The 57,671-nt window shown below is 32.0% G+C and carries 54 protein-coding genes (1 of these 54 running past the window's edge); 19 read left to right on the top strand and 35 right to left on the bottom strand.

From position 1 onward, the window contains the following. The first annotated feature begins 134 nt into the window (after window positions 1-134). The 7 genes from AB671_RS00005 (at window position 135) to AB671_RS00035 (ending at window position 8,357) form a co-directional block, all read left to right on the top strand. Window positions 135-1,076 carry a type VI secretion system baseplate subunit TssG gene (locus tag AB671_RS00005; protein ID WP_066676644.1) on the top strand — a complete coding sequence of 314 codons (942 nt, stop codon included), beginning with the start codon at window positions 135-137 and terminating at the stop codon, window positions 1,074-1,076. A 54-nt stretch (window positions 1,077-1,130) separates the two neighbouring features. Further along, window positions 1,131-2,024, top strand: coding sequence for a TssN family type VI secretion system protein (locus tag AB671_RS00010; RefSeq protein ID WP_066676646.1), 894 nt, complete (start codon window positions 1,131-1,133; stop codon window positions 2,022-2,024). A gap of 32 nt (window positions 2,025-2,056) precedes the next feature. Next, a complete protein-coding gene (locus tag AB671_RS00015; protein WP_066676648.1) occupies window positions 2,057-3,202 on the top strand; it encodes a hypothetical protein in 1,146 nt (381 codons plus the stop codon). 200 nt (window positions 3,203-3,402) lie between these two features. Continuing rightward, window positions 3,403-4,581 (top strand): aminotransferase class V-fold PLP-dependent enzyme, encoded by a 1,179-nt coding sequence (locus tag AB671_RS00020; RefSeq protein WP_066676650.1) that lies wholly within the window; start codon window positions 3,403-3,405, stop codon window positions 4,579-4,581. 90 nt (window positions 4,582-4,671) lie between these two features. Beyond that, on the top strand, window positions 4,672-7,074 hold the full coding sequence (locus AB671_RS00025) for an alpha/beta hydrolase family protein (protein ID WP_066676652.1): 2,403 nt from the start codon (window positions 4,672-4,674) through the stop codon (window positions 7,072-7,074). A gap of 152 nt (window positions 7,075-7,226) precedes the next feature. Then, a complete protein-coding gene (locus AB671_RS00030) occupies window positions 7,227-7,802 on the top strand; it encodes a Crp/Fnr family transcriptional regulator (protein WP_066676656.1) in 576 nt (191 codons plus the stop codon). A 51-nt stretch (window positions 7,803-7,853) separates the two neighbouring features. Then, the gene (locus tag AB671_RS00035; RefSeq protein ID WP_185114072.1) at window positions 7,854-8,357 is read left to right on the top strand and encodes a GNAT family N-acetyltransferase; all 504 of its coding nucleotides are present in this window, start codon (window positions 7,854-7,856) and stop codon (window positions 8,355-8,357) included. Window positions 8,358-8,592: 235 nt separating this feature from the next. On the opposite strand, the gene AB671_RS00040 is transcribed toward AB671_RS00035, so the two are convergent. From AB671_RS00040 to AB671_RS00095, 12 genes are all read right to left on the bottom strand, one after another. Further along, window positions 8,593-9,111 carry a GNAT family N-acetyltransferase gene (locus tag AB671_RS00040; RefSeq protein ID WP_066676657.1) on the bottom strand — a complete coding sequence of 173 codons (519 nt, stop codon included), beginning with the start codon at window positions 9,109-9,111 and terminating at the stop codon, window positions 8,593-8,595. A gap of 2 nt (window positions 9,112-9,113) precedes the next feature. Then, on the bottom strand, window positions 9,114-9,626 hold the full coding sequence (locus AB671_RS00045; protein ID WP_066676659.1) for a GNAT family N-acetyltransferase: 513 nt from the start codon (window positions 9,624-9,626) through the stop codon (window positions 9,114-9,116). Then, a complete protein-coding gene (locus AB671_RS00050) occupies window positions 9,623-10,102 on the bottom strand; it encodes a hypothetical protein (protein WP_066676661.1) in 480 nt (159 codons plus the stop codon). Before AB671_RS00050 ends, AB671_RS00045 begins: the two co-directional genes overlap by 4 nt. 56 nt (window positions 10,103-10,158) lie before the next feature. After that, on the bottom strand, window positions 10,159-11,523 hold the full coding sequence (locus AB671_RS00055; protein ID WP_066676663.1) for an MATE family efflux transporter: 1,365 nt from the start codon (window positions 11,521-11,523) through the stop codon (window positions 10,159-10,161). A gap of 69 nt (window positions 11,524-11,592) precedes the next feature. Further along, window positions 11,593-12,777: a sigma-54-dependent transcriptional regulator gene (locus AB671_RS00060; protein WP_066676665.1), complete on the bottom strand. Its 1,185-nt coding sequence runs from the start codon at window positions 12,775-12,777 to the stop codon at window positions 11,593-11,595. 56 nt (window positions 12,778-12,833) lie between these two features. Continuing rightward, complete coding sequence (locus tag AB671_RS00065; protein ID WP_066676667.1) at window positions 12,834-13,493, bottom strand: YggS family pyridoxal phosphate-dependent enzyme; 660 nt, start codon at window positions 13,491-13,493, stop codon at window positions 12,834-12,836. A gap of 198 nt (window positions 13,494-13,691) precedes the next feature. After that, window positions 13,692-14,555, bottom strand: a complete 864-nt coding sequence (locus tag AB671_RS00070) for a polysaccharide deacetylase family protein (protein WP_066680492.1) — start codon at window positions 14,553-14,555, stop codon at window positions 13,692-13,694. A 197-nt stretch (window positions 14,556-14,752) separates the two neighbouring features. Further along, window positions 14,753-15,646, bottom strand: coding sequence for a GLPGLI family protein (locus tag AB671_RS00075; RefSeq protein WP_066680490.1), 894 nt, complete (start codon window positions 15,644-15,646; stop codon window positions 14,753-14,755). 100 nt (window positions 15,647-15,746) lie between these two features. Further along, window positions 15,747-18,497, bottom strand: a complete 2,751-nt coding sequence (locus tag AB671_RS00080) for a heavy metal translocating P-type ATPase (RefSeq protein ID WP_066680488.1) — start codon at window positions 18,495-18,497, stop codon at window positions 15,747-15,749. A gap of 282 nt (window positions 18,498-18,779) precedes the next feature. Beyond that, window positions 18,780-19,421, bottom strand: a complete 642-nt coding sequence (locus AB671_RS00085) for an NAD-dependent epimerase/dehydratase family protein (RefSeq protein WP_185114117.1) — start codon at window positions 19,419-19,421, stop codon at window positions 18,780-18,782. Window positions 19,422-19,513: 92 nt separating this feature from the next. Beyond that, complete coding sequence (locus tag AB671_RS00090; RefSeq protein WP_066680487.1) at window positions 19,514-20,095, bottom strand: helix-turn-helix domain-containing protein; 582 nt, start codon at window positions 20,093-20,095, stop codon at window positions 19,514-19,516. Further along, window positions 20,092-20,487 carry an acyl-CoA thioesterase gene (locus AB671_RS00095; protein WP_066680486.1) on the bottom strand — a complete coding sequence of 132 codons (396 nt, stop codon included), beginning with the start codon at window positions 20,485-20,487 and terminating at the stop codon, window positions 20,092-20,094. Before AB671_RS00095 ends, AB671_RS00090 begins: the two co-directional genes overlap by 4 nt. 256 nt (window positions 20,488-20,743) lie before the next feature. Between AB671_RS00095 and AB671_RS00100 the strand changes: the two genes are divergently transcribed. Further along, window positions 20,744-21,124 carry an RNA recognition motif domain-containing protein gene (locus AB671_RS00100; protein WP_066680485.1) on the top strand — a complete coding sequence of 127 codons (381 nt, stop codon included), beginning with the start codon at window positions 20,744-20,746 and terminating at the stop codon, window positions 21,122-21,124. A 266-nt stretch (window positions 21,125-21,390) separates the two neighbouring features. Here AB671_RS00100 and AB671_RS00105 read toward each other — a convergent pair whose 3' ends face one another. After that, the gene (locus tag AB671_RS00105) at window positions 21,391-21,864 is read right to left on the bottom strand and encodes a BlaI/MecI/CopY family transcriptional regulator (protein WP_066680484.1); all 474 of its coding nucleotides are present in this window, start codon (window positions 21,862-21,864) and stop codon (window positions 21,391-21,393) included. A 9-nt stretch (window positions 21,865-21,873) separates the two neighbouring features. Beyond that, entirely contained in the window at window positions 21,874-22,476 is a 603-nt protein-coding gene (locus tag AB671_RS00110) for a phosphatase PAP2 family protein (protein WP_066680478.1), read from the bottom strand. 126 nt (window positions 22,477-22,602) lie between these two features. Here AB671_RS00110 and pdhA point away from each other — a divergent pair, with 126 nt between their 5' ends. The 4 genes from pdhA (at window position 22,603) to AB671_RS00130 (ending at window position 27,204) form a co-directional block, all read left to right on the top strand. Then, window positions 22,603-23,604, top strand: a complete 1,002-nt coding sequence (gene pdhA / locus AB671_RS00115; RefSeq protein ID WP_066680471.1) for a pyruvate dehydrogenase (acetyl-transferring) E1 component subunit alpha — start codon at window positions 22,603-22,605, stop codon at window positions 23,602-23,604. A gap of 82 nt (window positions 23,605-23,686) precedes the next feature. Beyond that, on the top strand, window positions 23,687-25,291 hold the full coding sequence (locus AB671_RS00120; protein WP_066680470.1) for a pyruvate dehydrogenase complex dihydrolipoamide acetyltransferase: 1,605 nt from the start codon (window positions 23,687-23,689) through the stop codon (window positions 25,289-25,291). Between the two features lie 183 nt (window positions 25,292-25,474). After that, on the top strand, window positions 25,475-26,341 hold the full coding sequence (locus AB671_RS00125; RefSeq protein WP_066680469.1) for a GLPGLI family protein: 867 nt from the start codon (window positions 25,475-25,477) through the stop codon (window positions 26,339-26,341). 17 nt (window positions 26,342-26,358) lie between these two features. Then, complete coding sequence (locus AB671_RS00130; protein ID WP_066680468.1) at window positions 26,359-27,204, top strand: GLPGLI family protein; 846 nt, start codon at window positions 26,359-26,361, stop codon at window positions 27,202-27,204. Window positions 27,205-27,268: 64 nt separating this feature from the next. On the opposite strand, the gene AB671_RS00135 is transcribed toward AB671_RS00130, so the two are convergent. Together AB671_RS00135 and AB671_RS00140 are read right to left on the bottom strand one after the other, a co-directional pair. Further along, a complete protein-coding gene (locus AB671_RS00135; RefSeq protein ID WP_157444095.1) occupies window positions 27,269-27,658 on the bottom strand; it encodes a hypothetical protein in 390 nt (129 codons plus the stop codon). Window positions 27,659-27,783: 125 nt separating this feature from the next. Next, window positions 27,784-28,134 carry a hypothetical protein gene (locus AB671_RS00140; protein WP_066680466.1) on the bottom strand — a complete coding sequence of 117 codons (351 nt, stop codon included), beginning with the start codon at window positions 28,132-28,134 and terminating at the stop codon, window positions 27,784-27,786. 453 nt (window positions 28,135-28,587) lie between these two features. Here AB671_RS00140 and AB671_RS00145 point away from each other — a divergent pair, with 453 nt between their 5' ends. Continuing rightward, window positions 28,588-30,069 carry a helix-turn-helix domain-containing protein gene (locus tag AB671_RS00145; protein WP_185116238.1) on the top strand — a complete coding sequence of 494 codons (1,482 nt, stop codon included), beginning with the start codon at window positions 28,588-28,590 and terminating at the stop codon, window positions 30,067-30,069. A gap of 514 nt (window positions 30,070-30,583) precedes the next feature. On the opposite strand, the gene AB671_RS22135 is transcribed toward AB671_RS00145, so the two are convergent. Then, on the bottom strand, window positions 30,584-30,754 hold the full coding sequence (locus tag AB671_RS22135) for a lmo0937 family membrane protein (protein ID WP_111944949.1): 171 nt from the start codon (window positions 30,752-30,754) through the stop codon (window positions 30,584-30,586). A 719-nt stretch (window positions 30,755-31,473) separates the two neighbouring features. On the opposite strand from AB671_RS22135, the gene AB671_RS00150 reads away from it, so the two are divergent. The 3 genes from AB671_RS00150 to AB671_RS00160 all read left to right on the top strand — a co-directional run bounded on the left by AB671_RS00150 (window position 31,474) and on the right by AB671_RS00160 (window position 33,236). Further along, complete coding sequence (locus AB671_RS00150; RefSeq protein ID WP_157444096.1) at window positions 31,474-32,076, top strand: hypothetical protein; 603 nt, start codon at window positions 31,474-31,476, stop codon at window positions 32,074-32,076. 133 nt (window positions 32,077-32,209) lie between these two features. Then, window positions 32,210-32,962: an SDR family oxidoreductase gene (locus AB671_RS00155; protein WP_066679956.1), complete on the top strand. Its 753-nt coding sequence runs from the start codon at window positions 32,210-32,212 to the stop codon at window positions 32,960-32,962. A 10-nt stretch (window positions 32,963-32,972) separates the two neighbouring features. Next, window positions 32,973-33,236 (top strand): SemiSWEET transporter, encoded by a 264-nt coding sequence (locus AB671_RS00160; RefSeq protein WP_066679982.1) that lies wholly within the window; start codon window positions 32,973-32,975, stop codon window positions 33,234-33,236. 63 nt (window positions 33,237-33,299) lie between these two features. Here the strand turns inward: AB671_RS00160 and AB671_RS00165 are convergent, their stop codons facing one another. Genes AB671_RS00165 through AB671_RS00180 form a run of 4 tightly spaced genes read right to left on the bottom strand, consistent with a single transcriptional unit; the run spans window position 33,300 to window position 38,461 of the window. Beyond that, window positions 33,300-34,274, bottom strand: coding sequence for an FAD:protein FMN transferase (locus AB671_RS00165; RefSeq protein WP_066679957.1), 975 nt, complete (start codon window positions 34,272-34,274; stop codon window positions 33,300-33,302). A gap of 11 nt (window positions 34,275-34,285) precedes the next feature. After that, window positions 34,286-36,481, bottom strand: a complete 2,196-nt coding sequence (locus tag AB671_RS00170; protein ID WP_066679958.1) for a PepSY domain-containing protein — start codon at window positions 36,479-36,481, stop codon at window positions 34,286-34,288. A 12-nt stretch (window positions 36,482-36,493) separates the two neighbouring features. Continuing rightward, entirely contained in the window at window positions 36,494-36,976 is a 483-nt protein-coding gene (locus AB671_RS00175; protein WP_066679959.1) for a DUF2271 domain-containing protein, read from the bottom strand. A 6-nt stretch (window positions 36,977-36,982) separates the two neighbouring features. Further along, on the bottom strand, window positions 36,983-38,461 hold the full coding sequence (locus AB671_RS00180; RefSeq protein ID WP_066679960.1) for an ankyrin repeat domain-containing protein: 1,479 nt from the start codon (window positions 38,459-38,461) through the stop codon (window positions 36,983-36,985). A gap of 351 nt (window positions 38,462-38,812) precedes the next feature. On the opposite strand from AB671_RS00180, the gene AB671_RS00185 reads away from it, so the two are divergent. Continuing rightward, window positions 38,813-39,133: a hypothetical protein gene (locus tag AB671_RS00185; protein ID WP_066679961.1), complete on the top strand. Its 321-nt coding sequence runs from the start codon at window positions 38,813-38,815 to the stop codon at window positions 39,131-39,133. A gap of 3 nt (window positions 39,134-39,136) precedes the next feature. Here AB671_RS00185 and AB671_RS00190 read toward each other — a convergent pair whose 3' ends face one another. From AB671_RS00190 to AB671_RS00210, 5 genes are all read right to left on the bottom strand, one after another. Beyond that, window positions 39,137-39,574, bottom strand: coding sequence for a hypothetical protein (locus AB671_RS00190; RefSeq protein WP_066679962.1), 438 nt, complete (start codon window positions 39,572-39,574; stop codon window positions 39,137-39,139). Window positions 39,575-39,704: 130 nt separating this feature from the next. Continuing rightward, on the bottom strand, window positions 39,705-40,397 hold the full coding sequence (locus AB671_RS00195) for a M48 family metallopeptidase (protein ID WP_066679963.1): 693 nt from the start codon (window positions 40,395-40,397) through the stop codon (window positions 39,705-39,707). After that, on the bottom strand, window positions 40,390-43,572 hold the full coding sequence (locus AB671_RS00200) for a type I restriction endonuclease subunit R (RefSeq protein WP_066679964.1): 3,183 nt from the start codon (window positions 43,570-43,572) through the stop codon (window positions 40,390-40,392). The genes AB671_RS00195 and AB671_RS00200 overlap by 8 nt, the downstream gene beginning before the upstream one ends. 99 nt (window positions 43,573-43,671) lie before the next feature. Then, on the bottom strand, window positions 43,672-44,937 hold the full coding sequence (locus AB671_RS00205) for a restriction endonuclease subunit S (protein ID WP_066679965.1): 1,266 nt from the start codon (window positions 44,935-44,937) through the stop codon (window positions 43,672-43,674). Then, the gene (locus tag AB671_RS00210; RefSeq protein ID WP_066679966.1) at window positions 44,934-46,496 is read right to left on the bottom strand and encodes a type I restriction-modification system subunit M; all 1,563 of its coding nucleotides are present in this window, start codon (window positions 46,494-46,496) and stop codon (window positions 44,934-44,936) included. Before AB671_RS00210 ends, AB671_RS00205 begins: the two co-directional genes overlap by 4 nt. Before the next feature lie 351 nt (window positions 46,497-46,847). Here AB671_RS00210 and AB671_RS00215 point away from each other — a divergent pair, with 351 nt between their 5' ends. After that, window positions 46,848-47,555, top strand: a complete 708-nt coding sequence (locus AB671_RS00215; RefSeq protein WP_082987186.1) for a DUF421 domain-containing protein — start codon at window positions 46,848-46,850, stop codon at window positions 47,553-47,555. Window positions 47,556-47,617: 62 nt separating this feature from the next. On the opposite strand, the gene AB671_RS00220 is transcribed toward AB671_RS00215, so the two are convergent. The 9 genes from AB671_RS00220 to AB671_RS00260 all read right to left on the bottom strand — a co-directional run bounded on the left by AB671_RS00220 (window position 47,618) and on the right by AB671_RS00260 (window position 55,616). Further along, window positions 47,618-48,037 carry a hypothetical protein gene (locus AB671_RS00220; protein WP_066679967.1) on the bottom strand — a complete coding sequence of 140 codons (420 nt, stop codon included), beginning with the start codon at window positions 48,035-48,037 and terminating at the stop codon, window positions 47,618-47,620. Window positions 48,038-48,158: 121 nt separating this feature from the next. Next, entirely contained in the window at window positions 48,159-49,448 is a 1,290-nt protein-coding gene (locus tag AB671_RS00225) for a cryptochrome/photolyase family protein (RefSeq protein WP_066679968.1), read from the bottom strand. After that, window positions 49,435-50,127, bottom strand: a complete 693-nt coding sequence (locus tag AB671_RS00230; protein WP_066679969.1) for a lycopene cyclase domain-containing protein — start codon at window positions 50,125-50,127, stop codon at window positions 49,435-49,437. The genes AB671_RS00225 and AB671_RS00230 overlap by 14 nt, the downstream gene beginning before the upstream one ends. Then, window positions 50,128-50,586, bottom strand: coding sequence for a sterol desaturase family protein (locus AB671_RS00235; protein ID WP_066679970.1), 459 nt, complete (start codon window positions 50,584-50,586; stop codon window positions 50,128-50,130). Between the two features lies 1 nt (window position 50,587). Beyond that, window positions 50,588-51,049: an SRPBCC family protein gene (locus AB671_RS00240; protein WP_066679971.1), complete on the bottom strand. Its 462-nt coding sequence runs from the start codon at window positions 51,047-51,049 to the stop codon at window positions 50,588-50,590. Between the two features lie 17 nt (window positions 51,050-51,066). Beyond that, a complete protein-coding gene (locus AB671_RS00245; RefSeq protein WP_066679972.1) occupies window positions 51,067-51,903 on the bottom strand; it encodes a phytoene/squalene synthase family protein in 837 nt (278 codons plus the stop codon). Window positions 51,904-51,912: 9 nt separating this feature from the next. Further along, window positions 51,913-53,379 carry a phytoene desaturase family protein gene (locus tag AB671_RS00250; protein WP_185114111.1) on the bottom strand — a complete coding sequence of 489 codons (1,467 nt, stop codon included), beginning with the start codon at window positions 53,377-53,379 and terminating at the stop codon, window positions 51,913-51,915. A gap of 2 nt (window positions 53,380-53,381) precedes the next feature. Further along, a complete protein-coding gene (locus AB671_RS00255; RefSeq protein WP_066679973.1) occupies window positions 53,382-54,053 on the bottom strand; it encodes a MarR family winged helix-turn-helix transcriptional regulator in 672 nt (223 codons plus the stop codon). 186 nt (window positions 54,054-54,239) lie between these two features. After that, entirely contained in the window at window positions 54,240-55,616 is a 1,377-nt protein-coding gene (locus AB671_RS00260) for a helix-turn-helix transcriptional regulator (protein WP_185114112.1), read from the bottom strand. Window positions 55,617-55,958: 342 nt separating this feature from the next. Between AB671_RS00260 and AB671_RS00265 the strand changes: the two genes are divergently transcribed. After that, window positions 55,959-57,671: the 5' portion of a hypothetical protein gene (locus AB671_RS00265; RefSeq protein WP_066679985.1), read on the top strand. The gene runs 96 nt beyond the window's last position; only the first 1,713 of its 1,809 coding nucleotides appear in the window; the start codon lies at window positions 55,959-55,961; its stop codon lies off the right edge, out of view.

Consider the following 57,671-nt stretch of genomic DNA (forward strand, 5'->3'; position numbering starts at 1 on the left):
AAGATTAATACACTAGAAAATCAATAAATTAGATTAAATTACATCTTTAAATATGAAAATTTGAGATAAATGCTTTTTCAATATAAAGAGATATTTTATCTTTACGATACCAAACATGATCACAGAAAAAAAATATGTACGACAACAGCACCATAGATATGATTTATAATAAGCTGCAGACAGATTTTAAGGCTGAAGCAGTTGCTGTAAATCTCCTTAAATATCATAGATCTGTAAGCAATATTTTTATTGAAAGAATAGGAATAAATGACAGAGCTTATCTTAAAGATATTAAAAGTATTTCAAGTCATTATTTAGGTTTTGATGAGGAAGTTCTCAACATTAAAACGTATCGCGAAGGCATTTACGACTATCTTCCGGAAGGTATTTTTCATCCACCGTCACTTAATACTTCACGAAAAAATGTAGAAAGTGTTGTAAAAGAGATCCGTAAACAGAAAAGAGTAGAAGAGGATGCTAGAAAGTTTTTCAGACCTTTTGAGTTAGAAATCTTTTTTACAGAAATCAGCGCTTTGCTGAAAGAATACGATTTTGATTTGGCGAGTGATACAGATTCGCTTCTCCACATTTTCAGCGAGCTTTGGCCAATTATTAAAATGCTTGATAAGCAAAATGCCTACATTTTTCTTCATGTTTTACCGTTTTTTCACAACATCAGAGGCGATAAAAAATGGTTTGAGCGTTGTATGACCGCTTTTTTGAAAGTTCCTGTAGAAATTACTTTTACCCCCAACGAAATCGACAGAATGAAAGAAGAGGATTCGTCTATTCTTCTGGGAAATTCAAGGTTGGGAGTCACTTATATTGCTAGCGGAAAACATATGGATGGTGCAAGAAACTGGATCGTAAATATAGGACCAATCCCTTATGACGAGATGAAAAATTATATTCCGGGGCATCCTTTCAGAAAAGTTTTGCAAGCTTTGTACGATTATTGTCTTCCAGTTTCTGTAGATATTGAAGAAAATTTTATTACAGAAAAAAAAGACTATTCTTTTGTGTTGGAAGACGACCAAAGAAATGCAAACAGGCTCGGTTATTCTACTTTCCTGTAAAATATTTTATTATATTTACAATTCATCAATCAAACTAAATATTAATAGAAATCAATGGAAGTTTCTTCAGTAAAAGGTATATTTTTTAGATATATTTTGGTCCCGCTTATTGCGGTCATCATGATGGTTGTTTTAGGATTCATCAGAAAAAGCCAGCCTGCCATAAAAATAAAGGTCATCATTATTTATGTGCTTTTATGCAGTCTGTGTCTTGCATTGCCTGGTTTTTTCGGTTTCTCAGGAAATTCGTTTAATCCGTATTGGTACCTTATTTCACAGATAATTTATCTTATTTTCGGAATTATTCATGTGAATTTAATGCATAATTTTTTCAGAAAATATTTTAAATCTCAAACAACAAGCATTCTTTTCGAATCTGTATTATCCATAACCTGTGCTCTTGTGGGAGCTTATCTTTTTGTAATAATTTTCGAATGGATAAGTAAAGGAGCAGGCTATCCTGTAATGTCAGCAACCAGTGTTTTGATATTTTTTGTACCAATGGTTTTTTACTACTGCTATATCATGTTAATCAGTATTCCGGTAGATATTTATAAAACATGGAAATATTCTCCTGATCAGAAACCTCCCGATTTTGACGGAGCAGATTTCGACCGTTTAATGGTTTTAAATGTTGAATTGAGCAAAAATCTTGAAGATGCGAACCGTTTTAGAATTAAAGCTAAAACTTTACCAACCGGCGTAACGTTTGGAGACTGGTTTTTCCGTGTTGTTGACGATTACAATCATAAAAACCCGAGATCTATCATTCATCTGACAGATGAGCAAAGAGAATCTTATTACTGGATATTTTATACTAAAAAATCATTTTTCAGTTTTAGAAAATACATCGATTTCGACCAGGATATTACGACAAATACCATTTCAGAAAATGAAGTGGTGATTTGCAAAAGAGTTATTCAGCACGAAGAAGAAGGAAAAAAATAAAATCAAGATTACACCAATAAAAATACGACAATATGATACAGCCCATAAAACATTTTGCTATCAACTGGGTTGATGGAATGAAAGTTTCGCAGAGACATCTCAACGATCAGGATAATTTTTTAATAGATACCATAAGAGATGCAAATTCTCTTGCCATTACCAATTATAATTATGGTTTGTTGCCTTTGTCTAATGAATTTACAGATAAAACTATTTTTGATGTTCATAATACGGCAACCAATGATGTACAATTGTTTATCAAAAATTGTAGTGCCGTAACTTTAGCAGGATATAGACTAGAACTGAAAGATAGGAGAGTGAGTGTAAAATCTTTAGCTAAATCTCTCAACATCGACGAAAACCAAATGGATGGAGAATATTATATTTTAATATCTGTAAATCCTTTTGATAAAGTGCCTTTTGGTGATATTGACCCTGAAGAAATCCCGCCACGACACCCGAATGCGCAGGCTAATTATCATATCGAATTGCTTCCAATAAGTTCATTAAACAATAATCATTCGGGAGGAAATTATTTGGTGGTTGGAAAAGTAGATTTTAAAGGTAATATTGCGCAGGTAAACACCAATTTTATTCCGCCATGTACCTCGATTCAGAGTCATCCGGTTTTAATTGATTATTACAACGGATATGCAAAATCTATTGGAAATTTACAGCAATACGCATTTAAAATCATTCAAAAAGCTTCGCACAAAAACCAGAATACATCTTTAGCACTGAATGTAAAAGCTTTGTGTAATGTGCTGGTAAATACTTTTGGAGATATTTATTTTCAGTTCAGAAATATTATTCCGTATCAACCACCGGTTTTTTTGATCGAAACTTTTGCTACATTAGCTTTAAGAATGTACAATTCAACGCAGATCTTAGTTCCGGGAGAATTGGAAGAGATGCTGAATTATAGTTTAGAATGGAGCGAAATCGCGCCACATACTTTATTAAATCAGCTTTCTACTGTTGCGGAAACGAATTATGATCATCACAATTCCGGTGAACCGCTTTTATACATTAGTCAGATGTTGAGAAGTCTGGAAACTATTTTTGCAAAACTGAGCGAACTAGATTATATCGGACAGAGAAAAGAAAATATCATTGTTAATGAGCAGGAGGTTTCTTCAAACACCAATCCGAAAAGAGGCTGGAGTGTTTTAGATTAAAAGAAATCATTTTTAAAATAAATAAATCCCGATACTTCAAATTCGGGATTTTTTGTATAAAATTATCGTGTCTAATTAGAAGAAAAAGTAAACATGATGTTGTCATTAAAAATAGATCTAGATTCCTACGGAATAACAAACTCTGTGAATAAGAAGCCTAAATAAATTACAGCAAAACCATTCAAAATTAAATGTAAAAAATGAATACAGATAAAATAAGACAGGAAATAAGAGGTTTATCAGACGGAAAATTATTCTTCAACAATGCTGGTTCTTCGTTAATGCCAAATATTGTCGTAGATTCAATGATCGATTATCTGCAACAGGAAGAACAGTTGGGAGGTTATGAAGTGGCCAATAGAAATGCAGAACTGCTTGAGAATTTCTATATTGAAACTGCAAAACTCATCAATTGTAAACCTTCAAATATTGCTTTTATGACAAGTGCTACAGAAGCATTTTCTAAAGCTCTTTCGAGTATTATTTTTAAAGAAGGAGATACAGTTATTACTACAGTTGATGATTATATTTCCAATCAGATTACATTTATTTCACTTCAGAAAAAATTAAATGTAAAGATTATCCGAATTAAGAAACTAAAGGATAATGAACTTGATTTAGAAGATCTTGAAAATTTAATTAAACAACATCACCCAAAACTGGTTGCGGTAACTCATATTCCGACCAATTCAGGATTGATTCAGAACATTGAAGCGGTAGGAAAAGTCTGTCGACAATATCATATTTTATATTTAGTAGATTGTTGTCAATCGGTTGGGCAAATGGTTGTTGATGTCAATAAAATTGGTTGTGATTTTTTAACGGCAACCGGAAGGAAATTTATGAGAGGACCAAGAGGAAGTGGATTTTTATATGTTTCACACAGAGTTTTAGAGCAAGATTTTGCTCCGATTTTATTGGATATGAGAGGCGCACATTGGTCGGAATACGATGATTACAAATTGTTTGAAACAGCTAAAAGATTTGAACATTGGGAAGTTTCTTACGCCGCAGTTTTAGGGATGATGGAGGCTGTAAAATATGCCAATACTATTGGTTTAAATACTATTGGAAATTATAACATAAAATTAGCTGAAACGCTTAGAGCGAATCTTGAAAACAGTGGTTTTAAAGTTTTAGATATTGGAAAAAACTTAAGTAGCATTGTAACTTTCTGCGGACCGGATAATGATCTGGAAAATATTCAGAAAGTTTTGAGAGAACATAATGTTTTCTTTTCGGCAAGTTACAAACATTCTGCATTGATTGATTTTACTGATAAAAAAGTTGATGGCGCAGTAAGACTTTCACCCCATTATTTTAATACGATAGAAGAGATTGAAAAAGTTTCTGATATTCTTAAAAATAGTTTGTCATAATTAAATTTCCAACCTTTTGGAATTATTGCAAAGTACTAACGGCCAAAAATTAATTACTTTTCATTAAATTCGTGAAAAATCAAAAAGATAATGAAGATCAAATTGACCATCTGTCTTCTTGCGTTTCTTAATTTCTATGAAGCTCAGGAAAATATCTCGTATCAGAAACCGTCTGCAGAAATTTTAAAGCTTGCAGATTACGACCGACCGCCAAGTGTTTTGACCAATTCTAAAAAAGATTGGGTTGTTTTTGTGTACCGACCAACGTATAAAACATTAGACGACCTCAATCAACAGGAAATGAAATTGGGAGGATTAAGAATTAATCCAATAACTAATATTTCAAGCACGGTAACGTATTCTAATAATCTTAAAGTACGTAAAATGAACGATAAAACGGAGGTTCAGGTAAAAGGTCTTCCGCAAAATCCGAAAATTACCAATACTTCTTTTTCTCCAGACGAAAAGAAATTAGCATTTACTAACACTACGGATAAAGGAGTTGAGCTTTGGGTAGTTGATTTGGAAACAGTAGTGGCAAAAAAGATTACAAAAGATAATCTTAATGCAAACTTACATTATCCGTTTGTTTGGATGAAAGACTCCCAAAGTTTTTTGATTAAAGTTATACCTGAAAACAGATCACAATTGATTGATTCTTCAAAAGATCTTCCAACAGGACCAATTGTTTCAACAGCAGATGGAAAAGTTTCTCAAAACAGAACATATCAGGATTTGCTTAAAAATCCGCAGGATGAAAAGAATTTTGAAACGCTTACCTATTCAGAATTGTATCATGTAGATTTAAATGGCAATCTTAAAAAGTTTAAAGACAAAGATATTTTTTGGACTCTAAGTTATTCTCCTGATGGAAATTATATAATGGTAACAACGATTAAAAAACCTTTTTCATACATCGTTCCGTTAAGCAGATTCCCAATGACCACTACGGTTTATGATGCAAAAGGAAGTATCGTAAAAGTGGTGAATGAAGTTCCTTTAAATGAAATTATGCCGAAAGGATTTTCATCTGTAAGAACCGGAAAAAGAGATATGGGATGGAGAGCCGATCAACCTGCAACTTTGGTTTACGCCGAAGCTCTGGATGGAGGAGATCAGTCGAAAACTGTTGATTTCAGAGATGAAGTTTTCACTTGGGAAGCTCCATTTACAGCTCAGTCTAAATCTTTCTTTAAAACAAAACAAAGATATGGTGGCGTAAGCTGGACAAACAATCACTATGCTATCGTTGGTGAAAGCTGGTACGATACAAGAAACACAAAATCTTATTTAGTTGACTTAAATACAGGTAAATCTGAAGTAATAGAAGATAGAAATTATCAGGATGTCTACAGCGATCCCGGAAGCTTTAATACTACAAAAAATGATTTCGGAAGATATGTTGTAGATATGAAAGGTGAAAAATCTTATCTGATAGGAGACGGATTTACAAAAGATGGGCAACATCCTTTCATCGATGAAATGGATATGAAGTCTTTGAAAAAGAAAAGACTCTATACCTCAAATCTTAAAAATGCCAAAGAGGAAATCATCGATATTATTGATCCTAAAAAAGGAGAAGTATTGACGATTCAGCAGTCGGCAAGTCAGTATCCGAATTATTTTAAGAAAAATATTAAATCTAATAAATCGGAAGCGGTAACCAATTTTGCCAATCCTTTTGAAAGCATTAAAGATGTTTACAAAGAAGTAATTACCTACAAAAGAAACGACGGCGTTACTTTAACAGGAACACTTTATTTACCGGCAAACTACGATAGAAAATCTAAAAAAGAAAAGCTTCCACTATTAATTTGGGCTTATCCTACAGAATATAAAGACAAAAATACAGCAGGACAAAATACTCAAAACCCGAACGATTTTACATTCCCATATTACGGTTCTTTTGTGTATTGGACGGCGAAGGGATATGCTGTACTTGATGATGCGGCATTCCCAATTATCGGAGAAGGAAAAACAGAGCCGAATGATACTTTCATTCCACAGTTGGTTGCCAACGGAAAAGCTGCGATTGATGCGGTAGATCAGTTAGGGTATATCGACAGAACAAAAGTTGCAGTTGGAGGACATTCTTACGGAGCTTTTATGACGGCGAATCTTTTAACACATTCTAAAGATTATGCGTGTGGAATTGCAAGAAGTGGAGCGTATAACAGAACGTTGACACCTTTTGGTTTCCAAAGTGAGCAGAGAAACTATTGGGATGTTCCGGAAATTTACAACACAATGTCACCATTTATGAATGCTGATAAAATGAAAACGCCAATGTTATTGGTGCATGGTGATGCCGATAACAATCCGGGAACTTTTACTTTACAGACCGAAAGATATTTTCAGGCTTTGAAAAATCTCGGAGCTCCTGTAAAAATGGTTCTTCTTCCAAAAGAATCTCACGGCTATGCTGCCAAAGAAAATATTCTGCATTTGCTTTGGGAACAGGATCAGTTCCTGGAAAAATGTTTGAAGAAATAATTATACTTAAAACTCGTTCTTTGTAGCGAGTTTTTTTATGGATTTAATTTGAATAATTTATATTCTATTCATTTTAGTTTTTGTAATTTTCTGCGCATAAAAATGAGTATAAATAATAGATTCCGAAAGGTATCTATCTGAACTAAAAAATAATGTTAAGAACGAACCAACCATTTCTAAATTATCTTGAGATACTTTTTCATAACCAGGAACATAAAGGAAATATTATTTTAGAATCCTTCGAAAAAGACGAAAAACTATTGACGCAGAATGAAATTGCCGACAAAATAATGCTCATTAAAAGTGGAATTACCAAATGCTTTTTTACTGAAAAAAATAACGAGGAATATATTGTTGAGTTTTTGGGAAAAGGAGAGATTCTTGGTGAAATAGAAATGATGAAGAATGTTCCGTGTATTTGCAGTATTGAAGCGATTACCGAGGTTACTGTATTTACGATAACGATTCCGTATTTCCAATCGTTGATTAAAAGTGATCTTAATTTAAACAATTTACTGTTAGATGTTTTTGCAGAACGTATTGCGAACACCTCAAATCGATCATCTTATCAGCAACTTCACGCTACAGAACATACACTGTCTCAACTTCTCGATTTAAAAGCAAAAGAAATGAAAATTTCAAAAGAAGACATGGCTTCTTATTTGGGAACAACTGTAAAAAGTCTTACCAAAGCCATAAATGGTTATGAAAAGAAAAAGACATTGTAATTAAACTTCCAATTAAATCTTCCAGTATCTTTGTGGAAATTCTATTATAAAATGGATGAACTGAAGTTCAGAGATGCGAAATTAGAAGACTTAGAAAAGATCGTTGAAATTTACAACTCAACCATAGGATCAAGAATGATCACTGCAGATACAGAACCTATTTCTGTGGAAAGCCGTAATGAATGGTTTTATGAACACACTCCTGAAAAAAGACCGCTCTGGGTAATTAAGGACCCTGAAAATAAGATGGTGGGATGGGTAAGTTTTTCATCATTTTATGGCAGACCGGCTTATAATAGCACTGTTGAGATCAGTATTTATATGGATGAACATTTCCGTGGAAAAGGCTATGGTAAAACAACCTTGCAATATTGTATCGATAATGCCGGAAAATTTGGAGTAAAAACTTTGTTGGGCTTTATATTTCTGCACAACGAGCCAAGCATAAAACTCTTCCAGCATTTCGGGTTTGAAGATTGGGGGATTTTACCGAATGTAGCTGTTTTGGATGGAGTGGAGCGTAGTTTGAAAATATTGGGAAAGAGAATTGGTTAAGTTTTAAAATATAATTTCTCTATTATTGTTATTACACTCAATATTGAGTAGATAAATGCTTTATTTTAAACTCCTCGACAGGATTATACCAAAAGCTCCCGTCGATTTACATAAATCCACAGGAGCTTTTAGAAAAAGCAGGCTTGCTTTTTAAAATTGGTTACTTAGCTTTTTTAATATTCATTACAGGAAGCATTTCTTTACGATTAATTTTGAGTAAAAAGCTATTTGATAATTACAGCTCTTTTCTCATCATCAAATCCGTCTGTTCTTCATCTCCAAACTTAAAAATATGTTTGTCAAATTCTACGAAACCATTCTTTTTATAAAACTGAACGGCTCTGTGATTTTCTTCCCAAACGCCTAACCAAACGTATTGTAAGTTTTTACTTTGTGCAATATACAATGCTTTGTCGTATAAAATCTGCCCAACTTTCTGACCGTGATAGTCTTTTAAAACATAGATTCTTTCAACTTCAAGGGAGTTTTTATCTTGTAATTCGGTTTGTGCATCTCCTGAATTGACTTTCAAATAGCCGACAACATCACCAAGATAGATAGCAAAGAAAAATTCAGAATCTTTATTTTTAAGTTCTGACAGCAGTTTTTCTTCAGAAAATTTCTCGTTAAGATATTTTTCCATGTTTTCTGCACTGTTATAGGGCGAAAAGGTTTCGAAAAAAGTCTTTTTCGCGATGCGCTGAAGCTTTTCAGTATCGTCAATCATAATTTTTTCAATGACTATATTTTCCATATTTATCTTATCATTTTATTTTTAATTGTATGAATCACACCTTCTTGCCCATCAAAATCGAAGCCTTTTTCATATTGAAGTCCAATTTTTTCTAAAACTTTAATGGATGCTGTATTTTCTTTCATTGCTCTTCCTACAATTGTTTTTAAATTTAATTTTTCAAAACCATAATCGATGCAGGCTTTTGCACTTTCTGTAGCAAGTCCCTGATTCCAGAAATGTTCAAAAAAACGGAAACCAATATTTGTTTCATTTAGATTTTCATCATATTTTAATCCGCACCAACCAAAAAATATTTTAGTTGACTTATCGACAACTGACCATCTTCCAAAACCATTTCTTTGGTAATCGGAATAATTTTCCAGAAAGGCTTTAGCTTCATCAATATCTTTAAAAGCAGAATTTCCGGTATATTTTATAACGTTTGGATTTAAATTTAATTCATAAAAACTTTCTGCATCATCGGTTTCAAATTCTCTAAGTAAAAGACGATTGGTTTCTAGTATTATTTTCATTGAGGATAAACAAAATGTATTAGGTCGATTCTCCATTTAATAAGGATATCAATAATTTCATTTAAATTTTTGTCTTTGTTTAAAAGAATAATTCCATTATAAATAGGATAATTGTTTATATCTAAATTAAATTTTCTTAAAGATTCATCATGGTTATCTGTTTTTGACGTAATGAGATTTGCCAAAACAATTATCAAATCAATATTTAAATTGGGATTATCGAATTTGGAAAGATATTCTTCTGAAAAAGAATTAATAGTAGATTCAATGTAGTTTTCAAATGCTAGAATTGCTAATCGACAAATAGCTTCATATTCTTTTTTCTCATCCAAACTTTCCCACCAATCAATTGCTAATTCTTCGTTATAAAGATTTTTGATAGCGTTATTAACTCCATCAATAATTATTTTTAATCTCGAAATGTTGAAATCACAATTTAAAGCACTATTTCTAATTTCATCAATTGTTAAGTCCATAATTATTTTTAGATCTAAATATAATATTGAAAGCGATCCAAAGATCGCTTTCAATATTATATTTTGTTTGCTTTAATTCTTCGTGCAGACATATCGAGAAAACGTTTTACCAACATAAATGCAGAAATCGTTAATCCTAATCCAAGTGCTATCCACATTCCGAAAGCGCCCATTTCCAGGGTTACACAAAGGAAATATCCTAAAGGAATTGTAATCAGCCAATAAGCAATAAATGTAATGATTGATGGAATTTTCACATCCTGTAAACCTCTAAGCATTCCCAAAGCTGTCACTTGAATTCCATCAGAAAGCTGGAATAATGCAGCGATGATCATAAGCTTTGAAGCTAACATGATTACTTCTACTTCTTCTGGTTTTGTGAAAAATGTAGGCAGAATATTTCTTCCTAAAATAAATATAACTCCACAAAAACACATAAAAAGAAATGCAATTTTTAAGTTATTGATTCCTATTTTTCTTAATTCCACAAAATTTTGTTCACCTAATTTTCTACCGATCATTACGGTTGAAGCTACACTAAAACCAATACATAAATTAAAGGTAAATGATGCCATACTTAAAGCAATCTGGTGTGAAGCAATATCGTGAGATGAAATTAATCCGCAGATAAACGCTGCTCCTGCAAAAGCTGTTACTTCAAAAAACATCTGTAATGCAGTCGGGAAACCTAATCTTACCATTTTTTCGAACATTTTCTTAGAAAAAACCTGCATTTTTAATGAAAAATCTTTGATGTACTGTTTGGTTTTTGGTTCTTTCATTAAAACAAAATAAAGAAAAACAACCATGAAGATTCTGGCAATTAAACTCGCTAAAGCAGAACCTTTTACACCCATTTCAGGGAAAATCCAAATTCCTTGAATCAATACATAATTGAGCACAATATTGATTACGTTGGCAATAATTGTTGCTTTCGTTACTCCAATGGTATAAGATAAACCTTCAGAAACCTCTCTCAAAGTCTGAAATGCCATAAACGGAACAATGCTGATCGCCATAATCCATAAAAAATCTACGGTATCAGGAATAATTTTTGCCGGCTGACCAGAGTGATAGAGTAATGGTAATCCTAAAAATAAGATCAACATCAGAATAATTCCTACAGTCATGTTGATGACAAAACCGTGACTGAAAACTGAATTAATTGTTTTGTGGTCATTTTTAGAATGCGCCTCAGAAACCAATGGCGGAATGGCAAAAGAAAAACCAAGTGCCAAAACAAACATCGAGAAAAAGACAGCATTTCCCAAAGAAACCGATGCCAACGCGTCTGCACCTAAAAGTTTTCCTACAATGATATTATCAAAGAGGTTGACAGATACCTGCCCAACTTGCGTAAGCATTACCGGAAGAGCCAGCGTTAAGGCTTCTTTCGTGTAATTTTTATTTAAAAAGCTCATAATAGTTCAAAAAAAATTTGCAGTATAGGTACTGCAAATTTTTATAATTTATTTTAATTAATCATTAAATTATTTTCTAACAAAACTTGCAACATCCTCTTCGGAAACCGTAGTTCCTCCAAGAATAATTAATCTTTCCACAACATTTCTCAGCTCTCTGATATTTCCGGTCCATGAAAGGGCTTTTAGTGCGTCAATCGCAGAATCATCAAACTTTTTCAATGCAGTACCGTGCTCATCAGCAATCATTCCCGAAAAGTGACTCACCAAAAGGCTGATATCTTCTTTTCTGTCATCCAAAGGCGGTACATAAATTTCAATTACAGAAAGTCTGTGATACAAATCTTCTCTGAATCTTCCAGCTTCAATTTCTATCTGCATATTTTTATTGGTTGCAGCCAAAACTCTTACATCAACTTTGATTTCTTTGTCGCTTCCTACCGGAGAAACTTTACTTTCCTGCAATGCTCTCAAAACTTTTGCCTGAGCAATTAAGCTCATGTCTCCAATCTCATCTAAGAAAATGGTTCCACCGTTCGCTTGTTCAAATTTCCCCTGCTTATCTTTGATTGCTCCTGTAAACGATCCTTTTACGTGACCAAAAAGTTCAGATTCAATTAATTCAGAAGGTATTGCTGCACAGTTTACTTCCACCATTGGTCCTCTCGATCTTTCACTTAAATTGTGAATAGCATGAGCTACTAATTCTTTTCCTGCTCCGTTTGGCCCGGTAATCAAAACTCTAGCGTCTGAAACAGCTACTTTTTCAATCATATCCTGAATTTTCTTTAAAGCAACAGATTCACCAATCATCTGGTATTTTTTGTTGACTTTCTTTTTCAGGGTTTTATTTTCGGTCTGAAGATTTTTATTCTCTTTCTTTAATGTTTCTTTCACCAAAGCATTTTTCACACTTGTTATCAAACGGTTGATATCAATTGGTTTAGAAATAAAATCGTATGCACCGTCCTTTAAGCAAGAAACCGCAGAATCAATGTCGGCATGCCCGGAAATCATAATAAAAGTAGTCTCGGGTTTAAGAGCTAAACTTTGCTTTAGAAGCTCAGTTCCTGAAAGTTTTGGCATTTTGATGTCTGAAATCACCAATGCGAAATCTTCTTTCTCTATTTGTTTATAGCCTTCTAAGCCATCGTCGGCAATGACAAATTCATAGTCAGTTAGTTCGTCCGAAAGGATACTGTGAAGTACTCCGGAAATTGCTTTTTCGTCTTCTACAATAAGGATTTTTTGCATAGTTGCAAATTTAGGTATTTTTTGCTTGAGTATTAGCAAATATCATTCCTAAAAGTCTATATTGAGTAGTCTCTTCGTCCAAAAATTGCAGAACCTACCCGTACAGAATTTGCTCCACACTCAATAGCAATCGGGAAATCATCACTCATTCCCATTGATAAAGTTTCTAATTTTTGAGTTTGACTTAGTTCATCAAAGAGATTTTTTAGTATTAAAAACTCTTTTTTAATTTGATTTTCATCTTCTGTAAAAGTTGCCATTCCCATTAAACCTGTGATTTCAATATTTTCAAATTTCCCGTTAACGAATTTTTCGAATAAAGATTTTGCGTCTTCAATTTCCAATCCGAATTTTGTGTCTTCTTCTGCAATTTTTACCTGAAGTAAAACTTTTATCTTACGGTTGTGTTTTCCAGCTTCTTTGTTGATTTCATTTAAAACCTTTTCAGAATCTACACTTTGAATAGTATCAACAAATTCTGCAATATATTTCACTTTATTGGTCTGAAGATGTCCGATGATATGCCATTGAATATCTTTTGGAAGGAGAGGATGTTTTTCAACTAATTCCTGAACCTTATTTTCACCAAAAACTTTCTGTCCCAAATCGTAAACCTCCTGAATAGAAGAAACGGGATGCGTTTTTGAAACGGCTACCAATTGTACATTTTCCGGAAGACGGCTTTTTATATCTCTGTAATTTTCCTGAATACTCATAATTGCAAATTTCTGAATTTTAAAATAAACTTTAAGGAATTTGAAAAAAAATTAAACCATTAAGGTTTTATTAAGGAGTTAAGAATATTAAGTTGAGCTTTGATTTTTCTTAATGATGCTTAACTTCTTAAATTTTCTTAATGGTTCAATTTTAAAAGTTATTATTGTAAAATATTTATAAAATCTGTGAGAGAAATATTAATTTAAAATCTCATTAATTTTCGGATATGCAGAAATTTTTCTGAAAACAAAACGATTTGATTTTTGTAGTTTTTCAATAAATAAATCAAGCTCAATAATTGAGTCTGCATCGGTAAGATACTGATCGTGGGTAAGGAAAACCAAATGTCTTGATGTCTTTTCAAGGTCATTAAAGAAAATACTGTCTACTTTTTTAAGCATTTCCTGATGGTTTCCTTTCAGATGCATTTTATTGGTAGGTTTCCATTCCAAATCCCAACCGATTACTTTATAACCGGCGGTTTTTAGTCTATCTGCTGCTTCAGTAGAGCTTTTAATATCGGTAACATTAATATTATTGAGCCTCCAGATATTTCTTCCGGGAGTTCTTGCTATTTTTCCGGGGAGCTTTAAGCTGTCTTTAGCAATATTAAAATCATTAACAACAGCTTCAGGATTTTTATAAAAATTTGAATATTTATTGTGAGCATGAGTATAGCTATGATTGGCAAGCTCAATCAAACGGTCAGTTCTCATTATTTCGAGATCTTCTTTCTGTTTTTTGCTGTCTGTTGCATGTTTTCCCACGAGAAACGCAGTCGCAGAGATATTTCTTTTGTGTAATATTTTTAAAAGATTTTCGGTGCCACGATTGGGTCCGTCGTCGAAGGTAAGGTAAATTACTCTTTTGTCTGTAGGTACACTTTCATCATCTATTCTGGGGACTTTTGCGACGGGAGGCAGTTTTGCAAGAACTTTTTCAGCTTCTTTTACTTCAGTTTTTTGATTGCATCCTGTAAATAGGGTTGATGTTACAGTCATCACTGTAATCATCCTTAGAAAAGTCTTGCCTACAGACTTTTCCGCAAAAGTTTTTTTCATAAAGAGTAATGGGAATTAAATTGTTAAAAATCGTTAAATTTTACGATTTTAGTTAACAAAGATAGTGCCATTTTTTCTTAAAATTTCACTTTTTAATGAAATTTTAAGAAGTTTTTTTACAACTACTTTTTATAAGAAATCACGATGTTTTTAAAATTAAATCTTTTGATTGTCAGAATGTTAATTATAATGTGGAATTAATATCTATAAAGATCAAGATCTAATTTATTATTGCTTTTCTTTAAATTTTCTCTAAATTGTTTTTCATTATTTCTCATTGCTTCATTGGGATCTAGTTTTTTTCCTGTCGCATCCATAAAACTAAAATTAGAATTTCCTTGTGCATCATTGCCTAAAGCTAGCATTTTTTGTCTCGTTATTTTATTTGGATCACGTACATGCTCTTGCCAAAGTTTGGTAAACTGTTGATTATTTACAGCAATTTCGTTTTGCGGACCAAAAGCATGATTTTCATTTTTTTTCTGAATTACAGCCTCTTTAACTATTTTATTTCCAATTAAAGTCATCACATGAGTCTGAGATTTATCTTCTAATTTTATAATCAATCCTGGTAAACCATAGAATTTATATGGGCCATCTTGAAAAGGTAAATCTGTACAAAACCAAGCTGTCCATTGTCTTCCTAAGTATTTAGTGGTTGCTTTTTGAGATGAATAACTTCCAATCTTCATTTTGTCAGAATGTATTTTCCAAATGGGTTTATCGGTTTCTTCTATTTTATAAAAATCTGAACTCAAAGAAGCGTGCAAATAGGTTTTGTAATCGGGATATTCCTTACTGACTTTACTTCGGATATTTCCTTTAAAATTACTATTTGGTTTTATAATTCCCCATGGAGTTCCAGAATCTCCCTGCTTTTCCAATTCGGCACTTATTATAGAATCTGTCACAAAAATATCGTAACTGTAATATTTAGAACCGCTATTTTGGATGTCTAAAAGCATTATTTCTTTTTTTATACCGGCTCTGTTTGTGGAGTCTGTAATAAAATCATACTCGTAGGTAAAGCGTTGAATTTGTGAAGAATATAAAGAGAAGATCAACAAAAATATAAAAGTGTAATTTTTCATATATAAAATGCAGTGTTTTTAAATCTGAGTTTGAAGCTTATTTTCAAATATAAACTTTTTAATGATTACTCAAATATAAAAACATTGCATTTTGATCTTTCTATTTAATTTCAAGATCTACAGAATTCAGTCGTAATGAATTTAAGATCACCGATAAAGAACTAAGGCTCATTGCGGCTGCCGCAATCATTGGTGATAAAAGAATTCCAAAAAATGGATATAACAATCCTGCCGCAACCGGGATTCCTAAAACATTGTAGATAAAAGCAAAGAACAAGTTTTCCTTGATGTTTCTTAAGAGTTTTTCGCTTAAAATTTTTGCTTTGGCAATTCCTAAAATATCCCCTTTCAGTAAAGTGATTTCTGCAGTTTCTATCGCTACATCGGTTCCTGTTCCCATAGCAATTCCGACGTTGGATTGTGCTAAAGCAGGAGAATCGTTAATTCCGTCTCCGGTCATGGCTACGATTTTTCCCTGTTCCTGAAGTTTTTTCACTTCATTCAATTTATCTTCCGGAAGACAGCTTGCTTTGTAATTTTTAATTCCTAATTCATCGGCAACAGCTTTTGCGGTATTTTCGTTGTCGCCAGTCATCATAATTACTTCGATCCCTTCATTCATTAAATGCTGTACAGCTTTTCTGGAACTTTCTTTAATTTTATCGCTGAAACTTACGAAACCTAAAGCTTCATTTTCCTGAGCAATATAAGAAAGCGTGTGTGCTTTTGACTGAACTTCTTTCGCTTTTAATTTTAAACTTTCCGGAATTTGAATTCCATTAGAAACTAAAAGGTTTTCGTTTCCTAAATAAACGGTTTTACCATTAATGATCCCTTTCACGCCTTTACCGGAAATATTTTCGAATTTTTCAACTTTTTCGGCCGAAATATGATCGGCTTTTGCTTTCTTGATGACAGCACTTGATAAAGGATGTTCTGAATTTTGATTTAAAGAATAAGCTAGTTTTAAAATTAAATTTTCAGAAGAATTATTAATGGTTTCAATATGTTCTAAAGATGGTTTTCCTTCGGTTAAAGTTCCTGTTTTATCTGTAATCAGAACGTTTACTTTGTGCATTAATTCAAGCGCTTCTGCATTTTTTATAAGAATTCCGTTTTTAGCACCTTTACCAATTCCCACCATCAAAGACATTGGAGTGGCCAAGCCTAAAGCGCAAGGACAAGCGACAATAAGAACCGCAACTGCATTAATAAAAGCAAATAAAGTTTTCTGACCTTCAGGACCAAAAAATTGCCATAAAATAAAAGTAAGAACAGCAACTAAAATAACTGTCGGAACAAAAACTTTAGCCACTTTATCGGTCAGTTTCTGGATTGGAGCACGGCTTCTGCTTGCATCGTTCACCATTTTTATAATCTTTGAAAGCAAAGTTTCGTCACCTACCTTTTCGGCTTTCATCAAAAAAACCTGATTTCCGTTGATTGTTCCTGAAGTTACCTGATCATCAATGTTTTTTTCAACAGGAATGGGTTCTCCGGTAATCATACTTTCGTCAACTACAGAATTTCCTTCGATTATTTTTCCGTCAACAGGAATTTTTTCGCCTGGTTTTACTTTTAATACATCTCCAATTTTCACCTCAGAAAGCGGAACTCTTTTTTCTTCATTATTTACCATTACATTGGCTTCATCAGGAGAAAGATTCATCAATTCTTTGATGGCATTTCCTGTTTTTTTGTGGGCTAAAGCTTCCATCAGCTGACCTAAAATAACAAGAGTCATAATCACGGAAACTGCTTCAAAATACAAAGGTTCTTTTTGATTATGACCTCTAACTTCATGCGGAAGTAAATCTGGAAAAGCTAAAGCAACGATGCTGAAAATAAATGCAGCAGCTACACCTAAAGCAATTAAGCTGAACATATTCAGGTTCCATGTTTTAAATGAAACCCAACCTCTTTTCATAATAAACCACCCGGAATAAAATAAAACAGGAATGGTTAAAATCAATTCAAGAATTCCCTGAAGCTTGTGCGAAAAAGGAAAATCAATCAACATTCCACCCATTGAAAGAATAAAAACGGGAATAGTGAAAGCTAAAGAAATAATGAATTTTCTTTTTAAAATAAGATAAGTATCATCAGTTTCTTCTTCACCTTTTTCAGGATATTTTACCAAATCCATTCCGCAAACCGGGCAACCAACATTGCTGTCGTAAGTTTTGTCACCTTCACAGAACATCGGACAGTAGTATTTTCCTGCCATATCATCCGTAACTTTTGGTGCTTCGTATTGTTGATGAGCGTGATAATCATGATGATGGTGATGTGAATGGGAAGTTGAATTTTTAACCAGATCTTCGGTAATTTCTTCCAGATGCATGTGACAAACCGGGCAATCTGTTTTTTCTTCGTACACTTTATCGCCTTCACAGAACATCGGACAATAAAAGCTTCCGATATGGTCTTTGAAATTTTCTGGTAAGTTGGTAGAAGAATACGTTGGTTTATGATCAGGATCTTTTGCTAATTTTTCCTCGATCGGAACCAGGTACATATTGCAATCGGGACATCTTTTTCCTTGTTGAAAATATACTTTATCGCCCTCACATTCCATCGGACAATAATAAACGGAAGAAGGCGAAACCCGGTCTTGAGGTTTTACAAAAGTGTTTTCGGGTTTATTGGGATCTTCTAATTTATAATTTCCAATTTCTGAAAGTGCTTTATTCAACTCATTCAGATTGATTTCTGCATCAGAAGTGATTTCAACAGAGCTGGTTTCAAGATTGACATCAGCTGAAATTCCGTTTACACTGTTCAGTTTTTCTGAAATCTTTTTCTGACAACCAGAACAGGTCATTCCGAGGATATTATATTTTTGTAGCATAAGTCATAATTTATGTTACAAATTTCCAAAATATAGATTGAAGACTGTTACAGATTTAAGGATAATTGTTATAAAATTTTGTGGTTGAAATTTTACTAATTTGAGATTTAACCAAAAGGAACAAAAGGCAATTATAAAGCTATTATTAGATAATCAAAGTTCTCAAAAGAACAAAAAATCAAAGATTTTTAAAGGTTTTTGTGTTCTTTTTTCTCAATACTCATTAACTAAATAGAAGCATCTAAATCTTTTGCCTCTTTTGTGGTTAAATAAAAAGTTTTATTAAGCAATTTTTTTAATATCTGCTATTTCCAGAATTTGTTTTGAATAGCCTTTTTCTGAAATATTAATCATTGCTCTACCGACTTCTTGTAATGTTAATGAGCTTTTCGGGAAGAGTGTAGGGTAGAATGCTCCGAAAATTTTAAAAATAGTTTTTACATTTTTCTGCTCTTTAAAATGTTTCATAAAACCTGGGCGGAAATTATATTGTCCTTTAAAATTCAATTTCATTAAGGCATTTTCTGTTTTTCCTTTTACTCTTGCCCACATTATTTTTCCGGTTTCTGTGCTGTCTGTGCTTTTACCGGATATGTAATTGAATGTCATATTTGGGTTTAAATCCAGTAGAGTTTTAGCAAAATGAAGCGTAGTGTCAAAAGTTATTTTTGTGTATTTCTCTTCGTCTAAACCTATCGAACTAATTCCTGCACAATAAAAACAGGCATCATAACCCGTCAATTGATTATGGAAATTGTCTAACTGTAGGAAATCACTAATGATAAGTTCTTTCAGTTTTGGATGTTTTATCCCACAAGATTTACGACTTACGCTTAATATTTCGGACACTTTATTATTTTGAAGGCATTCAATTAAAACGCCTTCTCCAACCATTCCTGTTGTTCCGGTAATTATTATTTTCACTTTGTTGTATTTTGTGTTTTCTTTATTGGGCTCTAAAATAATTTTGAATCTTTCTCTTTTGCTAAAAAAGATTCAAAACTTTAGTGTTTTTATCAATTTTCAGCGTCGGTTTCTTGCACCATATCCAACGATTTTCTGTTGTGAACTTTCAGTTTTTTAAATTCAGTAGGCGTAAACCCTGTAGTGCTTCTAAATTGTGATGATAAATGCTGCACACTTTTGTAGCCTAGTTTTCCTGCAATTTCTGTTAAATTAAACTCATTATAGAGAAGTAGTTCTTTTACTTTCTCAATTTTCTGAAGAATAAAAAACTGCTCAACCGTAATATTTTCATTTTGGGAAAAGGCTTTTGATAATGAACTGTAATCTTTATGTAGTTCTACGCTTAAAAATTTCGACAGTAAAAAGTTTTCATCAATATCAAGTTTTCCGATTTTAATGATGATTAAGTTTTTAATTTTATCGACCAATTGATGCGTTGCATCTTTTATTCTTTCAAAACCTGTTTTCTTTAATCGATCTTCAATGAATTGGATATCCATTTTTGAAATATCACCTTCTGTTTCTACTTCGCCCAAGCTAATTTGAGTGATCTTTATATTACGTTCGTTAAAAATATTTGAAACTGCAGCAATACACCTTCCGCAGACCATATTTTTTATGAAAATTTTCATAATGAATTGTTCAGTCTGTCTTTCACAAATTCTACTTTTGTTTTTCCGTGTGCTGCAGGATTTCCGTTTTCATCAAGATTCACCATTACAATTTTATCAACGGTGATGATGGTTTGATGGGTCATTTTATTTCTTACATCACATTTCAGTGTAAGAGAAGTGGAGCCAAAAGATGAAACTTCAATTCCAATTTCGATAATATCACCTTGTTTTGCAGAACTCACAAAATTTATTTCCGAAATAAACTTGGTAACTACTTTTTTGTTTTCCAACTGAATCACTGCGTATAATGCTGCTTCTTCATCAATCCATTGTAATAGTTTTCCTCCAAATAATGATTGATTTGGGTTAAGGTCTTCTGGTTTTACCCATTTTCTTGTATGATAATTCATTTTTATGATTGTTTTCAATACAAATTTAGTTTTAAAAATAAGCTTTTCAAAGGTTTATTTAATGAAAAATTCATCATTTTTTTGCGATATTATTACAAGTTTTGAATAGAAGTGAATTAAACCTTTAAAAAGTTTTGATTTGAAGTTTTTAATTGTATCTTGCACCTGTTTATATTTGGAATCAATATCATGTTCATTATTATGTTGCTTTTCTTTTATATACCAATTTTATATATTAATTTAATTTTTTTTTAAAATGAACATTTTTGTTTCAAACATCAATTACGCAACTAAAGAATATGAGTTGCACGATTTATTCGCAGAATTTGGCGATGTATCATCAGCTAAAATTGTAACAGACAGAGAGACTGGTCGTTCTAGAGGTTTCGGTTTTATCGAAATGGGTGACGAAGAAGGAGGTCAAGCTATTGAGGCTCTTAACCAGAAAGAATTTAACGGAAAAATTCTTAACGTTTCTGAGGCTAAGCCAAGAGAAGAAAAACCAAGAAGAAGTTTTGATAATAACAGAAGCGGTGGTGGAAGTTATGGTAACAACCGTGGAGGAGGTAACTCTGGAGGTGGTTACGGAAGCAACAACAACCGTGGAGGTAACGGAGGCGGCGGAAGTCGTTGGTAAAAAATTGAAGCGGCTTTTAAGCCGCTTTTTTTATGTCTTAATTTAAAAATTAATTGAGATTATATTTAGGTTAATAAAATTAATATTATTCATAATTTTATTAACCTAAATATTCAATTACATATTCTTAGTTTTTAAAATATTAAGTAATTGGGTATTTATTTGATAGTAAAATTTTTAAGAAATCAATAAATGATTTAAATAGGCTCTCAGTAGTTTTTTCATCATAAACTAATAGCCAACAACTAAAAACTAGCAACTATAAACTAGTTTTCACTCTTTTTCTTCTTCTTTTTCTTATCCTTTCCTTTCTTGTCTTTTTTAGGATTTAAGACCTCTTCAGCATATTCCAGCTTAGGTTCTTTTACTTTCACAGGTTTCATTTCGATTTTAAGGCCAAAATAAGTTTTAAGGTCATTCTGTGAAATCAAATTTTCATCAAATAAAAATTCCAAAATCTCTTTTCCTGAATTATTAAAGAAATTATGCGAAAGTTCTTTCAATAAAAACTTTTTATAATCTTCATAAGGTACAATGACAGAGTATTTGAAAATTCTACCTTCTTTTTCGGTAGACAAATATCCTTTTTCAACTAATATTTTCAGATAGGTTGATACGGTATTTTGATGGGGTTTTGGCTCTGGATGCTGCTCCATAACTTCCTTTAAATAAAAGCTTTGAAGTTTCCAGAATAGCTTCATTAAATTTTCCTCAGCCGAGGTAAGATGATTTATTTTCATAAAAAATTCTTAATGTTGAAATTGAATATTGCAATAAAGGTAAATAAAAGATACTAGAAAAGCTATTCCTGCGCCCATAAATACTTCTTTTACGGTGTGTCTTTTTAAAATCACTCTTGTAATTCCTACCAAAGCTGCAATTCCGAACCAAAAAAATCCTGCTTTCCAGTCGAATGCATAAAACAATGCGGCAACAAATACATTAAAGGCAGTATGCATCGAACTTTTAATATATAAATTACTGTATTGAAGAGCAAATAACAAGATTAAAATAAAAAGCATTACAAAATCAATGTAGCCATTTATGATGTAATGATAAATTTGATAGGAAATAATACAAATTGCAATAAAAATATATAAAGATTTTCTCTGTACGCGATTGGAAACATCCATATTGGTATATCTGCCCGTTTTTACATTCCAAATAAGCCAGAAAACGACAGGAATGATAACTATTAATAGGATAGGAAGGAAATGTGTAATTGCTTGTTTAAAAGTGTAATTCTGAAAGCTTAAATACAAAAAATAAATAAACAGTGAAACCAACGGATTGAAAAAGTCTGAGATAATTCTCGAAATAATATGCAGTGCCGAAGTCTTTTTTTCTTCCATAATTAAGTTTGAAATGTAAATATAACATTATAAGTAAAAAAACAATTGCTGTGCATATAATAAAAACGAAGTTTTTTTTATATTTTTGCTCAACTATTTCATAATAAATAAGCAAGAAGCTCGCACATGAAAGAATTTTCTAAAGAGATATACCTAAAGTGGTATGAAGATATGACAATGTGGAGAAGGTTTGAAGACAAATGCCGTTCTCTTTATCTAAAACAAAAAATCAGAGGTTTTTTACATTTGTACAACGGTCAGGAAGCTATTCCGGCAGGTTTTACGCATGCAATGGATTTAACCAAAGATAGTATGATCACTGCTTACAGATGTCACATTCATCCAATGGCAATGGGAGTAGACCCTAAAAGAATCATGGCAGAACTTTGTGGTAAAGCTACAGGTACTTCCGGAGGTATGGGTGGATCTATGCACATTTTCAGCAAAGAACACCGTTTTTACGGAGGTCATGGTATTGTAGGAGGACAAATCCCTTTGGGAGCAGGTATTGCTTTTGCAGATAAATTTTTCGACAGAAAAGCTGTAAACATCTGTTTCTTTGGAGACGGTGCTGCAAGACAGGGATCTCTTCACGAAACTTTCAACATGGCAATGAACTGGAAACTTCCTGTAGTATTTGTTGTTGAAAACAATCAATACGCAATGGGAACTTCTGTAAAAAGAACTGCTAACCACGAAGATATCTATAAACTAGGTTTAGGATACGAAATGCCGTGTCTTGCTGTAGATGCAATGGATCCTGAGAAAGTGGCTGAAGCTGCTTACGAAGCTATTGAAAGAGCAAGAAGAGGTGATGGACCTACTTTTATCGAAGCTAGAACTTACCGTTTCAGAGGACACTCAATGTCTGACGCTGAACCTTACAGATCTAAAGAGGAAGTTGCTATTCACAAGAAAGATGATCCTATTGAATTGATCAAAGAGAGAATCTTAGCAAACAGCTGGGCAACTGAAGAAGAATTGGAGGTTTTAGATAACAAGTCTAGAGATTTCGTAGAAGAATGTATCGAGTTTATGGAAAACTCTCCATATCCTGATGCAGAAAAAGTTTACGAGTATGTTTATGCTCAAGAAAACTATCCGTTCTTAGATAAATTAGAAAATTAATAAATAATAATTAATTTGATATTCGAATTTGAGTTTCCCTAATCTCAAATCTCGAATCTCGAATCTCAAATCAATATAAATTATGGCAGAAGTGATTACAATGCCACGTCTTTCCGATACAATGACGGAAGGAAAAGTGGCTAAATGGCATAAAAAAGTAGGAGATAAGGTAAAAGAAGGAGATATTTTAGCCGAAATCGAAACTGATAAAGCAGTACAGGATTTTGAATCTGAAGTGGAAGGAACTCTTCTTTATGTAGGTGTTGAAGAAGGTTCAGCTGCTGCAGTAGATTTAGTTTTGGCAATTATCGGAAATGAAGGAGAAGATATTTCAGGATTAACAGGCGGAGCTACTGCTCCCAGTGCTGCTTCTGAAGACAAAAAAGAAGAACCAAAAACAGAATCTAATACTACTGCGACTGAAGAAACTTCTGTGGAAGTTCCGGCTGGAGTAGAAGTGATTACAATGCCAAGACTTTCTGATACAATGACGGAAGGTAAAGTGGCTAAATGGCATAAAAATGTAGGTGATAAGGTAAAAGAAGGAGATCTTCTTGCTGAGATTGAAACCGATAAAGCTGTTCAGGATTTTGAATCAGAATTCAATGGAATTCTTTTGAAGCAAGGTGTTGAAGAAGGTGGAGCTGCTCCGGTTGATACTGTTTTGGCTATCATCGGTCCTGAAGGAACTGATGTTTCTGCTGTTGGAGCTCCAAAAGCTGCTGCAAAATCTACGGATAAACCAGCTGAACAAAAATCTGAAACTAAGATAGAAGAGAAATCGGTTGCATCAATTGAGAACTCATCTTCAGACAGAGTCGCAATTTCTCCTTTAGCTAAAAAAATGGCTCAGGAAAAAGGTGTTGACATCAATTCTGTACAAGGTTCAGGAGAAAACGGAAGAATCGTAAAAAAAGATATTGAAAATTATCAGCCATCTGCAAAACCTGCTGCTTCAGTTCCGACTGCAAGTCCAGCTGCTCAAGTTGCATTAAGTTTTGTACAAGGTGAAGATACTGAGACTCCAAACTCTCAGGTAAGAAATATCATTGCAAAACGTCTTTCTGAAAGTAAATTCTCTGCTCCTCATTATTATCTGATGGTTGAAATTAACATGGATAAAGCGATTGAGGCTAGAAAAGAAATCAATTCTTTACCAGATACAAAAATTTCTTTTAACGATATGGTCATTAAGGCGACTGCAGTTGCTTTAAGAAAACATCCACAAGTGAATTCTAGTTGGGCAGGAGATAAGGTAATTCATAGAGGAAATATCAACGTTGGAGTAGCAGTTGCGATTCCTGACGGATTGGTAGTACCTGTTTTGAAGAATACTGACCAAATGAATTACACTCAGATTTCTGCTGCTGTAAAAGATATGGCTGGAAGAGCAAAATCTAAAGGTCTTAAAGCTAACGAAATGGAAGGTTCTACATTCTCTATCTCAAACTTGGGGATGTTCGGAATTGAAACTTTCACAAGTATCATCAATCAACCCAACGCAGCAATTCTTTCTGTAGGTGCAATTATTGAAAAACCAATTGTTAAAAACGGTCAAATTGTAGTTGGAAACATCATGAAGCTTTCATTAGCTTGTGATCACAGAGTTGTAGATGGAGCGACAGGAGCTCAGTTTTTACAAACTTTAAAAATGTATTTAGAAAGTCCTTTAACTTTGTTACTGTAATTTTTTAATATATAAATAATTAAAACCTCTCACTTCGAGAGGTTTTTTTGTTTTAAATTTTACCCAATCTCGAAATTCTTAATTTCGTTCCTAACTCCTAACTCCTAACTCCTAACTCCTAACTCCTAATTTTTAAAACTTTGCCAATAAAAAATAATATCCTATTTTAGTGAAAAAATATTTATGAAGAGAATTTTTGTCGGAGTGATGTCAATTTTCAGCATTATTACTTATGCGCAAAACCAGCGTTTTTCTTACGAATACAAATTCGTGAAAGATTCTACCGAAAAAGATAAAAGTGAAACAGAAATTATGCTTTTGAATGTTTTTTCAAAAGGTTCACAGTTTTACAGTAAAGATGTTTTTGAATCTGATTCAATTTTAAATGCGGAATTTAAAAAACAATCCGGAGGTTTGGATCATCATATCAATTTAACAAGATTTAAAAGCAAAGGCAAAGTAAGATATCAAGTAGAAAAAAACTATCCGGATTATTCAGTTAATTTTTTTACTAATTTAGGATCTATGGAGTATATGGTTCAAGAATCCAGAAATCAAAACTGGAAAATCTTACCTGAAAAAGAAAAAATAGGGGAGTTTAATACTCAAAAAGCAACATGTGATTTTGCTGGTAGAAAATGGACGGCATGGTTTACAACAGACATTCCCATTCAGGATGGTCCGCACAAATTTCATGGTTTACCGGGTTTAATTGTAAAACTTGAAGACAAAACAAAATCTCACATTTTTGAATTGAAAGGTGTAAGAAAATTTGATGATAAAGAAGAATGGAAAAGCTTTAAAGACAAAGAAAGGTACGAACCTTTAATTGTTTTAAATGATAAAAAATATAGAAAAACATATTTAGACAACAGAGCAGACCCGAATAAAGGTTTAAGAAATCTTTTGGCTGAAGGTGGAAAATTTGAAATGAAAGATGCTTCGGGAAAAATTATGGATTCTAATCAAATAATGAAAGACCGAGAAAAGAAACAAAAAGAAGCCAATAAAAAGAATAATAATGTTTTAGAACTTGATTTACTACAATAACTAACTACATAAGAATTATGAAGAGAATTATTATGGGAGTTTTTTCCTTTTTAAGTGTGACGCTTTTAGCTCAGAATCAACGCTTTTCTTACGAATATAAATTCATTACAGATTCTACTAAAACGAATGAAGTTGGTACAGAAATCATGTATCTGGATGTAGCCAAAAAAGGTTCGAAATTCTATAGCCAAAAGAAAAGTATAGCTGATTCAATACATCAGGATAGAATAACGAAAAAGACAAGAGATTTTACGGGTATTGATTATGGCTTAGTTCCATTTGTCGTTGAAAAATCTTATCCTGATTTTAAAATAGATTTCTTCAACAACCTCGATATGAATAAATATAAAGTTTCTGATAACAGAGCAATGAACTGGAAAATTTTACCTGAAAAAGAAAAAATTGGCGAGTTTAATGCTCAAAAAGCATCTCTTTATTTTGCAGGCAGAATTTGGACAGCATGGTTTGTCTCTGATATTCCTATTCAGGATGGACCTTATAAATTTCACGGCCTACCGGGCTTGATCATTAAAATTGAAGATAAGACGAAGTCACATTCTTTTGTTTTAAAAGAAATTAAAAAACTTACTTCCGATCAAGATTGGGTAAGTGATAGTGAGAAAAATGCTTTTGGCAATACCATTGCTATTGATCAGGAAAAATACAAAAAACAAGTTGTTGATTTTAGAAATAATCCTACAAAAGGGATGCGTCAAATGTTATCCGGAAACACAAAAGTAATGATGATCGATGAAAACGGAAAACCATTAGATATTGAAAAAATGCTGAGAGACCGAGAGAGAGATGCTAAAGCAAATAACGCAAGGAATAATAATTTATTAGAATTAGATTTATTAAAATGAAATTACAAATCAATAAGTGAATAAAATAAAAACCTGCTGAAATATACAGCAGGTTTATAAAATTTTAATTTTTCGCTCCCATCTTCCAGTGAGAGGTATCTCTTGGAGGTTCTTTGCAGTCATCTGTGTCAGAAGTTAGCCAATGGGAAGTATCTCTTGGTGGATTTGGGGATGGGGGTGGTGGAGGTGGAGGTGGGCACTCTTTTTTAGTATTAGCTTCTAACAAGCTCATGTCAATTTTTATTAAATTCTCATTAGCTTTAGAAATTCTCCAATGAGAACCGCTATTAGATGTTGCTTGAGTTTTTTCTGATTGTAAAGAAAGTTGCTGTTGTTCATTTTCTATTAGCATTTCATCAGTTTCTCTACAAGCAATACTCGAAAGACCAATTGCAATTAAGCTAATTGCGATAATTTTTGTTTTCATGTTGATTTTAAAAGTTTTATACTTCAAATGTACAAAAAATATTTATATAGAAAATTATATTGCGTTTCGGTAAAATAATTTTAATTCCGATATTATGATGCAAAAAAAACCTGCTAAAATAAGTCAGCAGGTTTTTCGTGTTATTAAAAATTTTATTTTCCTTTCCAGTGAGTACCATTTTTAGGTGGATCCGTAGGTTCTTCGGTACTGATAGTTTCAGAAGAAATAGTAATTGAGCTTAAACCTGAAATATCTTTAGGTGCGTTTATTTTTATACTATCTGAAATTTTCCAATGTGTTCCGTTTTTTGGAGGATCACCGTTAGTATCTAAATTCAAAGATAAAGAGTCTTCAGAACTGCCTTTTTGAGTTGCCGAAGATTTATCTAATGTTTGAGCAGCATTTATTTGTTCATCGTCAATTAGGCCATTTTCATCTTGCCTACAAGCAATACTCGATAGTCCAATCAAAATTAAACTGAGTGTTATTAAATTTGTTTTCATTTTATTCTAGGATTAATGATTTAAAATTTATTTTTATTTATTGTTCGAAAGTAGTCAAAAACATAGATACAATACAAATGTATGTAGGTTCGATTTATAAATTTTTACTAAATATAATATTTACGTTATATACCCACTAAACTTTATTTAATAAACTCATTATATTAAAATTGCTTATAATAAATACTTTTTATGTACTTTTGAATGAAATTTATCGGGATATATCTGATGTTTAAAAAAATTTTTACATTATTTTGTTGCTCATGTGCAATAATTGTTTTTTCACAGGATTTCTATTCAAAACTTAGAGAAAAATATTGGGTTTATGAAGAGAATGACCCTCGTGCGTTTGTGTTTATAAATCAGTGTATATCAAAAGCTAAGTCTGAAAAAAATTACAAAGAGTTATTTCAGGCTTACAAAGATGCAATTTTATATTCTGAAAATAAAAAAATGGCTTATGCAGATAGTTGTATTATTGCTGCAAAAAATTCGGAAAAAAATGATTTAATTGGAGATGCTTATCTTAGTAAAGGAGCTATTTATTATTTTAATCAACGTAAATTCCAGTATGCTTTAGAAGAATATTTAAAAGCATACGAATATTTAAAAGATTCTAAGAATGAGTTTTTAAAATATCAGAATATTTATCATATAGGCGTTGTTAAAAGTTATCTTGGATATTACGATGAAGCTCTTAACATATTCAATGAATGTATTGAATTTTTTGAAGCAAAAATCGATGGTGACTTTAATAAAAATATTATTTTCAACAATACAAAAGGTTATTTAAATTCTCTCCATCAGGCAATTATATGCTATCAAATGCTAGGAGAGAACGAGCAGGCAAACAGGTTGCTTAATGTAGCAGAAACTAAAATCCCAAAAACTAAGGATTTTAATTTAGAAAAAAGTTATTTTACAAAAAGCCTTGGAGTTTCCGAATTTAAGAATAAAAACTACACAAAGGCGATTCAATACTTCGATCAGGCTCTTCCTGAGCTTATAAAGGTTAATGACTTTACATGGGTTTCATATATTTATTTTTATAAAGGTAAAAGTTATGAGCTTTTGGGTAATCTTAATCTTGAAGTAGAAAACTATAGAAAAGTAGATTCTATCTTCAATAAAAATAAATTTATTCTTCCTGAACTGAGAAGTAACTATGAAGAATTGATAGGATATTACCGAAAAGAAAACAACCATAAAGAAGAATTATATTATACGAATCAGCTTCTTAAAGTTGATAGTGTAATAGCTTCAGATTTTAAACATCTTTCAACACGAGTTTATAAGGAGTATGATACAAAGATGCTTCTGGAAACCAAAGAGAATTTAGAGAAAACAAATTCTTATAGCAAACTACTTATATTTATTTGTTTAGCAATTATTACAGCGCTAGGAATTGTAATGTATTACAGAATAAGAAAGCAAAAAAATATTCAGAAAAATTATGATGATTTATTAATAAAGCTTGAAGAGAGTAATCAGGCTGAAGAGACTACTCCGATTGTAAAACCTGAAGTAGCTGACGCAGGAGATAAAAATATAAAGTTTGACAGCAGTATCGTAGAAAAGCTCTTAAACGACATTCATATCTTTGAAAACAAGCAAGGATACCTCGAACAGGGATTAACGCTTAAAAAGCTCTCAGAACAGTTTAAAACGAATACTTCTTACCTTTCACAAGTTATTAATGAATATAAAGGGAGCAACTTTAATACTTACATCAATATTTTAAGAATCAACTATGCAACGCAGAAAATCTATCATGATAAAGAATGGAGAAAATACTCTATTGAGCATATTGCTTCAGCAGCAGGATTTAGCAACAGACAGAGTTTTTCAAATATTTTTCTTGAACAAAATGGTATAAGACCTGCTGATTTTATTAAAAAAAGAATTAAAGAACTAGAAGACCAAAATCTTTCTTAGTTGTAAAACTTAAACCTATTTAAAATGAAAACCGAACCTTCAATGAAGGTTCGGTTTTTCTATTAATAGAATGTGATAAATGGTGTCTAATTTAGAATTGTAGATAACAGGGCTCTTTTTCCTAGATTGTCAAGAACCCTGATGTTCTACATGAAAACTGAATGATGAAAAGTTATTATATATGAATGATTTAGTGTCTCGTTTTATCTGTAGCAAATATATAATCATAAAATTTCATCAACAACTTATTATGGGGGCTATTTATAAATAGTGACGTAAAAATGCGTAAAAAAATCGATTTTTTTACGTATTTAATTTACTGATAATCATTGTTTTATGTTTGTTTTAAGTCTTGAATAAAAATGGAACATAAATAATAATAGTTTTAATGAAATAAAATCAAAATTTAAAGTTTTTACAGATAATTCTTAGAAATTTTAATATCAGATTAGTTTTTTATAATAAAAAAATCAGGATAAAATTATCCTGATTTCTTATTTTTTTGATTAATGTTCTAGTCTAAAGGTTTTCTACCGGAAATAATATTGTAGAGAACTACAATTACTGCAATTACTAATAAAACATGAATTAAATAATTGGTACTAATCCCAGGAATAATGTTTAGCATCCCTAAAAGCCAAACAATAATACAGATGACGGCTACTAACCATAATAAGCTTTTCATAATAATATTTTTTTTGATTGATAAATTATAATTAGCATATTGTATGCCTTTTCCGAAAAAATATATTTTTTTTAATATTTACAGAGATAAAATTTAAATCTAAAAAAACTTTGAAGTGTAAAGGATGAGTCTTGAATTGTCTTTGTCTTAGAAATTTTTTTTCATCAAAGAGAATTATCAATATATCTTCTGTACGGATAGAATTATTTTGTAAAGATAGACTCATCAAAAAAGAGTAGACAAACTTGAATTTTTCTAAAATATTAAAATTTTGCATAACAAGGAATACAAATATTCTAAGACGTAGGCATCAAGTTAAAAATAGGGAAAAAGGTATTAAAAACAGAAGTTGTTACAAAAATTAAACCCTCCTTGTGGGAGGGTTTAATAAAAACACAAATGATGAAAAAAAAATTTTCAGTCCAAATATACTTAAAAATTTAATATGTGTACTAATTATTTACAAAAAAAATAACCAACCCTATTCTTTTATAGGAGCTGATATGATTAATTATTGAAAAATCGACTTAAACATTAAAAATTTATGATGTAAATATTAAAAAAAGGAATGGAAATTGTAACTAAGTTTTGGATTAATAAATCATTATTCGGAGTGTTTTTTTTAAATCATTCAGTATAACTTCTAATAGTTTAAATATTAAAAGATGATTTTTTAATCAAATAAATTATGGTATAATAAATTAATGCAGATTAAATTAATGAAGGCAAAAAAAATTCCTGGAATTCCATTGCAGATTAAAGGACAGTTCCATGATACTGAGAGTATTCAAAAATGTGAAAATGTTCAAGAAGCAGAACTAAAATATAATCTGCTTAAAGAACGTTTTTTTGATATAAATAAATGGAATACTTATTCAAATGAAAATATTGCAGAGTTTACGTTATGTGATTCTTCGGGAAATACAGTCCACAGATTGCCTTTCATAGGTGATTATATCAAAATATTATTATCTAATATAAAAAAATCGGAAAAAGAGAGTTATCAATGGGTACGTATTGACATGATAGACAAAACAAATCCTAACAACATAATGATACAATGCCGACCTTCAAAGTTACCAGGAAATGAATTTGCCGGAAATATAGTTCATTTTCATTCGGTAGGTACTACTTCTACATTTGTCATTTCAAAAGGTAGCGATTATGTTAAAATGGCAATTTACGGAAGGAACGAGAAGCCTAACCAAAATACAGATATTGTTAACAGTGTAAAAAACATGTTCATTGCGTTCGGTAGAAGAGTTGGTGCATCAAAAATTCAATGGAAACAGCTTACAGATGGGATGGTAAATTTAAAATAAAATACCACATCTATTATTTTATAGTTTTTTTTTATCATAGAAGCATACAATTTGCTTCATCATATGTAAAGAAATAAAAATTCAGTGTATTATTTTATGCTGAATTTTTATTTTAAACCATAATCACAGAAATATGAATAGATTACAACTTAATGGTAAGATAGTTTTAATTACGGGAGCAGATAGCGGGATAGGAAAATCAGCAGCTTTACTCTTTGCAGAAGAAGGCGCCGATATTGCGATTATCTTTCATTCAAATATTGAAGATGCTGAAAAAACAAAGAGTGAAATCGAGTATTTAGGACGACAATGTTTGATTTTTAAAGGAGACGTTAACGACAGCAGCTTTTGTCAAAAAACAACAAAAGAAATAATAGAAAATTTTGGAGGCATAGATATTTTAGTTAATAATGCAGGTATTCAGTTTCCAAGTGATGATATTACAAAGCTAAAAGAAGAGGATATTCGTACTACTTTTAATTCCAACATCATCGGGATGATCCTTCTTACAAAAGCAGTTTTTCCTTACTTAAAAGAAGGAAGTTCTATTATCAATACGACATCTGCGGTAGCTTATCAGGGGCATGAAGAGTTATTAGATTATGCAGCTACAAAAGGTGCGATTGTTTCATTTACAAGATCTTTAGCTTTACAAGCAAAACCGAAAGGAATTAGAGTAAATGCAGTTGCTCCAGGACCGGTTGCAACACCACTTACAGAAGAAACCTTTGGCGAAGAAGAAGAGGATGAAAATAAACCACCATTACAAAGAAATGCAAGTGCTGAAGAAATTGCGCCGTCCTATCTTTTCTTGGCAACCCAAGCTTCAGCACAAATGACAGGACAGGTTTTACATCCAAATGGAGGAATTATTGTTAACGGATAATTTAGAAAAAATGAATGTAGAAATTTTAGGACTAATTGCGGGTGCTTTAACCGCTATTGCATCAATGCCACAGCTTATTAAGGTTATTAAAACAAAAAATGTAGAAGATATTTCCTGGTTAATGCTTGCGATTCTGATTTCGGGGCTTTCACTTTGGGTTTGGTATGGTTTTGAACAAGAGGAATTGCCCATTATTTTGTCAAACTCCTTTGCTGTAATCGTTAATGTAACTTTATTAACTTGTTATTTTATTTTTAGAGATAAAAAAAAATAATGAATTGATATTTGATCAACTTAAAAGCTTCTCCTATAATTGAATAATAGGAGAGTTTATATCTTAATGATTTAAACTTTTAATTATTTTCCCTGAATCAGTAATCAACAAATATTGATATTCAGGGAATTTTTTTATCAACTTCAGACCTTCCTTTTTTCCTAAAACCATTAGTGAAGTACTGAATCCATTTGCCATTGTTGCATTTGGACCTACAACGGTAACGCTTGTTAAGCCAGTTGAAGGATAACCGGTTTTAGGATTCATAATGTGAGAATATCTTTTGCCCTGAATTTCTGCATATTTCTCATAACTTCCCGAAGTCGTAACAGCATTTTCTTTTAAATAAAGAACTGCAGCCATTTTATCATCTTTAAAAGGGTTATTAATTCCAATTGCCCAGGGTTTTCCATCGGGTTGATTTCCCCAAGCTGAAATATCGCCAGAAGCATTGATAATTCCCGCTTTTACTCCAAAACTTTTCATTAACTCTCTGATTTTGTCAGCTGCATAACCTTTTCCTATCGATCCAAAACCTATTTTCATTCCTTTATTTTTAAGAAAAATAGTAGAATTGGTTTTATCTAAAATAATATTTTGATAACCCACATTTTTCACAGAATTTTTGATGGATTCTTCAGAAGGTAATTCATTCATAGAATCATCAAACTTCCAGATTCTATCCATGGCAACGATGCTGATGTCGAAAGCTCCGTCAGTCAATTTAGAAAAATAAATTCCTTTTTCGGTTAAAGCAAAAACTTCCGCATCAACTTTCACGGATTTTATCCCTGCATTTCTGTTAACTTCCGAGATTTGAGTTTCCGGTTTCCATTCTGAAATTAAATTTTCAATTCTCGTAATCTCTTCAATAGATTTGTCAATGTTTTTTTCTGCCGAAAGAGAATCTTTATCTACCAAAGTAATTTCAAATTTACTTCCCATTAAAGTAATCAATCTGCTTCTTTCAACCTGAGCAAACATTGATGATGACGACAGTATTAAAAATAAATAAGAGAAATTTTTCAGGCTTTTCATGTGCTTTAGAATTAATAACAGTCAGTTAAAATTTGTCCGTTTGCTTTGTAAGTTTCGTAATCTTTATTTTTCAGGGCACATAATTTTCTTAAAGTATCTTCCACATCATGCTGCATTTTAAGAGCACCACAAATCATGATGAAACCTCCGTTTTCTAATGAATTGGTAAACAATTCGGCATCTCTTTCAACCAAATCCATTACATATTGAGATTTTTCTTCTCTAGAAAATGCCAAATTAAAAGACGTTAATTTCCCTTTTTTGATATTTTCATGAGCAAAATATTCGTAATTAACGGTTAGTTCACTTGATTTTCTGAAACCGCAATACAAATGAGTTTTCGTTTTTCCGGTTTGCTCCTCAATCATACCTAAAAACGGTGCAATACCTGTTCCATTGGCAATCATAATTACTTCAGATGCCTTTTTAGGAAAATGAAATTCTGAATTTTTAATAATTCTTGCTTTTATTTCCTGATTTTCTTTTAAACGATGTAAAAATGCTGAACCGAGACCATTTTCATGAAGTTTTATAACCAGCTGAATGGCTCCATTTACTTTTCCGATAGAATAAAATCTTTCTTTATGATCATTCTCTGGATAAATGGCAAGTAAATCTCCAGATTTAAATTTTACCAAAGCATTAGGTTTTAAAATTACTTTAAAAGTAGTCACTTCATCTACGATTTCACTTTTCCCAATGACTTTCATTTTCTTTAAAGAAGGAACTTTTTCGCCGTATAAAGATGGTGCAGTTGCCAAAGGAATCATGGTTTCATAGCTCCATTTTTTTGCCCATTCTGTAAATTCTGCCGTTGATTTATCGTTGACTGTAAAAAGTTCAAGCTGAGATTCTGCCCAGTTTTGTTCGGATAATAATTGGTCAACTTCAATTGCAAAACCGCAAAAATCTTCGTAAGATTTGGAACCAAAACCAACTACAGAATATTTAATCTTTTGATTCTGAGGAAATTCTTTTAAAAGCTTCTTAAAGTTGGAAGCATTTGTTGGAGCTTCACCTAAACCATAGGTTGAAGTAAAAATGATAATATGCTCTGCTTTAGGATATAATTTATATAGATTAAGCTCTGTAATGAATGATTTTTTTCCGTCTGATAAAAGTTGTGAATGAATTTTATTGGCAAAACCTAAAGTTGAACCGTTTTCTGAACCAACCAAAATAATGATTTCTGCATTTTCAGCTTTATATTTATTTTTGATCTTATTTCGGGTTCGCTTAAAAGTAATGATAAAACCTGAATAAATGAATAGTAAAATTCCAACGGAAGAAATCCCTAAAATGGTTGACCAAACAACACTTCCACGGCCTGTATGAAAGGTTAAGCTGAGATTTTCATAAATAAGAGTCAGCGGATATTTTTCTTCTTTTACAATCTCTCCATTAATTTGATTGACAGTAATTTCTCTGTCTTTTAGTTTTAAAACAAAAAATTCTTCAGCATCATCTTCAATAAAAGGAAATTCAATTTTCTTAACTGCACTAAGTTTAGTTTCTTTAAAAATAGGAAAGTCTGCTAATTTTATCTGAGTTTCAGAATTGGTGATTTTATGAGCAATCTTTTCATTTTTACCTTTCGGAATTAATTCAAAACGATATATAAAAAGGTAAGTTCCAGTAATAGAAATTATTAAAATAGGAATCAATAAAAGCCTTCCGGAAACAACATGAAGATATTGCGAGAAAAAATCTTTTTTGATATTGTCGAAAAAATGTCTGATCCCATTTTGCCTTTTGATGATCAGAATAAGCCCTGAAATACTGATGATCATTAATAAAAAAGAAACAACTCCTACAGCAAACCTTCCGGTTTCTTTTAAAAATAAAGAACGGTGCAGCGAAGTTATCCAATTGATAAATTTACTTTTTTCAACAGGTTTTCCTAAGATTTTTCCGGTTGTAGGATCGATGTATGCTTTGATGTTTTCACCATTATCGTCTAAACCTTCCAAGGTTACAAACTGATTGTGATCAACACTGATCTCCGTTATTTCTGGAAAAACCTTGCGCAGTTCCGGTAAAGACTGGGCAAGGTTTATATTACTGAAATCGTCAACTCGATAAGGCTGAGTTTTTTCCTGTGCAGCATCGTATGCTAAAATTATTCCTGTGGTAGAAGCTACGATAAGAAATAAAAATGTAAGTATTGCTAAAGTTAAATGGGCATACCTCCAAATTGATAAGGTCATTTTTGGATTTTTTTATAACTTATTAAGTTTTACATATCGAATGTAACCTTTTCCCTCTGTTTTTGCTGTAATACCTTCAGTTGTAAAAGGTAATTCTACATCTGAAACATTGTATTTTTTATCCTCCACAGCGGTTTCAAAACGTACTTTGTAGCCTTTGTTCAGATATTTATCTTCAATAGAAAAAGTAGAGATACTTCTGTCTCCATCTGCTACAGAAGCTCCTGTAATTGCATTTAATTTTACAGGTTTTTTACTCTGAAATTTGTGCCATTCTTTTAATGTATCGTGCCATTTTGTATCAGGTCCCATCACATAAAGTGTCTTTTCATATACACCTTTTGGGTTAATTAAAGAAACTACAACATAAGCACCTTCACCGCCATAACTGGTCAACTGAAGCATACATTTATATTTTGAAGCTTGTGCATTGGCAAAACCTGCACAAAATAAGGTCATTAAAATTCCTAAAGCTTGAATTTTAAAATATTTCATATTATTTTATTTTAAAAAGTCGATTGATACGTTATTATTTTTTAAGCTTTCATTTTCTGAAGCAAGGTCGTAAGCAGTTTCGTCAAATTCTGTTTTGATGGTCTTATTGGCACCCAAAGAAACCAGATATTTTAAAATAGTATCATCTTTTGCTACCAAAGCTGCTTTTTGAAGAGCAGTCATACTTTCTTTGTTAACAGAATTTACATCAATTTTAAGAGCATTCAATTTTTTCAGAAGTTCAAGGTCATTTTTTGCAATCGCTAAATGAAGTAGGGTATTACCGTCTTTTTGAGGAGCAGGAAGATTTACATTATTCGATTGAAGAATGTTTAATTTTTCTGAAAATTCATCAGGACCTCTTTGTGGACCAGGTCTGTAAGACTGAATTAAATAATAAGCTAAGTTATTTCCTTTCGCATCAACAATTTTTGCATCTGCTTTATTAGAAATTAGAAATTTAGCAATCTCTGCAGAACCACTTTGGATGGCTTGAGTTAAGGCAGATTCTCCATTCGCATTTACAGCATTGATGTTTTTTGTTTTTGCTAAAATTGCTTTTACATTTTCAATATCTTTTCCGCTTGAAGCAATTATTAAAGCATTATTTCCTTCTTTGTCGGTTTTATTGGCATCAACTCCTTTGCTGATTAAATAATCAATAATTTCTTTTTGACCATTTTTTTTAGCAATAATCTGTAAAGCATTGGCACCATTTGCATTTACAACAGAAGGATTTAACTTTACTTCATCAATTAAATATTGATAAACAGGAAGTGTATTCGTAACAGATCTTGTTCCTGTTGCTGCATTGACCAAAGCTTTATCTGAAGCCTTTACACCCTGATTTTTTAATGATTTTAAAAGCTCGATATTTCCTAAACTTGCAGCATAGTCAAAAGCCGTTGCTCCGGTTTCGTCTACATCTTTTATAGAAAGACCTTTTGAGGTGAATAGTTTTTGTAAAGAACCATCTTTGTCGTTTCCAATCGCTAAAAGTAAGATATTGGCACCGTTTTTATATTGATGTTTAGGATTTACACCTGCTTTGAAAAAAGCTTCATATACTTTTGGGTCGTTTAAACCAGATACTGCTGCAAAAGCAAGCGGAGTTAATCCTTTAGTGTCTAATTTATTAACGTCAGAACCTTTAGAAATAAAATATTCAATAATTTCCGGATTTCCCGCCATTGCTGCCCAGTGAAGATAAATTCTACCATCATGGGTCAGTTTGTCTACAGAATTTCCTTTTTGCTCTAAAAGAAATTTTATAGTTTCTAGAGAAGCTTTATTATTAATTGAAAGAGAAACTGCATCAAAAGTACTTCCGTTGAATTCGGACGCACTGTTTCCATTGGCTATTTCTTGCTTTACTTTTTCAATATTGGGTTTAGATTTCCAAAAATCTGCCTGTAATAAAGTGTTTTTTTGAGCACTGATTATTACCGAAAACAATAATAGAGCAGAATATAATATCTTTTTCATTGTTATTTTTATTTATTCTAAATATTGCACGCAAAATTAGTCTTTCCTATTGAAGCGGAAAAGAAATCTACATAGAAATTTGAAGGGTAATGGTTGATTAATATCATAAATTGCTATTCAATAAATAGTGTAAACAGTATTATGCGTCAAGTCATAAAAAATTACATTCAATATTTATAATTTTGATTCTATAGATAGTATCAATCCAATTTTATATGTCTATGTTTTTAACTCAAGTTTTTTAAGACTGTTAGTTTTTGCTGACAGTCTTTTTATTTTAATAATGGTTCGTAGATACCACAAATCTTGTAGTTGGCAATGGTTTTGTTTTACCTGAAGAAATATTAGTTTATGAAAAATTCAGTAAAAATTGCATTAGGTATTGTTGCGGGTGGAGTTTTGGTATTTTTAAATCAAAAAAGAAAAGGCAGAACCAATAAAGATCACACATTTACGGCTCCAGATGGAAATCAATACGGAGAAAATCAAATGTATCGAACTGCCGAAGGAGAAGTTTTTAAAAACGGAAGAAAGATTCGTTTCGATACTCCTGAAAATGCGCTACCAGCTCATAATCATGTTGAAAAAAATTTAAAAAATCAACAGTTTAATAATAATCACAACTCAAGTCAGCAGGTTTCTTATCATCAAAAAGGAGACAGACATCAATAAAATTTAGCAATCATTAGCGCTGTAATTGGCTTTTTCTAATTCGTCTTCCATTTTTTCTATCTCAGCTTTAGATTGTTTTATCTTTTTTAAATTAACCTTAAGCTGCTTTTTTCCATCAGGAGAAATCCATAATCCCTGAAGAGTTTCTGAAGTACGTTTTAAAAGCATAATTCCTGTATTATAATGCTCAACAAAAGTATATTGTTGAGCTTTTTCAGAAAAAGTAGTATCTAGAAGGATCCAGTTTGCAGTTTTATTATCGGTGTATTTATAAATTCCGGAAGCAATAATACTTGGACAGCCTGTTTCTTCAATTTTTAAATAAAAAGAAATATTTATTTTTCCGTCAATGGTTCCGGTATATTTTTCTTGCTTAAGAATTTGCTGAGCATTGATTGCTAAAGATAAAAACGATAAAAATAGAGTAGTGATAATTTTCATTTATTCTTTTTTTAATAAAAAATCGATATTAAAGGATTGGATGATAAAGCTTTCCATATTAAATAGATGGTAAATTCAAACTGGAATTATGTGGTCACACAAAATTGAAAATACTTCCGAGCTTTGCATTTTACAACTTCATCCCATACATTTTAGCATCCAATTCTTTCCAATTAGAAATATGCTTAGATAATTCAGCCCAGAATTCTTTGGAGTGGCTTTTTATTTTGGTATGAACAAGCTCATGAACTACCAAATATTCTATTAATGAAAATGGAAGCTTAATGGCATGAAAATTTATTATTATGGTATTGGATGGTGTGCAGCTTCCCCATCGTTTTTCAAGCTTCATAAACTTGACAGTTTTGTATTGCAATCCTATTGTTTTGGATTTCTTCCTTAAAATAGGTTCTATTTTTTCCTGTGCTTTTAATCTGTAATAGTTTTCAACAGCTTGACGTAAATTTTCTTGAGTATTCAAGTGATTCGGTAATATAATCTTGAATTTAGATTCTGTAAAATCAATTTCAATTGTATGACTGTTATTTTCAATAATGACCTCAACATAATACTTTCTTCCTAGATATTGAATTCTGGAACCAGTAACAATTTCACCATCATTAATAGAACTTACCAACTCTAATTTATCTAAAATCCATTTGGCTTTTCTAAGTATCAATTTATCAGCTTGCTCAATTGAAATAGCTTTGCCTTTAAGAATAACACCCACCTCTTTTTCTACGCTAATGTAATGCGATTTCAGACCCTCTTTCTCTATTATCGAATACGCAATGGTTTTATCACCATATTGCACACTATACATCTTTATTTTTCTTTAAAATATCTACCATCTCTTTGGCTTTGGCTTTAGCCTCTGACCGTTCCAACTTAATACTCAAGAATCGTATCATCTTATTTTCAATATCTTTTTGTACCTGACCTTTATTCTCCCATGATACAATGCTCAGCTCGCCTTTGATAAGGTCAAACAATGTTTTGGTTGCATCGTCGGCAGTTTCATCAAAAAGCGTTTTCATCGAGTTATAAACGGCTCGTTCTCGCTCTGTTACAAAACCTTTTTGTTCCCCTTCTTTTTGCTCGTTGATAATTTCATCTTGAATGGTAGTGTAAGCTAGAAGCAATTGAGCTTCATCAATTCGCTGAGTTTCTTTTTGCTTCAACAATTCATCTAACCTTTGAGCCAATGGTTTGTAAAAATCAGGATTCTTATCTAATCCAACTTTAATGACGTGCTTCAAGTTATTTCGCATCTTTAGCTCTTTGGTTGCGGGCGATGCGTTCATGATTTCCTCCTTAAATTTATCTTTGTCAATGATAGAAATTGGTTCCGATAATAAACTATGAACTCCGTTTGATTTTAGATGTTCATCAATCATCGTTTGGAGTATTTTACTTTCGTCTTTACTAATTTTTAATTCATCATCATCGGGAAAAGCATTTCTAGCTCTTACTTTAATTTCATTAAATAATTTGAAATCACTTTGATACTTCAAGGCTCTCGTATTGGGCAAGACGATATTGATTGATTTGTTAAAGTCTTTCAGTAAAGATTTAAAATCGTCTCGAATGTTGATGGGTTCAATGTAACGTACTGCTGAATCGATATAGTCTTCTCTTTTATAATTTCTATCAATTTTCAATGGTTTAAAGAAATCAACTAATTTGGTATGATTCATTTCTAACTTTGGAAACTCTTCGTTGATATTCTTCAAAATATCATCAGGTCTTATGTCCCCGGAAAAAATTTCTAATGCTTGAATTAAATACGCCGTGATTCCGTTATAATCGACAATAAAACCTGCACTTTTTCCCTTTCTAGAACGGTTTACTCTGGCAATGGCTTGTAGAAGATTGTGTTCCTTCAAAGGTTTATCCAAGTACAAACAAGATGCAATAGGTGCGTCCCAACCCGTTAGCAACATATCTGAAACAATCATGATTGCGGTATTGTCAAATTTTTTATTGCCCGATTTTTCGGTTTCTTCTTCGTTCCCAAAAGGCAATTTAAAATGATTCGTAGCATCTTTGATGTCTTCGGGCGGTACAACGTATATTGGTTTTTTATTCGTAGGATTATTTCGGTTCCATTCTAAGGTTTCATAATAATCTTTAGCAATGGCATCCGTTTTTGGGGAACTCATACTCACTACTACTTTAGAATCAAAACTATGATAGCCTTCTTCTTTGAGTCTGTGTAAGGTTTGTTGGTATTTAATGGCTGATTCTCTTCCGCTGCATACCAACATGGCTTTATGACCATCAGGAAAAATTTTATCTCTGAAATGGTCAATTAAATGTCTGGAAATATCATCAATCCGTTCTGCAGATAATTGGTATTTTTTAAGAGCTTCTCGTTTTAGCTTATCCTTTTTTTCTTCAGATGCATCAGCAAATTTTTCTTCAAATTCTTCATCAAGAGCTTCTTTTTTAACATCCAACTTGCAGATTCCTTCATCATACAATAACTTAACGGTAGCTTCATCAGCAACAGATTCTGTAATGGTATAAACATCAATATATTCACCACCATAGAATTCTCCTAAAGTCGATTTGTCTTCTTTAGAGATGGGAGTTCCCGTAAAGGCTATAAACTTAGCGTTGGGCAATACCGTTCTCATGAAAGAAGCTAGAAAACCATAATGGCTACGGTGGGCTTCATCTACTAAAATATAAAGATTTTCTTTTCTGGAAAGCTCTTCTAATTCTATTTCAACACGATCAATTTCCACCCATTTCCCTTTTTGAAGTTCTTTGGTAATCTTGACAAGCGTTTTGTCTTTTAGATGTTTTTCAATCATCAAATTACCTTTCTCTTCTAGTTCGGTCTGGTCAGTAGAGTCTGTTGCTTCTTTATCGGTTTCCTGAAATTTTTGTATCGTGGTTGTAATTATTCCTCCGTAATCATTTCGAAGTAATTTATCTAAATGCACTACCGAGGAAGCTTGGTTCACATTCTTGAATCCCACGTTTTGTAATGTCTTAGTGATTTGTAGGTCCAAATCTTTTCTATCGGTCATTATCATCACCGTAGGATTATCAAAGCCAAATTCCGGGGCTTGTAATTTTCGGGCAACATAAGCCATTGTTAACGATTTACCAGAACCTTGAGTATGCCAAACAACACCACCTTCTCCAGCTTGTAGGCGTTCTATTGTTTTATTGGTAGCTCTTATTTGTTGGTATCGTGGTAGTTTTTTTATGGTAATTCCTATACCTTCTTCCAATTCAAATAAAACAAAGTGACGGATAATATCCAACACTCGTTCTTTTTTGAAAAGAGCAATGAGTAATTTATCTTGTTCTGTTTTGGCTAGATTCAAAATATCTGAATCTTCTCCATTGGTCTTAAAAACAGAATAAAATTGTTGTGGCGAATTGATCGCCCCATATTTTCCACCAACTTGCCAAATCCCGGCACATATCTGATTGAAATGAAACAGCTTCTCTGAATTTTCCTGATAGTACTTTAAATCTCCGTAAGCAGAGTCCCAAGCTGTTGGAGCATTCGGAGATTTACATTCGATGATACCAATAGGTAAACCATTGATGTAAATAACCAAGTCAGGAATAGAGTGTCGAAACCTTCCGTGGAATTTCATTTGACTCACAACCAAAAAGTCATTGTTACCTATATTTTCATAATCGATGAAATGTACTGCATGAAATCCTTCTACGCCATCAATAATTTGTTTGACAGTATATGTTCCACCTCTCATCAGTTCCCATACCTTCTGGTTAATCTCCATTAATGAAGTTCCCGTAACCGTTGTAATGAGCGTATAAGCTTTATTAAGATTATTGTCATTTATCCAAGGATTAATGCGTTTAATAGCGTCTAATAATCGCGTTTTAAGAATTACCTCGGTGATATCATTGCGTTCCTGATGCTGCTCCCCATTAAAATAATGGTAGCCCATTTCTTGCAACAACGCTATGGCTGGCAACTCGCTATACATATACTCCGGCCTGTTATTCATAAATCTTTTATTGTGTACATTCTACAATTTTCCTGAAACTAAAAAAGGTTTAGCGTTAAAGTAACAATCAACGTTTTTATTTCGCCTTCTAATTTCCAGCTAAACTTTTACTCTAATTTTACCTGTTAACAACTGTTGCATCAAGCCTTGTTTGAGTTCTTGGTAGTGGGTTTTCTTTTCTAATAATATTTCTAGTTTTTCATCCAATGTACTTAACAAATCGGAAATCTGCAATTGTTCCTCAATTTTTGGTAAAGGAATCATTAGTTTCCGAAAAGTCATTAAATTTAGATGTCCAACTATTCCGCCAACTCTAGCTCCTATCATTCTCTTCTGAACATTAGTATCTTGAAGAATTTGGAGAAGAAATTTATTTAATAGTAAATCCACTTTCGGTTGAATCGTAATTATACTTTCATATGTACTAAATTCAGTGTCAACATCAACTATTGCACATGTTCCTAAAGTTCCAGATTTACTAACTAGAACATCTCCTTTTTTGGTTAATCGATTTACAGTTAGTTTTTTGTGTTGTTTTTCAGATATGTACTTTATATTTTCAAATGATAATCTTCCAGAATTGATATCTGTAGCTCTAACAAAAGGAAATCCACCACTCTCAACATAATCTACTTTTGAAGTTAGTCCTAAAAAGATTTCATCACAAATTTCACTTAATTTCAACACCTCCCAATTCTCAGGAATCATCCCTAAAGGAGAATCTTTAAACTTTGTATTTCCAATCCCTTTGGTTAACAAACGTTGCATCAAACCTTTTTTGAGTGCTTGGGTTTCGGTAATTTGTTGGTCTATAATCTCAATTTTATCATCTACGGTGCTTAATATTTCTGCTATTTTTTGCTGTTCTGGAAGGGGAGGGAGTGGGATTTTCATTCTTTCTAAAGTTTTTGTTCCAACATTTTGTTGACCTCCACCAGCTTGATTACTTGTGAAAAATGTTTTCCCTTTTTCAGAATTGATATAATAACACAAAAAATTACTCAATGGTTTTTGCTCATTAAGTCTTATAATTAATGTTGTAAAAGATTGTGACCCTTCTAATTCCTTTGGTACTACAGCACTGACTCCAGGATATCCCGTTCTAACAGTGATAATATCATTTTCTCTTAATCTTTTTGATTTATTTAGTTCATCAAATTCGGGACTAATATATAAAACATCGTTTAATGCTATTTTTCCCTCTTTAATATTTTGATTTCTTAAAAGTATAACTCCATTATCGCAATACGCATGTGTTGTAGATGTTGCTATTCCGACAGTGCATTTTGCAACATCTCTTAATTCAGTAAGTTGCCAGTCATCTGGGATAAAACCCAATTCAGAATTTTTGTATCCTTCTATCATATCCCCAATTCCTTTAAAAATCCAGCCAATTTCGCATCAATTTCCATTTCACGTTTTTCTAAATCAGAAAGCTTGATATGCACCGCTTTAATATTTACTTCAATTTCATCTTCACTTGTATCAATAAAACGAGAAATGTTCAGATTATAATCGTTTTCGGCTAATTCAGAAATAGGTACAATACGCATATATTTTTCTACATCGGTCGCCTCATCGTATGCTTTTACTATTTTAGAAATATGGGTTAGCTCTAATTCATTTTGGTTTTTTCCTTCTTTGTAATCACCGCTGGCATCAATAATGGTTACTTTTCCTTTTTGGGCTTCGGTTTTATTTTTATTAATAATCCAAATCGAGGCAGGTATTCCTGTATTGTAAAACAATGCACTTGGTAACCCTACAATTCCTTCTACCAAGTCAGCTTCTAGTAATGCTTTACGAATAGCTCCTTCGGTTCCGCTTCTAAATAAAGTACCGTGTGGTAAGACAACACCCGCTTTTCCGTCTTGTTTTAAAACCGCCACCATGTGTTGTAAAAAAGCCAAATCAGCATAGCCTCTTGGTGGTATTCCAAATTGAAAACGTCCATACGGGTCGGTGACCACTTTGGTATAATTTGGAGTTACTTTTTTCTCTTTACCGTCCTTATCCAGTTTTACTTCAATCGAGTTTTCAGCAGGGGTCCACCATCCATCCATCGAGAACGGAGGATTAGCAATAACACGGTCAAATAAATCCAACTCGTTATTTTCGTTCTTGTGTTGCGGCGTGATTAAAGTATCTCCTTTTCTAATATCGGCATCCATAAAGTTATGGAGCAACATATTCAATTTACCAATTGCCCATGTACCCAAGTTCTTCTCTTGCCCATACAAAGATACGTTGATATTGTTCAATACTTTTCCGTTGGGTTGTTCGGCAATATAACGAGCCGATTCAATCAACATACCACCTGAACCACAAGTGGGGTCGTAAATTTTTTGTCTGGGTTCTGGTTTAATGAGTTGTACAATCAATTGCACCACACCACGAGGTGTATAGAATTCACCTCCTTTTTTACCTGCATCATCGGCAAACATTTTAATCAAATACTCATAAGCATCTCCTAATAAATCATTAGATTCTAGGTGAGAGTTTCTTAAGGAGTGTTGATTAAAGTGTCTTAAAAGACGTTGCAATAGTTCATCAGATAGTTTTTCTTTATCACCAAATTTGGTGGCAGTCATTACACCTTCTAGAGAGGTATTTTCACGCTCAATCCCTGCAAAAGCTTTATCTAAAGCAATACCAATATTCTCCGTTTCTTTTTTGATGGTTTCCCAACGAGACTCTATGGGCATTTGAAAGTAAGTTTCATCTTCAGCTTCCTCACGAGAAACACCATCACGAGTCATGATGTTTTCAACCTCTTCTTCAAACACATCGTTGGAACGTTTTAAGAATAATAACCCAAAGATGTAATTTTTAAAATCTGAGGAATCAATACTTCCTCTCAATATATTTGCGGAATCCCAAAGCCAGCTTTCTAAAGTGCTTAGAGATAATTTATTATCAGCCATTACGGTATTTATTCTTTTTTTGGAGCGTAAATATAGTGTAAAAACGGAGGATTTTAGGATGGTTTTCTATAAATTATTAAGTAAAAAGTAATGAATATTGATATCACATAACTTGAGCAATATTCACCAATATTATTCAAAACTATTTAGCATTTAAAGATTAGTTTTGATTCCCATTGAAGATTTTGTTTTCATAATTTTTTGTAAAAAGACTGTCAAACTTGTTCGCTTTAGTTTTTATAAATCAATTACCAAATATTTGTCGATGAAATAAGGGTTTTGTTGCAGATTCAAATTAAAAATATTCAAATTTATTGGCTTATTTTTTGAATCTTCAAATAAAATTAAATCATGCTTTTAACCACATTTTTAAACTTTAGCTGGAAAGAATTATTCTTGGGAACCGAAGATTGGGGATTTCTTCTGGAAATTGTACTTCGTACCGTTATCATGTTTCTTACCATTATTATAAGTCTTCGGGTTTTAGGAAAAAGAGGAGTAAAGCAACTGTCAATTTTTGAATTAGTGGTCATCATCGGTTTAGGATCTGCAGCCGGAGACCCTATGTTTTATAAAGAAGTGGGAATTGTTTCGTCGATGCTTGTTTTTGTAGTCATTATTATTTTATATTCTTCTATTACTGCATTGATTGGAAGATTCAAAAAAATAGAAAACTTATTTGAAGGAAAAGCAATTTGTCTTATTGAACACGGAGCTTTTGCGATTGAAAATTTTAAGAAAGAAAACTTAGGAAGCGATGAGTTTTTTGCCGAATTAAGGGTGAAAGGTATTTCTCACTTAGGTCAGATTGAGTTTGCTATTGAGGAAGTTTCTGGTGAAATAAGCGTTTTCTTTAATGAAGATGAAAAAGTAAAATACGGTCTTCCGATTATGCTGAATTCTTTAGATAATCCTATTCAGAATATTTCGATTCCAGGGCATTATTCTTGTACATTTTGCGGTTTTACAGAGAAAAAAGAAGAAGGAAACGCGGGAAGCTGTAAAAATTGTGGTAAAAAAAATTGGGTAGAAGCCAGCAACAAAATTAGAGTGATATAAAAAATCCCCAACATAAGTCAGGGATAATAATATAAAAAATATGAAGTTTAATTGCTTCGTTTTTAAATGGCTGCTTTCTGAAAAGAGTTTTTAAGAAAAACTGTCGTTTCTTTTCCAAATAGACAAGAGAAAATATTTTGAAATTCGTGAATGTATTTACATTTAATCGTATTCCCATAAATTTTTAAACCTTCAAAAATCTTTTTTGAGTTTAAATCGATATCATATTTAATGAAAGATTCTGGTCTTTCGTAACGAATAATTTGTTGGTCTGAAGCGTAGGTTTTCAAAAAACCAAATTTCTCTAGCCAGTCTTCTGTAATCTGAATTGGGCTTATTTTTTCTGCCGGTACAGAAATAGCATGACTTTCATTTTCAATCTTAACAAAATAATCCTTTTCATTCTGGAAAATCTCTGTTATCGTAAAAATCTCTGTTTTGTATTCAACAAGATTTTTAATTTTTAAATCTGTAACTTTCATATTATTAGGCGGTGTGATATTTATTATGTTAAATGAGTAGTTGCAAATACTATGCCTCACATCATTTATGTGGTACCTAATTGATATGAATTTTTCGAGTTTTTATTTTTAAAAATAAAGATTATTCTTTTACCGCTTTTTTATAAACCTCCAAAGCTCTGTTTCTTGCAAAAGAATGTTCAACGATAGGTGTTTTCACAGCATGTTTTTCAGGATTCCACTGAGTAATATATTTTAAATCTTTATCAAATTTTTTAGTTTGTTCGCTTGGATTAAAAATTCTGAAATATGGTGCAGCATCGCAACCACAACCTGCTGCCCATTGCCAATTTCCGTTGTTCGCCGAAAGTTCGTAATCTAAAAGTTTCTCAGCAAAATAAGCTTCGCCCCATCTCCAATCGATGAGTAAATGTTTGGTTAAAAAACTCGCAACAACCATTCTTACTCGATTGTGCATAAATCCGGTCTCATTGAGTTGTCGCATTCCTGCGTCTACAATAGGATAACCAGTTTTTCCTTCGCACCAGAGTTTAAATTCATCTTCATTATTTCGCCATTGAATATTTTCGTATTTTTCTTTAAAGCATTTTGTGACAACTTTTGGAAAATGATACAGGATCTGCATAAAAAATTCTCTCCAGATTAACTCATTCAGCCAGGTTTCGTTATGTTCGGAAGCATATTTTACACATCGACGAACTGAAATTGTACCAAATCGTAAAGCAATTCCTAGTCTTGTTGTTTGGTCTAAAGCTGGGAAATCTCTGTTTCTGTCATAAGACTCTATAATTTTTTTATCTAAAACAGGTTCAACGAAAACCATATCCGTTTTTTCAAAACCAATTTCTTTCAAAGCATGAATGTCTTTAGTTTTAAATGAATAAAAATTTTTAAAGTTAGTTTGTGTTGAATGAATTTCTGTTTGATGAAATTTTTCTTTCCATTTTTTTGAAAATGGAGTATAAACCGTGTAAGGCAAACCGTCGTTTTTTACAATTTCATTTTTTTCAAAGATGACCTGGTCTTTAAAGCCTTTAAATCCAACATTATTTTTTTTCAGAAAATCATAGATTTCTTTGTCGCGATTTCTTGCTTGTGGTTCGTAATCACGGTTGCAGAAAACAGTTTCAACATCAAATTCGTTGATAATTTCTTTAAAAATTTCAAGTGGTTTTCCGTGATAAGTTTTAATTACTGATTGGTGGTTTTTTAATTCTTCATTAATTCCTTCTAAAGCCTGATGAATATAATCAACCCGTCGGTCATATTTATTTTCAAGCTGATCTAAAATTTCGATATCAAATATAAAAATTGGAAGTACTTTCTGGTCAGATTGTAATGCAGCATTGAGAGCAGTATTATCAGAAAGCCTCAAATCTCTGCGAAACCAGAATATATTAATTTTGCTCATCTTTTTTAAATTTATGAAAGAAGAAAAGATTCCACAGAATCATTTCGTAACCATAGACCGTATCTTCAATAGGAATCGTTAAAATTCTGAAACCTATAAAATCTTTTGGGTTGTAATTAACAATGGGAGAATCGAGTCCGGTTCCGGTGAGAATTCCATTAACGGCTAAAAATCCGGGCATTAAAACCAGATAAATAAAAGAAGCTTTACCAATCCATCTTACTTTTAAAACAAAATAGAGAATAATAAGAGTGATTGCTGTCGTTAAAAAAGTAACTAGAGAATAAATCTTTTCTTTAAATAGAATTGCCAAAATAAGACAAGCGATAATTGAAATAAGTACAAAAACCTTTTCAACAGAAGGTTTCCAGTCTAGTTTAAAGAATTTATCTAAACAGAAATAGGTAAATACACATGAAAATGGAATGCAGATAAAAAACAATAATTCCTCAATCGGAAGTCCGAAAAGTCGTTTGCCAATTAAATATTTATCATTAAACCACCAAACTCCATTTGCGGTGAACCAAATATCCCATGCAATAAAAAATAGAGCAACAATAATTGAGGAAAGCAAAAAAGCTTTAAAATGTCTGTGAAATTTAATTTTCGGATGAAAAGAAAATATAAAACAGATAATTATTGTGAAAAAATTAATCGCTAAATACGTGTATTGCAACATTTACTGTTTATTTTTATTAAAATACATTTTAAAAAACTTCACAGGAACCCACAGAAAGCCAAAGCATTCGCCGTGCTCTTTTCCTGTATGCTTGTGATGCTGTTTGTGACCTCTTCGAATGGCCAGTAAATAAGGGTTTTTTGTATTCTTTAAAATCTTAAAACGCTGATGAATAAAGATATCGTGTACAAAAAAATAAGCCATTCCATAGATCGTTATTCCAAGAGCGATATAGAAATAAATATTGAAATTATTAATCGTTCCATAGTACATTAATGCAATTGTGGGAATAGCGAAAATGGCGAAGAAATAATCATTTCTTTCCATATGTCCTTCGTTGCTGTGATCGTGATGATCTCGGTGAAGCGTCCACAAAAAACCATGCATAATGTATTTGTGAACTAACCAGGTAATTCCTTCCATCGTAAAAAATGTAGCTACAACAATTAAAAAATTCATGCTATTTTTTATTAAATGTTTCTTCTAAAATTTTAAATCGGTAATCGAAAATATGTTCCAATTTTTTCTTTACCATTACACTATGTGCAATTTCTCCTAAAAACCCGAAAGGTAATTCGTAACTTACGGTATCCATCATCAAAACACCTTTATCGTTCAGAATAAATTCATGAAAATGATTCCATAGTTTAAATGGACCTTTCTTCTGAAAGTCTGTAAAACTTTTCTGAAAATTAACTTCCGTAATTTCTGTTTGCCAGTTTAGTTTAATTCCCAAAAGAGGCGAAACATAATAATCAATCAGCATTCCCTCATAAATTTCAGCATCAGAAAGCTGAGTTCTCACCACAAAGTTCATGTCTTTCGGAGTAATTTCTGAAAGATTATTTGCCGAAGAGAAAAATTTCCAGGCAGTTTGTATATCGCAGTTAAGTTGTTGTTGACGCTGAAGTTGATGTACCATTTTTTAGATTTATATTTTTAGAGAAAAGACATTTTGTATTGCACATAACTGCTCATCATCAAAGAAAATTTTCTACCGTTTGATATTCTGATTCTTTGATTGATAATATTATGAGCAGAGGTTTTTTTTATTTTTCTGAAAAGAGAAGTATAATATCGATAAGCCAGATAAACCCCAAATCTTGAAGAATTCGGAAGTTTTTTGATGCCTTCTAAAGCTTCTTCAAATTCGGCATAAATTTCTTTTTCAATTTGAGACTTTACCACATTATCAAAGTAAGAAATATCAACATTTGGAAAATAAGTGCGTCCCAAAATCTGATAATCATCTTTCATGTCACGAAGAAAATTTACTTTCTGAAAAGCCGAACCCAATTTCATCGCAGAAGGTTTCAGTTGATTATATTTTTCTTTATTTCCGTCTACAAAAATATGAAGACACATTAAGCCGACAACTTCTGCAGAACCGAGAATATATTCTTTATAAAGTTCAGAGTCATAATCGATTTTCTGTAAATCCATTTCCATACTGTTAAGAAACTGATTAATCAACTTTACATCGATTTCGTATCGGTGAATCGTCTCCTGAAATGCCTGCAAAATTGGGTTTAAAGAAATTTTTTCTTCTAAAGCCTGATTGGTTTGCTCACGAAATCTAGCCAAAAGAGTAGTGCGATCAAAACCATGAAAGCTGTCGACAATTTCATCCGCCAATCTTACATATCCGTAGATGGCGTAAATAGAATTTCTTATTTTCGGGGACAGTGCCAAAATTCCCAAAGAAAAACTCGTGCTGTATTGTTTTGTCGTCTGTTTACTAATTTTATAAGAAAGTTCATCGAAAAGTTTTTTCATATTCTTTGGTTATTTAGTTGCTTCGGTTGCGGCTATTTTTCCTGAAATAATTGAAGGAGGTACTCCCGGTCCGGGAACGGTGAGCTGACCTGTGTAAAAAAGATTTTTTACTTTTTTATTTCTCAGTGAAGGTTTCAAAACTGCGGTCTGATTCAGCGTGTTGGCTAAACCATAAGCATTTCCTTGATACGCATTGTAATCTTTTTTGAAATCATTGATGCAATAGCTCTTTTTATAGTCGATTTTTGATAAAAGATTTGATGATTTGGTATGTTTTTCAAGCCTCTCAATCATTTCGAGAAAATATTTTTCTCTGATTTCTTCGTTATCTTCAATTCCTATTGCGATTGGCAATAAAAGAAATACATTTTCGCAATTTTCAGGAGCTACATTTTTATCTGTTTTTGACGGACAGCAAGCATAAAATAAAGGTTTTGTAGGCCATTTTTTATCTTCGTAAATTTCAGAAGTATGAAGTTCGAGATCGTTTTCAAAAAATAAAGTATGATGTTTCAGATTCTGAATTTTTTCTTTAAATCCTAAATAATAAATAAGACATGATGGTGCGAAAACTTTTTTCTTCCAATAATCTTCATTGTAATTTTGATATTTTTTTTGAATTAAATTCTTTTCTGTATGATGATAATCCGAAGAAGCAATTATGCTATCAAACTCAATTTCTGAACCGTTGACAACAATTGATTGCGCTTTACCATCTTTAATTTTAATTTCATAAACATTTGAATTTAAATGAAACTGAGCGCCTTGTTCTTTTGCAATTTCAGACATGGCTTCAATGACTTTATAAAAACCTCCCATCGGATACCATGTTCCCAATTTATAACCGCCATAATTCATTAGGCTGTATAAGGCTGGAATATCTTTTGGTGCGGCTCCGAGAAAAATAACCGGAAATTCCATTAACATAATCAGTTTAGGATTTGAAAAATACTTTCTTACAAAACGATGAAAATTAGTTAATAAATCAAGTTTTAAAGCACTTTTTGCAATCTTTGGAGAAACAAATTCGAACCATGAATGACAAGGTTTGGTCACGAAATCTTTCATGCCGACTTCATATTTGTATTGAGCATCATCCATGAATTCGTCAAGCTTTTTTGCTGCCCCTTTTTCTGTATTTTCAAAAAGATCACGCATTTCAGAATAATCTTTCGGAACAGCCATAATTCCGTCAGAAAAAACCATTTCAAATTGTGGGTTTAAAGAAACCAATTCGTAATAATCGGAAGTTTTTTTATTAAATGCACTGAAAAAATCTTCAATAATATCGGGCATCCAATACCAACTTGGTCCCATATCGAAAACATAACCATTATCGGTGGTAAATTGTCTGGCTCTTCCTCCCAAACTGCTGTTCTTTTCAAAAACGTGAACTTCATGACCTTCTTTTGCAACATAAGCTGCCGCTGATAGACCTGAAAATCCGGAACCGATAACTGCTATTTTTTTAATCATAATTAATTATCATTAAATGAATATTCTCTAAAGACTGTATCTATTAAATTTGCACTCTCAATATTTCTTCCAAAAATTGGATTGTGAAAATGGTCAAGCTTATTTAATAGCTCAATTAACTCATATTTTTCGTCCTCAGTAAGATTACCACTTACAACTTTAGTAGCATTTCGAATGTTTGTCATTTGTTTTTCTAGCGCATCGAGTCCTTTTTGAGTAATTGCAATAATTTTTGTTCTTTTATCTGTTTTAGAATCTGTTTGTTTTACCCATTCATTTTTAATAAGACGAGTAATGATGAGATTTCCGACAGGTTTATCCTGAATATTTTTTTTAATTAATTCGGTTTTTGACATTTCACCAAAAGATTTTAAATTAATTAGGTAGATAAATTCTTCCTGAGTCGAAAATTCTGAACCGGTAATTGCAGACTTTGAATAGGTCTTCGCATATCTGTTCATATGAACAAGTAGTGTACTAATAACGCTTTCCGGAGTTCTTCCGTTTTCTTTTCCTTCCCAAATAATATTTTTTTGAACCGGAGCTTTTTTATTTTGATGATGCTGAATCCAAGTTTTAAATCCTTCAATATCAGTATTGTATTGTGAATTTGTATTTTCAGAATCAAATTGTTCAAGCAACTGAATTACGTCTTTTGCTAAATTATAATTCATATCTAAATCATTTAATAGTACACAAATATACTTATTATAATTTATAAACCATATTTATAAACTAATTTAAATTTAAACAAAAAAATAAAACTTTGAAAGATCAAAGCCTTATTCTTCTTAATTTAATTACTTTTTTACGATCTATGTCTCTTAATTTATTACAAAGCAATAGAGGAGAAATAAAACTCAGATTTGATCGATCCAATGATAGATGTCGACATTCTGAGGGATATCTAGTTTTTTTCTAATTCGGTATTTCTTGTTCTGAACTGTTCTGGTTTCTATAAAACTGATCTTGGCAATTTCTTTGGTGGTCAATTTCATTTTTAAAAGAGCACAGAATTCTATTTCCGATTGTTGTAGATCTGTACTTTTTGCTAAGAGCTTAGACGAAAAATCAGGATAGATGTTCTCAAATGCAAAAATAAACGCAGGATCTCTTTTTTCTAAAAGCTCCATCAGATCATGATACGCTTCACTGAGATTGATTTCTGGCTTTACTTGATCTTCATTTATCGTTTCATGATTTTTTTTGCCTTTTCTTTTTATCATAAAAAAGAGAATTGTAGTAATAGCCGCTAAAGCTGTAACGATCCAATACCATAAAGTGTTTTTAGAGTTTTCCTGTTCCTTTTTATCTTTATTGATAACCTCCTGCAAAGAATTGTATTTGCTCTTTAAAGCCTTCAGTTCGTATTGCTCAATTTTATTTCCATAAAAATTGATACTGTCATTTACTTTGAGAATTTCATATACTTCTTTTAGAGAATGATATATCTGATTGGTGTTGATCTCAGTTCCGGTTTTTTTACTGATAAAAAGCGCTTTGTGGAAGTTTTTTAAAGCACTTTCGTAATTTCCTTTATCCTTATAAACTTTTCCGATCACAGAGTAATTATCGATCATCGATTTGTCGTCAATACTATTTCCAGGTTTTATTAAAATTGATTTCTTAGCGTAATGATAAGCAGAATCAGCATTTATCTGACTGTAAATATTGGCAAGATTAGCATAATTAAGATACTGAAAATTATCACGTTCGTATTTATCTTTTAGCTGCTTTCCGCTTTCAATTTGCTCGTAGATTTTTTTAGCTGCTTCTTTAGGTTGATTTTTATCTAAATAAATATTGGCAAAGCTACTGAGTACATTAGCTTTTGCGTAAAATATCTTTTTGCTGTTCGCATCTCCTTTCTGTAGGATCTGGTAGGCAGAGTTTAAATAAGCGATCGCTTTATCAGGAAATTTATTGATAGAGTAGATCTCTGCTATATAAATATTAGACATCGCTTCAAAATAGATGTCTTTATATTGAAAAGATTTTTTCTGGAGATCTTCACTGGTAATGATCAGACTATCCATCATGTTTTTACTGTAAAAATACCTACACTTTCTGTCTAGAAGTTTCATTTCTGAAATAGAATCTTTCAAAATGACAGACTGCTTAAGAAGCTTGTTTAGCTCTTTGTATGCTTCATCAATGTTGGTCTTATAAAGTTGAGTATTGTTGCTGATATTGGTTTTCAGCTCTTTGGCGGTCAGTTTTTGCTGGGCGGTAGCCAAAAAACTAAAAAATATAATAAGTAATAAGAGTGTTTTTCTAAACTCAAACATTATTAAGTGATAAAATATTTATGGAATTAAAAAGGTAAATTTAATAAATAAAAAATTAAAAAACTGCTATATTATTATGATTTTTAACAATAAAATTATAAATACTTAGTAATTTATCTAATTTTTTTATTTTGAAAATTGTACAGCATTAGATTGGCATTTAAAAATTATTATTTGTTGCATAGTGAGGTTTAAATTTTTACATTTGCCAGGAATTTAATACAAATTCACAGGTTTTCAGATCATTATCACTTTCATAGAAATATGAGAGTAAATTTATTGTTTAAAATAATGATTAATAAGCCTTTACACAGTTTTCATATTCCCGTTATGGGATTATCTTACACGATAGACAGCCCGATTCGTGTCGCGCAATACGGAATTTCTTCAGTTATATCGATTATTGATGACGAAATTGTAGAGAAAATGAAAAATTTCTACAGCAAAAAATTCAATCTTAATTATTTTGGAATTTCCTCTAAAACAGAAGATCACAGAGCCAAAAGAATTACAGATTATCTAGATATGATGGATGATATCGTCACAGAAAAATTTGAATCTTTTAAAGAAGAAATTTCTAAAAATACGGATGCTCTGAAGAACTTCATGGCGATGCTTCCGAATACTTCCGAACTAAAAGACGGACTGCAAAATATTCTGAACCAGGGAGATTCTATAGCTTTAAATATTAAAAGCTTTATCGAAAAAAATCTTACTCCGGGAAATATCGATGTCAATATTATGACCAAGGTTGATAAAGACAATTATCGTAATAACGAGCAACTTCCTGTAATTTTTAATGATGCGCATGCTTCTCTTCGTGGGTTTGCTCAAAGTAAGATATCATCATCGATGGTACTTTCCGCAGGGATGAACCCACGTTTGTACAGTTACATTGAAGAGTTTGAGGATTTTTTTCCGGATGCTAATAATTATATCAAAAAAAAGATCATTCTTAAAGTGAGTGATTTCCGTTCTGCAATGATCCAGGGGAATTTTTTGGCTAAAAAAGGACTGTGGGTTTCAGAATATAGAGTTGAATCGGGGCTTAATTGTGGCGGTCATGCTTTTGCGACGGAAGGTTTGTTACTTGGTCCGATCATGGAAGAATTTAGATTAAAGAAAAATGAATTGATCTCTTCGGCACATTCTCTTATGATTAAAGCTCTTGAGCAAAAAGAAAAATACATTCCTACTGAACCATTAGAAATGAAAATTACAGTTCAGGGTGGAGTAGGAACTGCTGAAGAACATGATTTTCTTCTTGAAAATTATCAGGTTGATAGTGTTGGTTGGGGATCACCGTTCTTATTGGTCCCTGAAGCTACATCAGTAGACCGTGAAACACGAGAGCTTCTGGTGAGATCAAAGCAAAACGATTATTACCTAAGTAATATTTCTCCGTTAGGAGTTCCATTTAATACGGTAAAAGGAACTTCAAATGAAATTTTGAAGCATCATAAAGAATCAAAAAATAAATTCGGAAGCTCGTGTCCTAAAAAATTATTGGCATTAAGCAAAGAGTACTCTCCACAAGGAATGTGTACGGCTTCAAAAAAATATCAGGATGTCAAACTGAAAGATCTTGAAGCTGTAAAAAGTGAAATTACTCAGAAGCAATTTGAATCTGAAAAACAGAAGATCACCGATAAAGCTTGTTTGTGTGTAGGCTTGGTTAATTCTGCGTATTTAGAACAGGGGATTGAAATAAAAGGTGAGAAGCAAGGAGTTGTTGTTTGTCCGGGACCCAATTTAGCCTATTTTGATAAAGAAGTTTCTCTTTCAGAAATGATTCAACATATTTATGGAAATGGAAATGTTCTTCCTGAAACTGACCGATCTAATATGTTCATTAATGAACTGAAAATGTATGTAGACCATTTAAGAAAAGAGATTTTAGATTTTTCCGGGGAGCTGACCAATTCGCAAATTAAAAAATGGAAAGCTTTTAAAGCTAATCTTTTTGAAGGAATAGCGTATTATGAAACTCTATTTAGAACAACT

Source organism: Chryseobacterium sp. BGARF1 (assembly GCF_001677955.1).
GTDB lineage: Bacteria > Bacteroidota > Bacteroidia > Flavobacteriales > Weeksellaceae > Chryseobacterium.

Coding starts and splice junctions, on each gene's coding strand:
- AB671_RS00155 (WP_066679956.1), top strand. CDS start 32,210: ATGAATAGATTACAACTTAATGGTAAGATAGTTTTAATTACGGGAGCA.
- AB671_RS00060 (WP_066676665.1), bottom strand. CDS start 12,777: ATGCAAAAAATCCTTATTGTAGAAGACGAAAAAGCAATTTCCGGAGTA.
- AB671_RS00160 (WP_066679982.1), top strand. CDS start 32,973: ATGAATGTAGAAATTTTAGGACTAATTGCGGGTGCTTTAACCGCTATT.
- AB671_RS00125 (WP_066680469.1), top strand. CDS start 25,475: ATGAAGAGAATTTTTGTCGGAGTGATGTCAATTTTCAGCATTATTACT.
- AB671_RS00105 (WP_066680484.1), bottom strand. CDS start 21,864: ATGAAAATAAATCATCTTACCTCGGCTGAGGAAAATTTAATGAAGCTA.
- AB671_RS00240 (WP_066679971.1), bottom strand. CDS start 51,049: ATGGTACATCAACTTCAGCGTCAACAACAACTTAACTGCGATATACAA.
- AB671_RS00120 (WP_066680470.1), top strand. CDS start 23,687: ATGGCAGAAGTGATTACAATGCCACGTCTTTCCGATACAATGACGGAA.
- AB671_RS00210 (WP_066679966.1), bottom strand. CDS start 46,496: ATGGCTGATAATAAATTATCTCTAAGCACTTTAGAAAGCTGGCTTTGG.
- AB671_RS00080 (WP_066680488.1), bottom strand. CDS start 18,497: ATGCTACAAAAATATAATATCCTCGGAATGACCTGTTCTGGTTGTCAG.
- AB671_RS00215 (WP_082987186.1), top strand. CDS start 46,848: ATGCTTTTAACCACATTTTTAAACTTTAGCTGGAAAGAATTATTCTTG.
- AB671_RS00095 (WP_066680486.1), bottom strand. CDS start 20,487: ATGAATTATCATACAAGAAAATGGGTAAAACCAGAAGACCTTAACCCA.
- AB671_RS00235 (WP_066679970.1), bottom strand. CDS start 50,586: ATGAATTTTTTAATTGTTGTAGCTACATTTTTTACGATGGAAGGAATT.
- AB671_RS00185 (WP_066679961.1), top strand. CDS start 38,813: ATGAAAAATTCAGTAAAAATTGCATTAGGTATTGTTGCGGGTGGAGTT.
- AB671_RS00255 (WP_066679973.1), bottom strand. CDS start 54,053: ATGAATTATAATTTAGCAAAAGACGTAATTCAGTTGCTTGAACAATTT.
- AB671_RS00020 (WP_066676650.1), top strand. CDS start 3,403: ATGAATACAGATAAAATAAGACAGGAAATAAGAGGTTTATCAGACGGA.
- AB671_RS00100 (WP_066680485.1), top strand. CDS start 20,744: ATGAACATTTTTGTTTCAAACATCAATTACGCAACTAAAGAATATGAG.
- AB671_RS00110 (WP_066680478.1), bottom strand. CDS start 22,476: ATGGAAGAAAAAAAGACTTCGGCACTGCATATTATTTCGAGAATTATC.
- AB671_RS00090 (WP_066680487.1), bottom strand. CDS start 20,095: ATGAAAATTTTCATAAAAAATATGGTCTGCGGAAGGTGTATTGCTGCA.
- AB671_RS00250 (WP_185114111.1), bottom strand. CDS start 53,379: ATGATTAAAAAAATAGCAGTTATCGGTTCCGGATTTTCAGGTCTATCA.
- AB671_RS00070 (WP_066680492.1), bottom strand. CDS start 14,555: ATGAAAAAAACTTTTGCGGAAAAGTCTGTAGGCAAGACTTTTCTAAGG.
- AB671_RS00165 (WP_066679957.1), bottom strand. CDS start 34,274: ATGAAAAGCCTGAAAAATTTCTCTTATTTATTTTTAATACTGTCGTCA.
- AB671_RS00025 (WP_066676652.1), top strand. CDS start 4,672: ATGAAGATCAAATTGACCATCTGTCTTCTTGCGTTTCTTAATTTCTAT.
- AB671_RS00030 (WP_066676656.1), top strand. CDS start 7,227: ATGTTAAGAACGAACCAACCATTTCTAAATTATCTTGAGATACTTTTT.
- AB671_RS00180 (WP_066679960.1), bottom strand. CDS start 38,461: ATGAAAAAGATATTATATTCTGCTCTATTATTGTTTTCGGTAATAATC.
- pdhA (WP_066680471.1), top strand. CDS start 22,603: ATGAAAGAATTTTCTAAAGAGATATACCTAAAGTGGTATGAAGATATG.
- AB671_RS00230 (WP_066679969.1), bottom strand. CDS start 50,127: ATGTTGCAATACACGTATTTAGCGATTAATTTTTTCACAATAATTATC.
- AB671_RS00200 (WP_066679964.1), bottom strand. CDS start 43,572: ATGAATAACAGGCCGGAGTATATGTATAGCGAGTTGCCAGCCATAGCG.
- AB671_RS00225 (WP_066679968.1), bottom strand. CDS start 49,448: ATGAGCAAAATTAATATATTCTGGTTTCGCAGAGATTTGAGGCTTTCT.
- AB671_RS00130 (WP_066680468.1), top strand. CDS start 26,359: ATGAAGAGAATTATTATGGGAGTTTTTTCCTTTTTAAGTGTGACGCTT.
- AB671_RS00220 (WP_066679967.1), bottom strand. CDS start 48,037: ATGAAAGTTACAGATTTAAAAATTAAAAATCTTGTTGAATACAAAACA.
- AB671_RS00040 (WP_066676657.1), bottom strand. CDS start 9,111: ATGGAAAATATAGTCATTGAAAAAATTATGATTGACGATACTGAAAAG.
- AB671_RS00190 (WP_066679962.1), bottom strand. CDS start 39,574: ATGAAAATTATCACTACTCTATTTTTATCGTTTTTATCTTTAGCAATC.
- AB671_RS00005 (WP_066676644.1), top strand. CDS start 135: ATGTACGACAACAGCACCATAGATATGATTTATAATAAGCTGCAGACA.
- AB671_RS00145 (WP_185116238.1), top strand. CDS start 28,588: ATGGCTTATGCAGATAGTTGTATTATTGCTGCAAAAAATTCGGAAAAA.
- AB671_RS00195 (WP_066679963.1), bottom strand. CDS start 40,397: ATGTATAGTGTGCAATATGGTGATAAAACCATTGCGTATTCGATAATA.
- AB671_RS00045 (WP_066676659.1), bottom strand. CDS start 9,626: ATGAAAATAATACTAGAAACCAATCGTCTTTTACTTAGAGAATTTGAA.
- AB671_RS00065 (WP_066676667.1), bottom strand. CDS start 13,493: ATGAGTATTCAGGAAAATTACAGAGATATAAAAAGCCGTCTTCCGGAA.
- AB671_RS00245 (WP_066679972.1), bottom strand. CDS start 51,903: ATGAAAAAACTTTTCGATGAACTTTCTTATAAAATTAGTAAACAGACG.
- AB671_RS00075 (WP_066680490.1), bottom strand. CDS start 15,646: ATGAAAAATTACACTTTTATATTTTTGTTGATCTTCTCTTTATATTCT.
- AB671_RS00205 (WP_066679965.1), bottom strand. CDS start 44,937: ATGATAGAAGGATACAAAAATTCTGAATTGGGTTTTATCCCAGATGAC.
- AB671_RS00050 (WP_066676661.1), bottom strand. CDS start 10,102: ATGGACTTAACAATTGATGAAATTAGAAATAGTGCTTTAAATTGTGAT.
- AB671_RS00140 (WP_066680466.1), bottom strand. CDS start 28,134: ATGAAAACAAATTTAATAACACTCAGTTTAATTTTGATTGGACTATCG.
- AB671_RS00170 (WP_066679958.1), bottom strand. CDS start 36,481: ATGACCTTATCAATTTGGAGGTATGCCCATTTAACTTTAGCAATACTT.
- AB671_RS00010 (WP_066676646.1), top strand. CDS start 1,131: ATGGAAGTTTCTTCAGTAAAAGGTATATTTTTTAGATATATTTTGGTC.
- AB671_RS00035 (WP_185114072.1), top strand. CDS start 7,854: ATGGATGAACTGAAGTTCAGAGATGCGAAATTAGAAGACTTAGAAAAG.
- AB671_RS00055 (WP_066676663.1), bottom strand. CDS start 11,523: ATGAGCTTTTTAAATAAAAATTACACGAAAGAAGCCTTAACGCTGGCT.
- AB671_RS00175 (WP_066679959.1), bottom strand. CDS start 36,976: ATGAAATATTTTAAAATTCAAGCTTTAGGAATTTTAATGACCTTATTT.
- AB671_RS00015 (WP_066676648.1), top strand. CDS start 2,057: ATGATACAGCCCATAAAACATTTTGCTATCAACTGGGTTGATGGAATG.
- AB671_RS00150 (WP_157444096.1), top strand. CDS start 31,474: ATGAAGGCAAAAAAAATTCCTGGAATTCCATTGCAGATTAAAGGACAG.
- AB671_RS22135 (WP_111944949.1), bottom strand. CDS start 30,754: ATGAAAAGCTTATTATGGTTAGTAGCCGTCATCTGTATTATTGTTTGG.